The 56,880-nt window shown below is 63.6% G+C and carries 57 protein-coding genes (1 of these 57 only partly in view); 21 read left to right on the top strand and 36 right to left on the bottom strand.

Annotated elements, in window-relative coordinates; all coding sequences use genetic code 11:
* Positions 1-425, top strand: partial view of a hypothetical protein gene (locus tag CH294_RS01980; protein ID WP_249304988.1) — the 3' portion only. 172 nt of this gene lie to the left of the window's left edge; the window shows 425 of its 597 coding nt (coding positions 173-597); its start codon lies beyond the left edge, outside the window; its stop codon occupies positions 423-425.
* Positions 422-904: a hypothetical protein gene (locus CH294_RS01975; protein WP_032404146.1), complete on the top strand. Its 483-nt coding sequence runs from the start codon at positions 422-424 to the stop codon at positions 902-904. The genes CH294_RS01980 and CH294_RS01975 overlap by 4 nt, the downstream gene beginning before the upstream one ends.
* 21 nt (positions 905-925) lie before the next feature.
* Here CH294_RS01975 and CH294_RS01970 read toward each other — a convergent pair whose 3' ends face one another.
* The 9 genes from CH294_RS01970 to CH294_RS01930 are packed head-to-tail and all read right to left on the bottom strand — an operon-like array spanning position 926 to position 11,333.
* Positions 926-2,227: an MlaD family protein gene (locus tag CH294_RS01970; RefSeq protein ID WP_094736850.1), complete on the bottom strand. Its 1,302-nt coding sequence runs from the start codon at positions 2,225-2,227 to the stop codon at positions 926-928.
* On the bottom strand, positions 2,224-3,339 hold the full coding sequence (locus CH294_RS01965; protein ID WP_032404144.1) for an MCE family protein: 1,116 nt from the start codon (positions 3,337-3,339) through the stop codon (positions 2,224-2,226). Before CH294_RS01965 ends, CH294_RS01970 begins: the two co-directional genes overlap by 4 nt.
* On the bottom strand, positions 3,336-4,568 hold the full coding sequence (locus tag CH294_RS01960) for an MCE family protein (protein WP_032404143.1): 1,233 nt from the start codon (positions 4,566-4,568) through the stop codon (positions 3,336-3,338). The genes CH294_RS01965 and CH294_RS01960 overlap by 4 nt, the downstream gene beginning before the upstream one ends.
* The gene (locus tag CH294_RS01955; protein WP_249304986.1) at positions 4,565-5,593 is read right to left on the bottom strand and encodes an MCE family protein; all 1,029 of its coding nucleotides are present in this window, start codon (positions 5,591-5,593) and stop codon (positions 4,565-4,567) included. The genes CH294_RS01960 and CH294_RS01955 overlap by 4 nt, the downstream gene beginning before the upstream one ends.
* A gap of 23 nt (positions 5,594-5,616) precedes the next feature.
* Positions 5,617-6,639: an MCE family protein gene (locus tag CH294_RS01950; protein ID WP_037155552.1), complete on the bottom strand. Its 1,023-nt coding sequence runs from the start codon at positions 6,637-6,639 to the stop codon at positions 5,617-5,619.
* The gene (locus tag CH294_RS01945; protein WP_094736848.1) at positions 6,636-7,841 is read right to left on the bottom strand and encodes an MCE family protein; all 1,206 of its coding nucleotides are present in this window, start codon (positions 7,839-7,841) and stop codon (positions 6,636-6,638) included. The genes CH294_RS01950 and CH294_RS01945 overlap by 4 nt, the downstream gene beginning before the upstream one ends.
* Before the next feature lie 2 nt (positions 7,842-7,843).
* The gene (locus CH294_RS01940) at positions 7,844-8,686 is read right to left on the bottom strand and encodes an ABC transporter permease (protein ID WP_094736847.1); all 843 of its coding nucleotides are present in this window, start codon (positions 8,684-8,686) and stop codon (positions 7,844-7,846) included.
* A gap of 8 nt (positions 8,687-8,694) precedes the next feature.
* Positions 8,695-9,480: an ABC transporter permease gene (locus CH294_RS01935; RefSeq protein ID WP_094736846.1), complete on the bottom strand. Its 786-nt coding sequence runs from the start codon at positions 9,478-9,480 to the stop codon at positions 8,695-8,697.
* Positions 9,477-11,333, bottom strand: coding sequence for a multicopper oxidase domain-containing protein (locus CH294_RS01930; protein WP_094736845.1), 1,857 nt, complete (start codon positions 11,331-11,333; stop codon positions 9,477-9,479). The genes CH294_RS01935 and CH294_RS01930 overlap by 4 nt, the downstream gene beginning before the upstream one ends.
* Positions 11,334-11,436: 103 nt before the next feature.
* Here CH294_RS01930 and CH294_RS01925 point away from each other — a divergent pair, with 103 nt between their 5' ends.
* The 3 genes from CH294_RS01925 to CH294_RS01915 all read left to right on the top strand — a co-directional run bounded on the left by CH294_RS01925 (position 11,437) and on the right by CH294_RS01915 (position 14,306).
* Positions 11,437-12,276, top strand: coding sequence for a hypothetical protein (locus CH294_RS01925; RefSeq protein WP_094736986.1), 840 nt, complete (start codon positions 11,437-11,439; stop codon positions 12,274-12,276).
* A gap of 61 nt (positions 12,277-12,337) precedes the next feature.
* Positions 12,338-12,967 (top strand): TetR/AcrR family transcriptional regulator, encoded by a 630-nt coding sequence (locus CH294_RS01920; RefSeq protein WP_037155557.1) that lies wholly within the window; start codon positions 12,338-12,340, stop codon positions 12,965-12,967.
* Between the two features lie 70 nt (positions 12,968-13,037).
* Complete coding sequence (locus CH294_RS01915; protein WP_249304985.1) at positions 13,038-14,306, top strand: CoA transferase; 1,269 nt, start codon at positions 13,038-13,040, stop codon at positions 14,304-14,306.
* Here the strand turns inward: CH294_RS01915 and CH294_RS01910 are convergent.
* The 4 genes from CH294_RS01910 to araB all read right to left on the bottom strand — a co-directional run bounded on the left by CH294_RS01910 (position 14,275) and on the right by araB (position 20,161).
* A complete protein-coding gene (locus CH294_RS01910; protein WP_094736843.1) occupies positions 14,275-16,122 on the bottom strand; it encodes a multicopper oxidase domain-containing protein in 1,848 nt (615 codons plus the stop codon). The genes CH294_RS01915 and CH294_RS01910 overlap by 32 nt on opposite strands.
* 167 nt (positions 16,123-16,289) lie before the next feature.
* Positions 16,290-17,774, bottom strand: a complete 1,485-nt coding sequence (gene araA / locus CH294_RS01905; RefSeq protein WP_094736842.1) for an L-arabinose isomerase — start codon at positions 17,772-17,774, stop codon at positions 16,290-16,292.
* Positions 17,775-17,813: 39 nt separating this feature from the next.
* On the bottom strand, positions 17,814-18,491 hold the full coding sequence (locus CH294_RS01900) for an L-ribulose-5-phosphate 4-epimerase (RefSeq protein WP_032404135.1): 678 nt from the start codon (positions 18,489-18,491) through the stop codon (positions 17,814-17,816).
* Positions 18,488-20,161 (bottom strand): ribulokinase, encoded by a 1,674-nt coding sequence (araB, locus tag CH294_RS01895; protein ID WP_094736841.1) that lies wholly within the window; start codon positions 20,159-20,161, stop codon positions 18,488-18,490. Before araB ends, CH294_RS01900 begins: the two co-directional genes overlap by 4 nt.
* A gap of 268 nt (positions 20,162-20,429) precedes the next feature.
* On the opposite strand from araB, the gene fdhA reads away from it, so the two are divergent.
* Positions 20,430-21,647, top strand: a complete 1,218-nt coding sequence (gene fdhA / locus CH294_RS01890) for a formaldehyde dehydrogenase, glutathione-independent (protein WP_094736840.1) — start codon at positions 20,430-20,432, stop codon at positions 21,645-21,647.
* A 109-nt stretch (positions 21,648-21,756) separates the two neighbouring features.
* Entirely contained in the window at positions 21,757-21,960 is a 204-nt protein-coding gene (locus CH294_RS01885) for a zinc-ribbon domain-containing protein (protein WP_032404133.1), read from the top strand.
* 10 nt (positions 21,961-21,970) lie between these two features.
* Here the strand turns inward: CH294_RS01885 and CH294_RS01880 are convergent, their stop codons facing one another.
* The gene (locus CH294_RS01880; protein WP_094736839.1) at positions 21,971-23,143 is read right to left on the bottom strand and encodes a beta-ketoacyl synthase N-terminal-like domain-containing protein; all 1,173 of its coding nucleotides are present in this window, start codon (positions 23,141-23,143) and stop codon (positions 21,971-21,973) included.
* Between the two features lie 191 nt (positions 23,144-23,334).
* Here CH294_RS01880 and CH294_RS01875 point away from each other — a divergent pair, with 191 nt between their 5' ends.
* The gene (locus CH294_RS01875; RefSeq protein WP_165430197.1) at positions 23,335-24,939 is read left to right on the top strand and encodes a diguanylate cyclase; all 1,605 of its coding nucleotides are present in this window, start codon (positions 23,335-23,337) and stop codon (positions 24,937-24,939) included.
* A gap of 113 nt (positions 24,940-25,052) precedes the next feature.
* Positions 25,053-25,985, top strand: a complete 933-nt coding sequence (locus CH294_RS01870) for an arabinofuranosidase (RefSeq protein ID WP_094736985.1) — start codon at positions 25,053-25,055, stop codon at positions 25,983-25,985.
* Between the two features lie 14 nt (positions 25,986-25,999).
* On the opposite strand, the gene CH294_RS01865 is transcribed toward CH294_RS01870, so the two are convergent.
* The 3 genes from CH294_RS01865 to CH294_RS01855 form a co-directional block, all read right to left on the bottom strand.
* Complete coding sequence (locus CH294_RS01865; protein WP_037155563.1) at positions 26,000-27,025, bottom strand: phosphotransferase family protein; 1,026 nt, start codon at positions 27,023-27,025, stop codon at positions 26,000-26,002.
* The gene (locus tag CH294_RS01860) at positions 27,022-28,233 is read right to left on the bottom strand and encodes an acyl-CoA dehydrogenase family protein (protein WP_094736984.1); all 1,212 of its coding nucleotides are present in this window, start codon (positions 28,231-28,233) and stop codon (positions 27,022-27,024) included. The genes CH294_RS01865 and CH294_RS01860 overlap by 4 nt, the downstream gene beginning before the upstream one ends.
* A gap of 95 nt (positions 28,234-28,328) precedes the next feature.
* Positions 28,329-28,946, bottom strand: a complete 618-nt coding sequence (locus CH294_RS01855; protein WP_032404129.1) for a TetR/AcrR family transcriptional regulator — start codon at positions 28,944-28,946, stop codon at positions 28,329-28,331.
* A 153-nt stretch (positions 28,947-29,099) separates the two neighbouring features.
* Here CH294_RS01855 and CH294_RS01850 point away from each other — a divergent pair, with 153 nt between their 5' ends.
* From CH294_RS01850 to CH294_RS01840, 3 genes are read left to right on the top strand one after another with little or no spacing between them, the layout of a single operon-like run.
* Entirely contained in the window at positions 29,100-30,737 is a 1,638-nt protein-coding gene (locus tag CH294_RS01850) for an AMP-binding protein (protein ID WP_094736837.1), read from the top strand.
* Positions 30,734-32,026, top strand: a complete 1,293-nt coding sequence (locus CH294_RS01845) for an MFS transporter (RefSeq protein ID WP_094736836.1) — start codon at positions 30,734-30,736, stop codon at positions 32,024-32,026. Before CH294_RS01850 ends, CH294_RS01845 begins: the two co-directional genes overlap by 4 nt.
* A gap of 55 nt (positions 32,027-32,081) precedes the next feature.
* Positions 32,082-32,864, top strand: coding sequence for a MerR family transcriptional regulator (locus CH294_RS01840; protein ID WP_094736835.1), 783 nt, complete (start codon positions 32,082-32,084; stop codon positions 32,862-32,864).
* 33 nt (positions 32,865-32,897) lie between these two features.
* Here the strand turns inward: CH294_RS01840 and CH294_RS01835 are convergent, their stop codons facing one another.
* Positions 32,898-33,437 carry a TetR/AcrR family transcriptional regulator gene (locus CH294_RS01835; RefSeq protein ID WP_141215774.1) on the bottom strand — a complete coding sequence of 180 codons (540 nt, stop codon included), beginning with the start codon at positions 33,435-33,437 and terminating at the stop codon, positions 32,898-32,900.
* Between the two features lie 68 nt (positions 33,438-33,505).
* Here CH294_RS01835 and CH294_RS01830 point away from each other — a divergent pair, with 68 nt between their 5' ends.
* A complete protein-coding gene (locus CH294_RS01830; protein WP_032404126.1) occupies positions 33,506-33,883 on the top strand; it encodes a hypothetical protein in 378 nt (125 codons plus the stop codon).
* Here the strand turns inward: CH294_RS01830 and CH294_RS01825 are convergent, their stop codons facing one another.
* A complete protein-coding gene (locus CH294_RS01825) occupies positions 33,884-34,738 on the bottom strand; it encodes an SGNH/GDSL hydrolase family protein (protein ID WP_094736834.1) in 855 nt (284 codons plus the stop codon).
* A gap of 179 nt (positions 34,739-34,917) precedes the next feature.
* On the opposite strand from CH294_RS01825, the gene CH294_RS01820 reads away from it, so the two are divergent.
* Both CH294_RS01820 and CH294_RS01805 read left to right on the top strand, forming a co-directional pair.
* Complete coding sequence (locus tag CH294_RS01820) at positions 34,918-35,742, top strand: dienelactone hydrolase family protein (RefSeq protein WP_094736833.1); 825 nt, start codon at positions 34,918-34,920, stop codon at positions 35,740-35,742.
* Between the two features lie 351 nt (positions 35,743-36,093).
* Entirely contained in the window at positions 36,094-36,993 is a 900-nt protein-coding gene (locus CH294_RS01805) for a 3-hydroxyacyl-CoA dehydrogenase (RefSeq protein WP_094736831.1), read from the top strand.
* An 18-nt stretch (positions 36,994-37,011) separates the two neighbouring features.
* On the opposite strand, the gene CH294_RS01800 is transcribed toward CH294_RS01805, so the two are convergent.
* Together CH294_RS01800 and CH294_RS01795 are read right to left on the bottom strand one after the other, a co-directional pair.
* Complete coding sequence (locus CH294_RS01800) at positions 37,012-37,764, bottom strand: alpha/beta hydrolase (protein ID WP_032377170.1); 753 nt, start codon at positions 37,762-37,764, stop codon at positions 37,012-37,014.
* 96 nt (positions 37,765-37,860) lie between these two features.
* Positions 37,861-39,063 (bottom strand): helix-turn-helix domain-containing protein, encoded by a 1,203-nt coding sequence (locus CH294_RS01795; RefSeq protein WP_141216432.1) that lies wholly within the window; start codon positions 39,061-39,063, stop codon positions 37,861-37,863.
* Between the two features lie 128 nt (positions 39,064-39,191).
* Here CH294_RS01795 and CH294_RS01790 point away from each other — a divergent pair, with 128 nt between their 5' ends.
* Together CH294_RS01790 and CH294_RS01785 are read left to right on the top strand one after the other, a co-directional pair.
* Positions 39,192-40,856 carry an FAD-binding dehydrogenase gene (locus tag CH294_RS01790; RefSeq protein WP_094736830.1) on the top strand — a complete coding sequence of 555 codons (1,665 nt, stop codon included), beginning with the start codon at positions 39,192-39,194 and terminating at the stop codon, positions 40,854-40,856.
* A gap of 2 nt (positions 40,857-40,858) precedes the next feature.
* Positions 40,859-41,779, top strand: coding sequence for an MBL fold metallo-hydrolase (locus tag CH294_RS01785; RefSeq protein WP_094736983.1), 921 nt, complete (start codon positions 40,859-40,861; stop codon positions 41,777-41,779).
* Between the two features lie 8 nt (positions 41,780-41,787).
* Here CH294_RS01785 and CH294_RS01780 read toward each other — a convergent pair whose 3' ends face one another.
* Positions 41,788-42,552, bottom strand: a complete 765-nt coding sequence (locus tag CH294_RS01780) for an alpha/beta hydrolase (protein ID WP_094701893.1) — start codon at positions 42,550-42,552, stop codon at positions 41,788-41,790.
* A 78-nt stretch (positions 42,553-42,630) separates the two neighbouring features.
* Entirely contained in the window at positions 42,631-43,011 is a 381-nt protein-coding gene (locus tag CH294_RS28050) for a LuxR C-terminal-related transcriptional regulator (RefSeq protein ID WP_306436903.1), read from the bottom strand.
* A gap of 226 nt (positions 43,012-43,237) precedes the next feature.
* Between CH294_RS28050 and CH294_RS01770 the strand changes: the two genes are divergently transcribed.
* The gene (locus CH294_RS01770) at positions 43,238-44,482 is read left to right on the top strand and encodes a TetR family transcriptional regulator (protein ID WP_141215771.1); all 1,245 of its coding nucleotides are present in this window, start codon (positions 43,238-43,240) and stop codon (positions 44,480-44,482) included.
* A gap of 19 nt (positions 44,483-44,501) precedes the next feature.
* Here the strand turns inward: CH294_RS01770 and CH294_RS01765 are convergent, their stop codons facing one another.
* The 7 genes from CH294_RS01765 to CH294_RS01735 form a co-directional block, all read right to left on the bottom strand.
* Entirely contained in the window at positions 44,502-45,770 is a 1,269-nt protein-coding gene (locus CH294_RS01765) for a SpoIIE family protein phosphatase (RefSeq protein ID WP_037176397.1), read from the bottom strand.
* A 15-nt stretch (positions 45,771-45,785) separates the two neighbouring features.
* Entirely contained in the window at positions 45,786-46,238 is a 453-nt protein-coding gene (locus tag CH294_RS01760; RefSeq protein ID WP_037155579.1) for an ATP-binding protein, read from the bottom strand.
* Between the two features lie 28 nt (positions 46,239-46,266).
* Positions 46,267-46,656, bottom strand: coding sequence for an STAS domain-containing protein (locus CH294_RS01755; protein ID WP_032404116.1), 390 nt, complete (start codon positions 46,654-46,656; stop codon positions 46,267-46,269).
* A 31-nt stretch (positions 46,657-46,687) separates the two neighbouring features.
* Positions 46,688-47,044: an STAS domain-containing protein gene (locus tag CH294_RS01750; RefSeq protein WP_052058827.1), complete on the bottom strand. Its 357-nt coding sequence runs from the start codon at positions 47,042-47,044 to the stop codon at positions 46,688-46,690.
* Positions 47,045-47,201: 157 nt separating this feature from the next.
* The gene (locus tag CH294_RS01745) at positions 47,202-48,794 is read right to left on the bottom strand and encodes an NAD(P)/FAD-dependent oxidoreductase (RefSeq protein WP_094736829.1); all 1,593 of its coding nucleotides are present in this window, start codon (positions 48,792-48,794) and stop codon (positions 47,202-47,204) included.
* Complete coding sequence (locus tag CH294_RS01740; RefSeq protein WP_249304984.1) at positions 48,791-50,110, bottom strand: APC family permease; 1,320 nt, start codon at positions 50,108-50,110, stop codon at positions 48,791-48,793. Before CH294_RS01740 ends, CH294_RS01745 begins: the two co-directional genes overlap by 4 nt.
* Complete coding sequence (locus tag CH294_RS01735; protein ID WP_094736827.1) at positions 50,107-50,544, bottom strand: SRPBCC family protein; 438 nt, start codon at positions 50,542-50,544, stop codon at positions 50,107-50,109. Before CH294_RS01735 ends, CH294_RS01740 begins: the two co-directional genes overlap by 4 nt.
* Before the next feature lie 210 nt (positions 50,545-50,754).
* On the opposite strand from CH294_RS01735, the gene thiD reads away from it, so the two are divergent.
* Together thiD and CH294_RS01725 are read left to right on the top strand one after the other, a co-directional pair.
* Entirely contained in the window at positions 50,755-51,546 is a 792-nt protein-coding gene (gene thiD / locus CH294_RS01730; RefSeq protein ID WP_094736826.1) for a bifunctional hydroxymethylpyrimidine kinase/phosphomethylpyrimidine kinase, read from the top strand.
* A gap of 103 nt (positions 51,547-51,649) precedes the next feature.
* Positions 51,650-51,955 carry a membrane protein gene (locus CH294_RS01725; protein WP_037155585.1) on the top strand — a complete coding sequence of 102 codons (306 nt, stop codon included), beginning with the start codon at positions 51,650-51,652 and terminating at the stop codon, positions 51,953-51,955.
* Between the two features lie 64 nt (positions 51,956-52,019).
* On the opposite strand, the gene CH294_RS01720 is transcribed toward CH294_RS01725, so the two are convergent.
* The 6 genes from CH294_RS01720 to CH294_RS01695 all read right to left on the bottom strand — a co-directional run bounded on the left by CH294_RS01720 (position 52,020) and on the right by CH294_RS01695 (position 55,487).
* Positions 52,020-52,247: a hypothetical protein gene (locus CH294_RS01720; RefSeq protein WP_094736825.1), complete on the bottom strand. Its 228-nt coding sequence runs from the start codon at positions 52,245-52,247 to the stop codon at positions 52,020-52,022.
* A 28-nt stretch (positions 52,248-52,275) separates the two neighbouring features.
* Positions 52,276-52,533, bottom strand: coding sequence for a lipopolysaccharide assembly protein LapA domain-containing protein (locus CH294_RS01715; RefSeq protein WP_032377157.1), 258 nt, complete (start codon positions 52,531-52,533; stop codon positions 52,276-52,278).
* Positions 52,534-52,624: 91 nt separating this feature from the next.
* Positions 52,625-52,795: a CsbD family protein gene (locus tag CH294_RS01710; RefSeq protein ID WP_027495724.1), complete on the bottom strand. Its 171-nt coding sequence runs from the start codon at positions 52,793-52,795 to the stop codon at positions 52,625-52,627.
* A 117-nt stretch (positions 52,796-52,912) separates the two neighbouring features.
* A complete protein-coding gene (locus CH294_RS01705) occupies positions 52,913-53,719 on the bottom strand; it encodes a transglutaminase family protein (RefSeq protein WP_052058828.1) in 807 nt (268 codons plus the stop codon).
* Between the two features lie 85 nt (positions 53,720-53,804).
* Positions 53,805-54,824: an LLM class flavin-dependent oxidoreductase gene (locus CH294_RS01700; RefSeq protein ID WP_032377156.1), complete on the bottom strand. Its 1,020-nt coding sequence runs from the start codon at positions 54,822-54,824 to the stop codon at positions 53,805-53,807.
* Positions 54,825-54,905: 81 nt separating this feature from the next.
* Positions 54,906-55,487: a TetR/AcrR family transcriptional regulator gene (locus CH294_RS01695; RefSeq protein ID WP_230592549.1), complete on the bottom strand. Its 582-nt coding sequence runs from the start codon at positions 55,485-55,487 to the stop codon at positions 54,906-54,908.
* 95 nt (positions 55,488-55,582) lie between these two features.
* On the opposite strand from CH294_RS01695, the gene CH294_RS01690 reads away from it, so the two are divergent.
* Positions 55,583-56,725, top strand: a complete 1,143-nt coding sequence (locus CH294_RS01690) for an acyl-CoA dehydrogenase family protein (RefSeq protein ID WP_094736824.1) — start codon at positions 55,583-55,585, stop codon at positions 56,723-56,725.
* The last annotated feature ends 155 nt before the right edge of the window (positions 56,726-56,880 follow it).

The following is a 56,880-nucleotide window of genomic DNA, read 5'->3' as shown; positions in this document are numbered from 1 at the left end:
CGAGCAGTGCACTGCTGCTGCATCAGCATCAGAAGTTGGCTGCTGCACAGGACCTTCAGCAGCGCTATCTGCAGGTTGCCCGCCAGAGCGTGCTCGATCTGACCACGATCTCAGCGTCGACCGTCGACGACGATGTCGCGCGAGTTCTGGAGCGTTCGACAGGCACGTTTCGCGACCAGTTCGGCGAGCGAGCAGATGATTTCGTCTCGGTGGTGCAGCAAGCCGATGTGCAGGCGACGGGGTCCATCACCGAAGCGGGAATCGAGAACGCCGACGACCGCACAGCGAGTGTTCTCGTGGCAGCGACGTCGAGTGTCACCAATTCGTCCGGCGCGCAGGAAGAACCGCGAGTGTGGAGACTGCGAGTGACCCTCGACAACGCCGGCGAGTCGATCTTGGTCTCCGATGTGGAGTTCGTCCCGTGATCCACCATCGGCTACTGGTAGCGGGCCTGTCGGTGCTGCTCGTCGGCGCCGGCGCATCCACGGCCTCGCTCTACGTGATGAATCGAGCCGACGAAGAGCAGCAGCAGGTGCGCTCGGCAATCAGTGACGCGGCCGACGACGGTGCCGTCGCGGTCCTGTCCTACCGCGCCGAGTCGGTCGACGCCGACATCGAGCATGCCGCGTCCTTCCTCACCGGCGATTTCCTGAACTACTACAGCGCATTCGGTGCCGAGTCCATCGCTCCGGCCGCGAAAGATCGCGGAATCACCTCGAGTGCAACGGTATCGGCCAGTTCAGTGGTGTCATCGTCGGAAGACTCGGCGGTGGCACTGGTGTTCGTGAACCAGAACATCACCTCCACCGACGCACCGGATCCGAAGGCCGCATCGAGCAGCCTCCGGATCGAACTCACCCAGGTCGACGGCCGGTGGTTGATCTCCACACTCGATCCGATCTGACTCCGAGGACGTCGTGGGCGCTCAGCCCCCGCCAGGGACCAGCAGGCCGTCCAGGGTCTGCGTCGTGGTGTCGAGGTTCTCGTCGACGTATCGCCGACCGTCGCGGGCGATGTAGGAACTATCGGTCGTGTCGTATTCGCCGGTGGATGCCACCGGGTCGCGGCATAGTTCCACGGTAGCGGCACGACGCCCGGGAAACTCCATGCACGGAAGGTTTCTCGCGCCACGAATGGCAGTCGGATCGGCCGGATCGACCTTGCAATAGAGCCCGCCAGGAGTGGGGATGGTGTCGATCTCGGTGGGTGATCGGCGTTCGGATGCCGGTAGGAACCCGGTGGTGCAGGGCGGTGGGTCGTTCACCTGCGCCGCGAAGTACGTGTTCTGGCCCGGCTCGCCGGACTGGGAATTGAGCATTCCTGTTCCCTGTGTCGCTGCGATGAGGGGCGGGTACAACACCAGAATCTGTTCGATCGACGGGTTGTAGACCACGGCAACCTGTTCGACGGTCGTCAGATTCGCCAGTAGCAGAGGCAGTGTCGGCTGCAGCTGCTGGAACAACGCGGTCACTTCCGTGGCCATCGGTGTGCCCTTGTCGATCAGGGAGCGGATCGACGCGTCGCGGTCGCGTAGTTCTCCGGTGACACCGGTCAGCGATGCCGCCCAGGCTCTGATCGACTCACTGCTCGCTGCGGCGGTAGTCAGGACGGGGTCGGCGTTGTCGATCAGTCCGGTGATCGACGCGGCATCGGCGTTCGCGTCGGCGCTCAGGGTCCGGAACGAGTCGAGGAGTTCGGCTACGTTCGTTCCGTTGTTGCCCAGCGCTGCAGCGCTTTCGTCGAGCACGCTCCGAAGGTTGTCGGAGCCGATGGATGCCAACGCCGTCTGCAGCAGGTCGATCGTGGGCCCAACCTGATCGGGGACCGATGTCCTGTCCCGGGAAATCACCGAACCGTCGGACAGATACGGTCCGTCGGACGAGTCGGGGACGATGTCGATGTATTGCTCGCCGATCGCGGACATGGAGTGGACGTCGGCTTCGGTGTCGGCGGGAACTGCGACATCCGACTCGAGTGACAACACTGCCCGCGCTCCGTCACCGTGGCTGGTCAGCTCGACGACCCGGCCGATTTCGGACCCTCGATACGTCACGTTGGCTCCGGTGTACAGACCGGCACCGTCCGCGAGTTCGACGGCGACTCGATAGCGGCCGATGCCGAGCTGTTCCGACACTCGCGCGAAGTAGATCCCGGTGGTCGAGGTCGAGACCACCGCGACCACCAGAATGATCCACAGCTTGCGATGGAGAGACTGCTTCGGTGTCATGGAGTGCCTGCCGGTGGGATGAGAAGATCTGTGGTCGACGGGATCGTCGCTGCCGGGCTGGGTGAGAACGATCCGAGTGCGCCTTCGAGCGGCGTGCCGAGAAACAGCGCATTGTCGAGGGTGTCGAGCCGAAGGTCCAGTGTCACATCACCGTTGGCGTAGTCGCCGCGCACCGCATTCTGGTAGGTGTCGATCGGAAACGGATACGTGAGTAGGTAGCGGAACGAGTCGGTCAGTGACGTACCGGAGTCTGCCAGGGAGGCCAGGACCGGACGCAACTCCTCCAGTTCGGCGACCAGGTCACCGCCGGTGTCGTCGACGATCTCTTTCGCGGTGCTTCCCAGCGTGCCTAACGAGACCAGCGCGGTGGTCAGATCCTGTCGGCGATCGGACAAGACGTCCAGTGCAGGCCCGAGTGTCGTGACGGCGTCGGCAAGCACCTGGTTCTGAGCCGCGACGTCGGCGGCGAAGCGATCGAGGTTGTCGATGGAGCGTTCGATGTCGGCTTGCTGTTCGACGAGACCGTCGAGAAGGGTGTTCAGACGATCGATGAGAGCGCGAACCGATTCCGGCCGTCCACCGAGTGCGGCGTCCAGCTCGTCGACGATGTCACCGAGTTGGGGAAGTCCGCCGCCGTTCAGCACGAGCGAGAGCGAGGACAGCGTCTGTTCGGTGGTGGGGTACGCGCCTGCTCGATCCAGCGGGATGACATCTCCATCGGCGAGACGGCCGGTGGGTGACACGGCGGTAGGCGGCGACAGTTCGATGTGGGTGGAGCCGAGAAGGCTGGTCTGTCCGACTGCTGCCACGGCGTTCTCCGGCAGCTCCACGCCCTGGTCGATGTGCACGGTGACGACCGCGTGGCCGTCGTCCAGTTCGATGTCTGCGACGCGTCCCACCGTGACGTCAGAAGCGAGCACTCGCGAATTGCGGTCGATGGTGGATACGTCCGGCATCTCGATGGTCACCGAATATGCGCCTGGCCCTTCGCCTTCGGTGCCGGGGAGCGGGAGGGAATTGAGACCTTGCCAGCCACACCCGGAGGTCAGCAGAACGAGTGCCACACCGGTGAGCGGCAGTATCGAACGACGCTTCGGCGTGCGCGTCGTCATTGCCCGCCTCCCGGAAGGAGGAGGTCCGTCAGCGACGACGGCGAGGGTGCCGGGGCGGGGAATGGTGCCGGGGCGGCCGGTACGAGCTCGGGTTCGCTGTAGACCAGCTGATCGGGGAGTGCGCCCACTCCGTGAATCGGGTTGGTGGACAAGGGAAGATAATCGAAGGCCAGTGTTTTCAGCAACGGACCGAGGTACTGCACGCACAGATTCGCCCCTTCCTGAGCTCCGACTTCCTCCGCTGCGGCAATGGCAGAACAGATGAAGTCCATCGGATTGGCGAAGTTGTTCGGTGCCAGCGCGGAGACGATCGCATTGTGAGCCGGCTGGTAGATGTTGTTCAGGTTCGACAACGCGGTCGGGGCGACATGGAGTATCTGCGCGATTCCGTCCCGTTGCGCGGCGAGTTCACCGATCACGCTCTGCAGGCTGCGGAGAGTGTCGTCGAGACCGTCTCGATTGGCGGCGACGAAGCGCTGCACATCGCCCACCGCGACATCCAGTGACGTCAACGCGGTACCGATCTGTTCGGAGTTCGTATCCAGGACCTCGGTGATCGACGCCATCGAGTTGTTGAAGTTCACGATCTGCTGTCCGCTCGCCGACAGTGCAGAGACGAATACCTGCAGGTTCCGGACGACGGCGAACAGGTCGGTTCGGCCGTCGGACAACGTCTTCAGCGCATCGGAGAGCTGACTGACCGTAGTGGCGATGTTCTGCCCTTGACCTCGCAGGTTGGCATCGGCAGCGTCTACCAGGGCCCCGAGAGGTGCCTGTCGATCAGGTGTCGCGGTTCCCAACGCGTCGGCCACCCGGGCGAGCTGGGCCTTGATCTGATCCCACTCGACCGGAACCGCCGTGCGCGAGATCGGGATTCGTTGCCCGTCGTCCATTGCCGGGCCACCGGTGTAGGGCGGGGTGAGTTGGACGAAACGGCTGGCGACCAGGCTCTGCGAGACGATCACGGCCATGGCATCGGCGGGTACCGGATAGGACGAGTCGACTTCGAGCTCCACGTCGGCGTGATCGCCGCGGGGTTCGATCGACCGGACGGAGCCGACATCGACTCCCATGATCTTCACGTCGTCACCGACGTACAGGCCGGTGGTGCTCGAGAATTCGGCGACTATAGACGTGGTGATCATGCGAGGGACCACGGTGTACGAGACCGCGGCCAGCACCGCCAAGCCGGTTCCGATGGCGGCCAGTTGCCACTGCCGGGCCGTCACCGCGGCGCTCCGTCGATGACGGAGAACGGGTTCACGGTGGCAGATTCGCCGGGAGCCGGACCGAGTCCGAGGGCGGCCCGAATGAACGGAGAGATGATCTGCCCGGGGATCAAGTTCTGAATGTACGAGTTGAAGAACGGTCCACTCGACACTGCTTCACCGAGTTGGGTGATGTAGGGACCCAGGTTCTCGATGGCCTGACCGATGTTGTCTCGGTTCTGTTCCAGAACCTCGAGGACCGAATCCAGTGAGGCGAGCGTCGACCCGAGTTGGGCCTCGTTGTCTGCGACGAGGCCGCTCAGATTCTGGGCGAGGTCGGTGACACTGTCGAACAGCCGGTCCACGGCGGCTCTGCGGCGATCGAGTTCACGCAGGATCGTGTCGGCATCGACGACGAGAGTGTCGATCTGTTCGCTGCGAGTGGCGAGTACCCCGGTCACTTGTTCCGCTGCCGCCAGCAGCGACCGCAAGGATTCGTCCCGGGATGCGATGGTCTGCGACAGTCGACCTACACCGTCGACAGCGGCCGCGAGGTCGGCGGGTGTCTGCTCGAGTACGTCGGTGGTCAAGCGCATGGCGTCGGTGAGTCCATCGGTGTCGAGTTCGGTGACATCGTCGGTCAGATCTCCCAGCGCGTCGGTCAATTGGTACGGGCTCGTGGTGTTGTCCAGCTGGATCCGAGCCCCCGAACTCAATCGGCCGCTGGTGCCGGGATCGATGCGCAGGTTCTTCGTACCCAGCACCGTCTGTGTCGGTATGGACAGACGGGTATCTTCTCGCAGTACGACGTCGCCGCTCACGGTGAACGTGATTATGACTGTGTCCGAGTCGATTTCGATGTCGGTAACTGTGCCCACCGTAATCCCTGCGACCTCGACATCGGCACCGACGGCGAGCCCCCCGGTGTCCCGAAATGTGCCACTGTATTCAGAGCTGGCCGACAATATCGGCAGCGATGACACATTCGTCGCCACCAGCGTCAGCAGTATCGCCAGGACGGTACCGACGATACCGAGTCGGAGCATATTGCGACCTCGAACTCGCTGATTCATCGCGGCGCGCACCTTCCCGTTTCCTGGCCGATGAGCGGCGTGGTCAGCCCTCGGCCGTCGGGTGTATCGATCTTCAACTTGATGCCGCACAGGTAATAGTTGAAGAAGTTTCCGTACGCGCCGAGCCGACTGAGCGCAGCGTAGGTATCGGGCAACCGGGAGACGACGCTACCGATCGTCTCCTTCTCCGAATCCAGTTGAGCAGCAGTGCGACCGAGCTCGTCGAGCGTGGACTTCAGCGGCGGTCTGGCCACGGTGAGCAGGTCCGCCACCGTGGCCGATGACGAATCGATATCGTTCAGTGCCGTGCCCCACGCGGCGCTGTCGGTGGCCAGGCCGGACGCCAGATTCTGGGCACGATCGAGTGCTGTGGACACGACGTCCTTCTGGTCTGCCAACGTCGTCAAGGTCGTGTCCAGGTTGGTGATCACCCGTCCGATCACCTCGTCTCGATCGGCGAGGGATGTGGTCAGTGTGGCGGTATGGGCGAGCAGGGATGCGATCGATCCGCCCTGACCCTGCAGTGTCGCGACGAGTTCTGCGCTCAGATCGTTGACCTTCGAGGGATCGACGGCCTGGAAAAGTGGCTCGAAGCTGCCGATGAGTTGGTCCAGATCCAGTGCGGGTGAGGTTCGTTCGAGTGGAATAGTGGCACCCTCGTCCATCGGAACCGCATCCCCGGGTCCGTCCGCGAGTTCGAGATAGCGGTCGCCGACGAGATTCTGGTAGCGCACGGTTGCGGTCGTGGACGACGTCACGACGTAACCTGCACCCACGTCGATGCCGACCGCCGCGCGATCGTTGTCGACGATGGTGACGTCGCCGACCTTGCCGACTTCCACGCCTGCAACTCGTACGAAATCTCCACTGCGAAGGCCGGATGCACTGGTGAAGACTGCCCGGAACGAGGCTGTCGATTCGAATCTGACCTGTCCGAACACGACGACCAGGCACGCGAGCACGACGGCCATCACCACCACGAACACGATCAGCTTGATCGTCGTGGATGTGCGGCTCATCGGGTCCCGCCCGGTGCGGCGAGTCCGCCGGGCAGAAAGTCCAGTAACGAACTCGGTGACAAGACCGGGCCGGTATTGCCGGCACGGAACGGGTTCGATCCGGTGTCGGCAACCACGTACGGGGTCGGTACGGCATCGTTCGGCACGTTGGGCAATGCGCCGCATCGCGGTCCACCGGACGCCGCTACTCGGGGCAGGTCCGACTCGTACTCGTACGGCGGTATGCCGAACAGCACGGTGCTGTTGAGCAACATGGTGCGTCCATTTCCGCCGGAAACTTCCTCGGCACCGACCCGGGCGCGGTCCGCTCCCTGTAGGAAACAGGTGAACTCGGGCGAATACTCCTCGAGCAGTTCGGTTGTCGGCTTCAACTCGTGCACAGTGCTCGAGATGCCTGCAGCATTGTCCGTCAGCACCGTATTTCCCACCTCGGCCATTCCGATCACGCCGAGCAGCACGGCGTCGAGACTGTCGGTGGTGTCGACGAGCGTGCGCCCGGTCGTCGTCAGGTTGTTCAGGTTCGTCAGCAGATCCGGTGCTGCGTCGGCCAACATCTCGGTTGCGGTCGCTCCCGATGCGATGTCGCGCTGCAGCGTCGGAACCCGAGGTTCGACGGCGGCGAGCAGTGCGTTCGTCTCGTCGAGGGTCAGCCCCAGATCGCTACCGCGCCCACTCGTTGCCGTGGCCAACGAGGTCAGCGTCGCGTTCAGCTTGTCCGGTTCCACAGCCGCCAGCACCTCGGTCAGGGTCTCGAACACGGTGTTGACCTCCACTGTCACCGAGGATGATTCGACGACCGCGCCCGACACGATCGGTGTGGTCGATGGACTGGCAGGCTCGGTGAGCGTGACGAACTTCGACCCGAAGATCGTGGTAGCGGCAATCCGGGCCTCGACGTTCTCCGGAATGGACTGTGCTGCAGCGCCGTCGAGGCGAAGCTCGACGACCGCGCCACCTGGAACCTGGCGGACGGCGTCCACCGTTCCCACTTCCACGCCGTGCATCTTCACCAAGGCCCCCGGTTGCATCACGAGGCCGCTCCGATCCGACTGCAGTGTCACCCTGGTCGGTGGACGGACGGCATCGCCCACCGCGCCGGTGAAGGCGAAGTAGGTGGCCGCCACTGCGAGAACGAGCAGTGCGGCCATGATCACGGCAGCCACACGGGGTGCAGCCGATCCGATCCGGTGTGTGTGGTTCATCGTCACCCCGCCAGGTGTACTGATCGGGAATTACCGTAGAGGGCAAGCGAAATCATCAACGTCACCATCACGACGGTGATGAGCGAGAGTCGGACGGCGCGACCGGTGGCAGTTCCCACTCCTGCCGGCCCACCGGTGGCCGTGTAGCCGTAGTAGGTGTGGATGAGCATGACGGCAGCCGCCATGACGAAGACCTGCAGGAAGGACCACAGGACGTCCGAGGGGACGAGAAACGTCGAGAAGTAGTGGTCGTAGACGCCGCCGGATTGTCCGAGAACGACGACTGTGGCGATTCGGCTGGCCAGAAACGAGGTGATAAGTGACAAGGAGTACAGGGGGAGAACAGCGAGCATGCCTGCAAGCACCCGCGTTCCGACGAGATACGGCACGGATTTGATGGCCATGACCTCGAGCGCATCGATCTCCTCGCTGATGCGCATCGCACCCAATTGCGCTGTGGTGCCTGCGCCGATAGTTGCCGCCAAGCCGACGCCGGCAGTGATCGGAGCTACCACACGAACGTTGACATACGCGGCGAGAAAACCGGTGAGGGCATCGACACCGATATTCCCCAGGGAGTCGAATCCCTGGACTGCAACGGTAGCGCCGGCGAACAGCGTGAGGAATCCCAGCACGACGATGCTTCCACCGACGGCCGCGAGAGCGCCTGTGCCGAGACTGATCTCGGCAAGTACGCGCAGGGTTTCGGCTCTGTAGTCACGTGCGGCTTTTCCGGTCGACGCGACGGCGCGTCCGAAGAACAGAGCGAGATCGCCCACGGTGTCGATTCCGCGGACAACGCTGCGGTACCGACGATTCACTCGGACGGCGACATCGAAGCCCATCACGTTCCTTACCGGTCGCTCAGTGCAAGGCCGACAGACGTCAGCGTGAGATTGACGAGAAACAAAGCAACGAAGGAGAATACGACGGTCTCGTTGACTGCCTCGCCTACGCTTCGTGGCCCTCCGACGGCGGACAGACCGCGGTAGCAAGCGATCAGTGCGGCCAGTAAACCGAACAATGCCGCCTTGATCTCGGACAGGATCAGCTCCGGTAGGCCGACGAGCAGGGTGATCCCGGATACGTAAGCACCTGGCGTGACGTCCTGGAGATACACAGAGAAGAAGAAGCCGCCCACGAGGCCGATGCTGCATACAGCTCCGTTCAACAGCGCCGCGATCATGGTGCAGGCAACGACACGAGGAACGACGAGCCGATGAATGGGGTCGATGCCGAGCACCTCCATCGCCGCCACTTCTTCACGGATGGTGCGCGATCCGAGGTCCGCGGCAATCGCTGTGGCCGCAGCACCGGCAACGACCAACACGGTCACCAGGGGACCGATCTGGGTCACCGCACCCAGTCCGGCCCCCGCGCCATTGAGATCGCTGGCTCCCAATTCCGATAGCAGTGAGTTGAGTGTGAACACGACCAGAACCGTGAAGGGGATCGACATCAAGATCGTGGGTAGAAGAGACACTCGGGCGATGAACCAGCTCTGGTCCACGAACTCGCGCCACTGGAAGTCTCTGCGTCCCAGTGCCACCGCGGTGTCGATCGAGAGGCCGTAGAACTCACCGACCGCCGACGTCGCCTTGGCGGTCGCGCGCGCTGCACTCCGAAGAGGCTGTGTCACTGGGTTATCCGATACTTCAGCATCATGTCGTGGTCCTCGTGGTCGAGGAGATGGCAGTGCCAGACGTAGCCCTGAAGGTCGCCCGTGGGTTCCGCGGAATGGTCCATTCCGTTGTGCACCTGATGCATCGGGCCGTGATCGACGCTGTGTTCGGGACTCGGTTCCTGCGCCGACGTACCGCCGGGGCGGGCGAAGGTGGCGTCGGGGTCGAAGCCCAATTCGTCGGCCGTCGGAAAACGAACGATGATGCGAGTGACCGTACCGCCGTCCACCCGGACCGTGTCCTTCCATCCGGCTTCCCACGGGGCAGGCGGGGTTGCGGGTCCGGCGAGAAACCCCTCCGGATCGGGAGTCCACTTTATTCCGACGGCGGGTTGTGGATTTGCCACCTGGTAATCGACGGTGCGCAGGGGAGTGCGGCTCAGGATCCTGAACGTGACGAGGTGGATGTGGATCGGGTGTGGATCGGGAGTGATGTTGACGATGTTCCACTGCTCGACCGTTCCGGGCCGAGGCATCTCGATATCCGGGTCGCTGTAGCGAAGATTGTTGAGCGACATGATGGCCGGTGGATTGCGCAGCGCATAGGGCTGGCTGACGGTGACGGTACGGATCTTCGTCGGCTGCTGGATCGGTGCGATCGGTGCCGGCCCTCGACCGCCGCGCAGCGATGTCGGTACCCCTCCGATGAATCCGCGCGCGGCATCCACCCTGAACCGACAGAACAGCGGCATGGTGACCGCACCGATGACGGCCGCTTGAAAGGGTGGGGCCTCGTCGTTTCGTAACTCGACCGTCTGGCCAGCGTCGTAGTCGGAGAAGTCCACGAGTACGTCGTATCGCTCACCCGGAGCAACTCTGATCGACGTCACAGGCACCGGGGCGTCGAGCAATCCTCCGTCGTTACCGATGACCCAGAACCTCATGTGGTTCTCGAAGTGCAGATTCCACACGCTGTACGACGCGGCGTTGATCATCCGAAAGCGATAGAGGCCTCGGGCAACGGTGAGTTCGGGCCAGATCATGCCGTTGACGAGCCCCACATCTCCGACGGCTCCACCTTCCCAGGAACCCTCGGGCACGATGCGAGTCGATCGGATGCTCAGGTGACCGTCCTCGCGAAAGATTTTCTCCTGCATGACCAGTGGCATTTCGAATTCACCGGCAGGCAAGCCGAGGGAATTGTCGGGGAGGCCGGTGTCGAATCGATCTCGCAGTAGGTACATACCGGCCAGGCCCGCGTAGACGTTGACCCGGGTGATGGCCATCGCGTGATCGTGATACCAGAGCGTTGCCGCTTCCTGGCCGTTGGGGAAGTGGTGGACGATGCTTCCTCCGGGGAGTGTGAGCTGTTCCGGATTGCCGTCGCTCTCGGGAGGAGTCACGCCGCCGTGCAGGTGCAGGGACATCGGGGTCGAGGTACGGAAACTGTCGGTCACACCGTGCAGCGAGGTGTCCATGTCCTGGGCCATGGGGTGCAGGGCCATGTTGTTGGAGAATCGGAGGGTCAGCGGGTCCTCGGCGTGCCCTTCGATGATGGGCCCGAGGTAGCCGGGTTGTGCGTTCGGTCCGCAGTGATAGGCCAGGGTAGGTACCTCGGGCATGTCCGCATGGAATCTGTGCATCGCAGACACCGCATCGACCGAGAGGTTCGATCCCGACACGGTCGGGAGTGTCGGTAGCGCATCTCGGAACGCAGTCACGTTGGGCGAGTGGAACAGCAGCGGACTCTCGAATGCGTTGTCGATGGGCGAGGTGAATGCGCGGGAGGCGCTGACGCCGCCGAGTGCCACTGCTGCGGCGCCGACACCCAGCGCTCGGAGAAGATTGCGGCGGGTCATGTCGTGCGCCATGTGTGAGGGGGCCTTTCGCGCCGGTCGAACGATGTGACACGCACCATACCGCACTGTATGGTGTGGTCAATCACTTTCACCGAAACCGCAGATGGAGGGCCCGATGAAACTGCGTGAGAACGCAGGTCGAGTGGCGCGGGTTGTCGTCGCGACCTCGTCGATCGTTGCCGCCGTCACGAGCTTCGGCGTTTCGGCCGCCGCTGCGTCCCCCTCGACGTGCGCCACGCCCACCGTCCTGGTGCACGATCTCGCATCTTCGGAGCGCGAGTGGGACGGGTGGCTCGACGAGCTGGGTGGCCGGGGTGTGTGCGCGTTCGCGTTCACCTACGGTGCCTCGGAGGCTTCGGTTCTGTTGCAGCAGAAGGGACTGGCGGTGGCAGGTCTGTCGAGAATCGAGGACTCGGCAATCGAGTTCGGAGCATTCGTCGGCTCCGTCCGCGAACGCACCGGGGCCGACCGAGTGCAGGTTCTCGCGCACGGTGCAGGCGGGTTGGTGGCGCAGCAGTGGATTGCGCACGCCGGTGCGGAGGACGTTCGCACGCTGGTGACCGTGGGGCCGCTGTGGAACGGGACCGATATCGCCGGTCTCGGCACGATCGCTGCCGTCAATCGGAGCCTCGGAATCTACGACGCTCTCGCCGTGGTAGAAAAGCCTCTGCTCGAACCGATCTGCGCCGCGTGCGGCCAGATCGTCGCCAACTCCGGGTACATGCACGATGCTGCTCGCACTGGGTGGGTGGTGCCGGGGGTGCGATATGTCAACGTGATGTCGCGGTACGACGGCCTGATGACCGACCCTCTGTCGGCAGCAGTACCCGGCAGTGAGAACGTGATCGTCCAGGATGTGGACCCGAGCGATCGGGCGAACCACCTGCAACTGATGAACGATCCACTCGTTCGTCGGTTGGCCCTCACCGCCCTTACCGCCCCTGCCGTCGGATGACGACTTCGGATCGTACGATCGAAGGGCGGTACGCCGCTCCGACAGCGAGGAGTTCACTCTGATGGCAGGCACACCCAGGTCGGCGTCGTCGCGACGTGCACCCGCAAAGAAGGCTGTGGGGGCAAAGGCCGGGACCAAACCGGCGCGTCGCGCAACACGCTTGTCGGTCGACGACTGGATCGACGCCTCGTTCGAGCTGATGGCCACCGACGGCGTCTCCGGTGTGAAGATCACCAAGTTGTGTGAACGCCTCGAGGTCACCAAGGGGAGCTTCTACTGGCATTTTGCCGATATCGACAAGCTGATGGAAGCGATAGCGGACAAGTGGTGCGACACTCAGAACGACACTGTTCGTGGACTGAAAGGCCTCGAGACCGTCGAGGTCGAGCAGCGTCTGCAGATCATGGCCGAACTGTTGATCGACCAACGAACCTGGGCTGTGGAGTCGGCTGTTCGGGACTGGGCTCGCAACTACGGCAAAATCGCCGACGCGGTGCGCGAACTCGACAATCGAATCTTCGAGGTCGTCCAGCGCTCGCTGCTCGATCTCGACTTCGACCCCGACGAGGCCCGGCTTCGGGCAGGCATTCTCGTGTACTCGGGCATCGGGTTCGTTCATGCGCGGGGCAGCCTGCCAACTCCATCGGCTGCGGAAGTTCATGCGATGTTCGAGCTGCTCACGCGCCATTGAAGCCGTATATCAGTACCATACTCAATGGTACTGTGAGTGGGTTGACTCCCACCACTCGACGGAGGCTGCTGTGCTCGGAGAAGACCCATCTGCTGACTCGAATGCACTGCCGCTGAGCGGGTTTCGCGTACTGGAACTGGGGAACTACATCGCCGGGCCCACCGCTGCACGCCTGCTCGCGGATTTCGGTGCCGAAGTGATCAAGGTGGAGCGCCCGGACACGGGCGACGAGACCCGTTCGTGGCGCCTGTATTCAGGGACCACCTCCATGTTGTTCAGAACGCTCAACCGCAACAAGAAGTCGATCGTGCTCGATCTCAAGACCGAAGAGGGTCGACGGTCCGTCCTCGACTTGGCGGCGACGTGCGACGTGGTGGTCGAGAACTTCCGCCCTGGAACACTGGAGAAGTGGGGCATCGGGCCGGACGCCCTCGATGCCGCCAATCCGAACGTCGTCCTCGTGCGCATTTCGGCGTTCGGGCAAACCGGGCCGCTGTCGAAACGGCCGGGATTTGCTGCAGTTGCCGAAGCGTACAGTGGATTTCGGGAGTTGGTCGGCGATCCCGACCGGCCGCCCGTTCGGGTCGGAGTGTCCATAGGCGACACGGTAGCCGCATTGTATGCAGGATTCGGAGCAGTGATGGCGTTGCTGCACAATCGTTCTCGGACCATCGAAGAAGGTCCGCTGCCGCTGTCGTCTCGGGTGATCGATGTTGCGCTGAGCGAATCCATGTTCTCGGTGCTCGAGTCACTGATTCCCGACTACCTGGCGTACGGTGTCGAGCGGCAACGTCTCGGCGGGCGGATGGAAGGGATAGCGCCGTCCAACGCTTACACGTGCTCGGATGGGTTGTCGATCGTTGTGGCAGGCAACGGAGACGCCATCTTCGTTCGCTACATGCTGGCGATCGGGCGTCCCGACTTGGCTACCGATCCCGAACTGTCCGGTGGTGCGGGCAGGTGGAAACGTCGAGACGAACTCGATGAGGCGATCGGTGCGTGGGCTGCAAAGGCGACTCGCGCCGAGGCGCTCGCAGTGCTCGACGCGGCGGAGGTGCCGAGCGGTCCGATCAATACAGCGGCCGATATCTGTACGGACGAGCAGATGCTCTCTCGCAACATGATTCAGCAGTTCCCTGTCGATACAGGTGGTCCTGACCCGGTCTCGGTGGGGTTTCCCGGCATCGTACCGGTAATCGGCGAGCGATCGGTGTCGATCCGCAACGTAGGACCTGAACTCGGTCAACACACCGACGATATTCTCGGTGAGTTGGCGAGCGCTCGAACAGATCTCGGTGGAGAGCAGGTCAATGGTGGTGTCCGCCGGCACCGTGCGTGACTGAGGAGGGGGCAGCGCCCTCGGCCGACACGACCCTCAGTCGTTGCATCATCTCGTTGTCCTCGTGATCGGTCAGATGGCAGTGCCACACGTACCCCTGCGCGGCGGCGCCGTCGGGGCCGGTGAACTCCGCGTCAGGATCGAATCCGAGTTCATCGGCTGTCGGCCATCGGACCAGAATTCGAGTGATCTGGTTCGGTGGGCATCGGACAGTGTCTTTCCATCCGGATTCGTACGGCGCGGGCGGTTCCGGGCTGTTCGTGGTGTACTCGTCGGCCGACGGTGTCCAGCGAGTACCCAGTAGCGGCGGTGGGTTCTCGGCCAGGTAGCGCACTTTGTCGAAGTCCTGGCGGCCGAGGACCTTGAACTGCACCAGGTGAACGTGCATCGAATGAACCTGAAAGGTGGCGTCCGCGTTCACGAAATCCCACTGCTCGGTGGTTCCCTGCACCGGCATGTCGAAATCGGACTGATCGAATCGCATGTTGTTCAGACTCATACCGAGGACACCGAGAAACGTGGGGTTCTCGGTGTTGGCGTTGACAGACAGCGTCGCTGTACGGACAGATTGTGGTGTCCCCGGAACAGCAGTGGCCGAGCGCCTCAGCGTGTGAGGGACGGTCCGCACCGGTGCCTGGCTCTCGCCGACGACGAAGCGCATCACGTCGCGGATCGCCATGGCGCCGTTGGCCTGTCCCGCGATCGATATCTGCATCGTGTTGACCAGATCGATGGCGGTTCCTGGCTCGGCACGGGAGAAGTCGATCAGAATGTCGTAGCGTTCGGCGGGCGCGATGTCCAGTTCGCCAACCATGACCGGGGCGTCCAGAAGTCCACCATCGCTACCGATCACCCAGAACGGCTCGCCGTTCGACAGTGCCAATCGGTAGTCGTTGAGTTGGCTCGAACTGATCAACCGAAAGCGATACACGCCTCGATCGATGTCGAGATAGGGCCACGCCTTACCGTTGACCACCATCACGTCCCCGCACAGTCCGCCCGCCCAGTGACCCTGCTGCACGGTCGGGGTGTTGTCGTAGCGCAACCGCCCGTCGTCGTAGAACAGTTTGTCGCACAACATCAACGGAATCTCACGAGTCCCCGACGGGAGCCCGAGCGGATTGTCTGCCTCACCGGTATCCCAGTCGTCACGAACGAAATAGGGTGCGGCCAGCCCGGAATAGATCGACAGACGACTCGTTCCCATCGAGTGGTCGTGGTACCACAGCGTAGTTGCGTCGAGATCGTTCCCGAAGGTCATCTCGACGCTCTGGCCGGGTCGAACGACAGACGTCGGATAGCCGTCGAACTCTGGGCGGTTGGGCGCTCCGTGAAGATGGACAGCCAATGGTGGCTCCGTGCGGTCGATTTCGAGGGCACCGTGCAAAGTGGTGTCGACGTCGGCCGCGAGCACGTGCGAGCGCAGATCGTTGACGAACCGCGTGGAGATGATCTCACCGCGCCGAACTTCCAGAATCGGACCCAGATGAGTGACGCCGTCGAATCCCCAGCTCGCAACTTCCGGTAGGTCACGGTGAAACCGGTGCTGGTGCAGTCCGGCGACGATGTCCCCGCCCAGGCGGCGGCGCGGCAGAATCGTCAGTGGGTCGACGAACTTGGTCAGGTTCGGAGACTTGTACGAGAACACCGAGATTCCAGGGATCGTCGGTTGGTCGTGCGCCCGCGACGGGAAGAACGGAGCCGTCGGGTCGGCGCTCGCACGCGAAAGCCATGCACCGCTTACGGTCCCTGCCACCACGGCTGCTGCGCTACCGAGCAGCCGTCGCCTGCTCGGCTGCCACTGTCGTTTCACCATCGGTTCCGTCCTCCCTGATCCAGACGGGAGTGACAATACAGTTCGGTACGGTATGGATTAGCTTTTCAGCTGAATGCCCGCTCCATACTCGCGTCCGACGGTGGTTCGGTCGTTCGATCAGGTAGACGACGTCTGACGTGGCGCCTTCGAAATTGGATGGGCTGCGGTCACAACCTCGCTGCGAGTCGGTGGTACGCCGCGTTCCATCGCAAGGTCTGCTGGAATCCGCGTGTGGTGGTGGTGGAGTCGATGGGGAGCAGCTCGACCCCGATCATGTCCGAGAACGCCTCCAGCACAGGCAGACCGATGGCCGTGCTCAGGACAGTGTGGTGGGGCGCGCCGGCTGTCAACCACGATTCTGCCGACACCGACAGTGACGGCTGCGGTTCCCACACTGCACACGCCACCGGCAGCTTCGGCAGTGCCTCGTCGGGTTCGACCACGTCGATCACGTTGGCCGTCAATCGGAATCGCTCACCGACGTCGGACAGCCCGACGACGACGCCGTGTCCTGGATCGGCGGTGAATCGCAACCGCACCGGATCCTCACGTCCGCCGATCGACAGCGGATGGATTTCCAGTGTGGGTCGCGACGTCGTGATCGATGGGCACACCTCCAGCATGTGTGCGCCGAGAATCTTCTCTTCTCCGGGCACCAGGTGGTAGGTGTAGTCCTCCATGAAGGACGTGCCACCGTCCAGCCCCTCGGCCATCACCTTCATGCCGCGCAACAACATCGACGTCTTCCAGTCGCCCTCGCCGCCGAAGCCGTAACCGTCGGCCATCAGCCGTTGCACTGCGAGTCCCGGCAACTGACGAAGCCCACCGAGATCCTCGAAGTTGGTGGTGAAGGCCTTGAATCCGCCGTCGGTCAGGAACTGCCGCATTCCGGCTTCGACGCGTGCACCGTATCGAAGGGAGTCGTGACGGTCCCCGTCCTTGTCCAGACTGGGGGCGATGTCGTACAGCGACCGATACTCGTCGACGAGTTCCGAGACTGCCGCCTCGCTGACACCGTCGACCACGTCCACGAGATCGTTGACGCCGTAAGTGTTCACGGAAACCCCGAAACGTAGCTGCGCCTCGACCTTGTCGCCCTCGGTGACCGCGACGTCACGCATGTTGTCGCCGAAACGAGCCAGCCGTAGCGACCGCAGCTCGGCCCGCCCGAGCGCCGCCCGCGCCCACTGCTCCGCCCGCGTCCGTACCGTCGGATTGTCGACATGGCCTGCGACGGTGGTCCGCAGTACACCGACCCTGGATTCGATGTGCCCGAACTCGCGATCGCCGTGCGCAGCCTGGTTCAGGTTCATGAACTCCATGTCGATCGTGGACCACGGCAACGACATTCCGGCTTGGGTGTGCAGGTGCAGCAGTGGGACGTCCAGGGCATCGAGGCCGGCGATCCACATCTTGGCGGGGGAGAAGGTGTGCATCCAAGTGACAACGCCGATGCAGTCGGCGGAGGCGTTGGCCTCGCGCATGCAGCGCAGGATGGACGAGGCGTCGAGCAGTACCGGCTTCCAGACGACCGACACCGGTAGTGCGTCGTCGAGTTTGTCTGCGATCTCACGTGATTGGACCGCTACCTGCTCGAGCGTCTCGGGACCGTAGAGGGCTTGGCTGCCGGTGAGAAACCATACTTCGGACATGGAGAATGTACCTTCCGTGGAAAGAGTGTGTGGCGCCGGTCAGCGCTGGCCGTAGACGTTCTGGTATCGGTCGTACAGTGCGTCGACCGAGGAGCTCGGAATGCGAAGTGGTTGTCCCAGTTGGTAAGACAGATGTACGGACCGTGCGACGTCCTCGCACATGACCGCCGCCTTCACCGCGGATCGAGCGTTGGGTCCCACTGCGAACACTCCGTGGTTCTGCATCAGGACGGCGGGAGACCGACTGCCGGCCAGGGTGTCGACGATGCCGCGGCCGATCGAGTCGTCGCCGATGACGGCAAAAGGACCCACTGGAATGTCTCCGCCGAATTCGTCCGCGCACATCGTGGTGACGACCGGAATGGGTTCTCCTCGAGCAGCCCACGCGACCGCATAGGGCGAATGAGTGTGCACCACACCGTTGATGTGGTCGAGGTGCCGATAGACGTACGCCTGTGCCTCGGTGTCCGAGGACGGCGCATGCTCACCTTCGACCACTCGACCGTGCAGATCGCAGACCACCATGTTGCCCGGTGTCAGATCGTCGTAGGAGACGCCGCTGGGTTTGATGACCATGAGATCTCGCCCGGGTACTCGCGCAGACACGTTGCCGGCCGTCCACACGACCAATCCGTAGCGCATCAGTTCGGCGTGCAATGCGCACACGTCTCTGCGGATCTCCTCGACGACTCCGCGAACATCGTCGACAACCGTCATTTCGATTCCAACTTCCTGGTCAGAGCAGCGCGTCGAAGTGATCGCAGCCGGCGCATCGTCGGTACGTCCCGACCGAAGCGATCGTGTAGTTCCAGATAGATCTCGTACAGCGAGTCGTAGGCCTTCGATCGGGACTCGTCCGGTACGAAGGCACCGCGGCGGACCTTGCCCATCGATTTGGACGCCACCGGCACGTCGGGATAGCAACCGGCGGCCACGGCGGCATGGATGGCGGAGCCGAGTGCGGGCCCTTGCGCGGAAGTGATGACGGACAACGGCATTCGCAGTACATCCGCGTAGATCTGCATCAGCAGTGGGTTGCGAGCCAGACCCCCGGCCACGACGAATTCCTCGACAGGAACGCCGCTGTCGCGAAACGTCTCGACGATGACGCGGGTTCCGAATGCGGTGGCCTCCAGCAGTGCGCGATAGGTGTCCTCGGGACGCGTGGCCAGTGTGGTTCCGATGACGAGTCCGGAGAGTTCGTGGTCCACCAGCACCGACCGGTTGCCGCTGTGCCAGTCGAGCGCGACCAGGCCGTGCTCGCCCACTTCTTGGGCAGACGCGAGCCGCGTCAGGTATTCGTGCACCGACTCCCCGGCGGCCGCCGCTGCTTCGGAGTACGACGCGGGAACCGAAGTGCGCGTGAACCATCCGAAGATGTCACCGACGCCACTCTGGCCCGCCTCGTACCCGTAGGAGCCGGCCACGATGCCGCCGTCGACGACGCCGCACATCCCGGGGACGTCGTTCAACACGGTCGAACTCATCACGTGGCAGGTGGACGTTCCCATGATGGCGACCATGCGACCCGACTCGACTGCGCCCGCGGCCGGTGCCGTGACGTGGGCATCCACGTTGCCGACCGCGACGGCGATTCCCTCGGGCAGTCCTGTCCATGCCGCAGCCTCGGCGGTCAACGTTCCTGCCCGCGAGCCCAGTTCGCCCAGAGGCTGATCGAGTTTGTCGGCGACGAATCCGGCGAAGCCGGGCGCGAGTTCGGTCAGGAAATCGACCGAAGGATATTTCCCGTCCTGGTAGATGCCCTTGTAGCCCGCGGTGCTTGCGTTGCGTACATAATTTCCGCACAGCTGCCAGACGATCCAGTCGGCCGCCTCGACCCACCGGTCCATGGCCTCGTAGATCTCGGCGTCTTCCTCGTGGATCTGCAGCGCTTTGGCGAATTCCCATTCCGAGGAGATCAAGCCGCCGTAGCGGGGGAGCCAGCTCTCGCCGCGTCGGGCGGCCAGTTCGTTGATGCGATCGGCTTGTCCCTGCGCTGCATGGTGTTTCCACAGTTTGACGTATGCGTGTGGTCGATCGGCGAATCGAGGGTCTTCGCTCAGCGGGGTGCCGTCCGCATAGGTGGGCACCATGGTGCATGCGGTGAAGTCGGTACCGATGCCCACCACCTGCTCCGGCGCGATTCCGGCGGCCGCGATCGCTGCGGGTACCGCATGGCGTAGGACGTCGCGATAGTCGTCGGGTACCTGCAGGGCCCAGGCGTCGGGCAGTCGGACTGTACTGCCGGGCAGAGTTTCCTCGAGCACGGCATGTCGGTATTCGTGTACGGCAGATGCTATTTCGGCACCGTCCGAGACGCGGACGACGACGGCACGGCCGGAGAGGGTGCCGTAGTCGACGCCCACCGTGTACTGGTCCACCGGCATGCAAATCTCCTTCACTGTGCCACCGACTGTGACGTGTGCAACACAGTGTGAGCGCTAACATCGGGCTGAGTCAAGTGCATCGGTATGTGATGGTCGATCGATTGGGGGACGGGGCGTCGATCTCGGGTCGCTCACCTCCACTGCGAGTTCGGTGTCCGCGAACACATGAAGAACTGTGCATACTGGTGTGACGCGGGCCACAGGCGTAGATCGAGTCGATGATCTCGGCCTGCCGGTCACCCAGCTCACTCATCGAAGAGGAGAACTCATGGCAGACAACCGCGCAGTGACATACGCCGGCCCAGGGAAGGTGGAGGTCCACGACATCGCGTTTCCCGGGTTGGAGTTGACCGACGGACCCGGAGTGAACCCCGCCAATGTCGGTCGAAAATGCGAACACGGTGTGATCCTGAAGGTCGTCTCGACCAATATCTGTGGCAGCGACCAGCACATGGTGCGCGGGCGCACGACCGCACCCGAGGGGCTCGTGCTGGGCCACGAGATCACCGGCGAAATCGTCGAGGTGGGTCGTGACGTCGAATTCCTGAAGGTCGGAGACATCTGCTCGGTACCGTTCAACATCGCGTGTGGACGGTGTCGAAACTGCAAGGAACGCAAGACCGGCATCTGCCTCAACGTGAACCCCGATCGACCCGGGTCGGCGTTCGGGTACGTCGACATGGGCGGTTGGGTCGGGGGCCAGGCCGAGTACGTCATGGCACCGTATGCGGACTTCAACCTGTTGAAGTTTCCCGACCGGGACCAGGCGCTGGAGAAGATCCTGGACCTGACGATGCTGTCCGATATCTTTCCCACCGGATTCCACGGAGCGGTCACCGCAGGAGTGAAACCCGGTGCGACGGTCTACATCGCGGGTGCGGGTCCGGTCGGCCTCGCTGCTGCGGTCGGTGCGCAACTGTTGGGAGCGTCGGTGGTGATAGTCGGCGACATGAACGCCGACAGGTTGGCCCAGGCGCGAACCTTCGGCTGTGAGACCGTCGACGTCGGCAAGGGTGCACCGCAGGATCAGATCGAACAGATTCTCGGCGTCCCCGAGGTCGACGCCGCGGTGGATGCAGTGGGCTTCGAGGCTCGCGGTCACGGTGGAGATTCGTCCCACGAGGCACCGGCGACGGTGCTCAACTCGCTCATGGAGATCACCACGGCGGGTGGCGGCATCGGGATCCCCGGGCTGTACGTCACCGGCGATCCGGGCGGTGTGGACGAGGCTGCGCAGCGTGGCGCTCTCTCGCTCAGCCTCGGTACCGGTTGGGCCAAGTCGCTGTCGTTCGCCACCGGGCAGTGCCCGGTGATGAGCTACCACCGAGAGTTGATGAATGCGATTCTCAAGGAACGGTTTTCGATTGCCAAGGCCGTGAATGCCACGGTCATCACGCTCGACGATGCACCGCGCGGCTACCGCGAATTCGACAGTGGCGTTGCACAGAAATTCGTCATCGACCCGCACGGCATGATCGCCGGCTGACAGCGTCCGACCCCGGCAGTCGTTCGAGCCACCATCGCAAGAATGCGAGGGTGGCTCGAACGTGTGCTGCATCGAGTTCGGCAGTCGTTCGGCCACCTATGCTGGGGTGATGTTCCTACTCTTCGGTTTCGGCAGCAAGCGCAAACACGTCGGCCCTGGCGCAACGCGAAACTGCCCGCGGTGCCACAACACCACGCAGTGGGTGCGGATGAAGCAGTATCAGCAATTCACGCTGTTCTTCGTTCCGATTGCACGCTGGAAGCGAGTCGAATTCGAGGAGTGCGGAATCTGCGGAGCTGCCACCGAGGTCTGAGGAAGGCACGTCACGCCGGAGCAAGCACCACCACCGAGTTGTGTCCGCCCATTCCCAGTGACGACTTCACCGTCAATCCGCTTTCTGCCGTGGTGAATCCGTCGAGCAGCAGGGGATGGGCATCGGAGACCTGAGGTGCTGCGGGCACGATTCCACGTTCGAATCCCATGACCGCAGAGACTGTTTCGATTGCCGAGGCCGCACCCTGGCAGTGTCCGGTCAATGGTTTCACCGAATACACCTGTGCGTGTGACTCGAGCACCGTCTCCAACATCTCCGTCTCCGCTGCGTCGCATTGCGCGGTGCCGGGGCCGTGGGCATTGAGGTAACGCACCTGGCGTGGTGTGACGCCGGCATCGGCCAAGGCCTGCTCGAAGCATCCTCGTACCTGGGTGAGGGCCGGGTCGATCGAGGTGGCGTGGAACGCGTCGTGCGTCATGGAGCCGCCCAACACCCGAGCGTACGAGGCAGAGCTTCGATTGGACAGTACGAAAGCCGTTGCCGCTTCGCCCATTCCGAATCCGCGACTGCCCTCCTGGAACGGCCGGCAGCCCTCCTGGGGCTCCACGTCGACGACGCCGACGCCGAGCTTGACGAAATGATCGATGTTCTCCGGCGTCAGCGACAGATCGGTGGCGACGAACACGACGTCGTCGACGAAGTCGGTATCGAGCCACATCTTGGCAGTCAGCAGGCCGGCGTTGCCCGATGCGCACATGGCCGAGACATTCATGGCCGGGCCGTGAAAACCGTATTCCTGCATCAAGAGCGACACCGGCGTCGACGGCATCAGGGTCAAATAGTCACGTACTCGGCGCTCACCACCGTCCTCCAGGTAGAAGTTTCGCCACTCGTCCACTTCACCGAGGACGACGGCATGGATCAGACCGACACGTCGCCCCGGATGCCAACCGCGCTTCATCGCGTCGTCGATGGCCTCCCGTGCGGCCCCGCGAAGCGCCCGACCGAACCGGCTGGTGCCGTCGCCGTGGTCTCCGCCGTCGGGGACTTTTGCCAGCCACACCGGATTTCTGCCGGGTCGGGTGCGATCGTGGTGCAGGGTGGCTGCCGCCTTGCCCGTGGACAGGCCGTGCCACAGGGCGTCGGTGCCCCAGCCGTAGCCGGACACTGCGCCGATCCCGCTGATGTCGATCCCCGTGATGCCGATGCCCTGAGTGCTCATCGTCGATATCCGTTTCTTTCCGAGGTATGCAAGCCGGATTCGGCTCACGCCTCGATTTAGCCCGTGAAACCGGCATCGGGTCCAGTCGAGAATCGGATGTTCGTTGTAAATCGGGCATCGAACTCCACCGATCTCCGTTCTGGTGGTTCAATCGGGTGTTGACCGTCTGTCTACGAACGCGAGGACCGAGCATGGCCCCAGGGGAGCGCGAGAGCGTCGGCGACCCTGAACCAAGTCCCGCGTCGCCTGGATTGGCAGACCGCTACCGGGTTCTCGTCGAGCATTCACCGGACGCGATCGGTGTTCACCGACGTGGGACACTCGTCTATCTGAACCCTGCCGGAATGCGATACCTACGCGCCGAAAGCGCCGAAGACGTCATCGGACGGCCGATCGAAGACTTCATTGCTGCCGAGTCGATCGGGCCCATGTTCGAGCGCATCGCCGCTCTCGGCATTCACGGCACGGCCAGCGCTGCGTCCGAAGCGACGGTGCTTGCACTCGACGGGACGACACTGACCATGGAAGCAGTGTCCGTGCGTACGGTGTGGAACGGCGAGCCGGCGTTTCAGGTCATTCTGCGAGATCTCACCGAGCACAAGGCGGCACAGAAGGCGTTGCGGTATCAAGCCGCCTTGGTCGAGCACGTCAGCGATGCCATCGTCGGAGTGTCGTCCGACGGTCTGGTGTCGAGTTGGAACCCCGCAGCCGAGTCGGTGTACGGACGGTGTTCGGCCGACGTTCTCGGTCGCAGCGTCTCGTACGCGGTCGGCGTCCCGTGCGATCCGGCCTCGATTCTGCGGGCCGGTGGACAACTGTGCGAGTCGCATCGTCGTGCGGACGGCACCGCGCTGGCGGTGGTGGTGTCCGCGGCTCAGATGCCCGATGGCTGGGTGTTGGTGTGCGCCGACCGAAGTGCGGTGCGACGGGCCGAAGACCACTTCACCGCCGTGGTTGAATCGCTCGAGGCAGGGGTCGTCGTGCTCGATCACACCGGCCGCATCGAGTCGGCGAACCTCGCGGCGAAGACGATCCTGGACATTCAGGTGGGGACCGAGACAGGGCAGGGGGCGTACCTCCCCTTCCGCGTGTACGGAACCGACGAGGGACCGATCCACCCGTTCGAGCACCCGGTCGCCGCTACGAGAAAGACCGGCGCGCCCAGCCAGGCGGTGATCGGCATCGAGCGTCGACGAGACGGCCGGAACTTCTGGCTGTCGTTGACGGCGACGATGCTGACGTCGGGCAGCCCGTCCCCCTCCGTAGTCGCCACGTTCGTCGACATCACCGACGCCTACCGGATGAACATAAAGCTTGAGCATGCCGCGACTCACGACGATCTGACCGGCCTGCCGAACAGGCCGCTGATCCTGGCGCGCCTCGACGAGGAACTGGCGCGGCCGGCCCGCGACGACGCCATGGCGGTGCTGTTCATCGATCTCGACAACTTCAAGACGATCAACGACCTGCACGGACACACTGTCGGCGACGCTGTGCTCGGAGTGGTTGCCGCGCGTCTGACCAGAGCGCTCCCGGCCGACGCCTTCGTCGGACGAATCGGTGGCGACGAGTTCGTGGCAGTGGTTCCACATCGGGCGGGCACCGAGGCCGATGATGTGCGCGCCGAGCTCGCCTCTCCCATCACGACGGCGGGACGGGTGTTGACGGTGACGGCGAGCATCGGTGGTGTCACCGTCGACAGCGATGACACCCGAAGTGCACTCGACATTCTCGACGACGCCGACCACGAGATGTACCAAGCCAAGCCCGCAACGCAGTATCTTTCGCATCCGTAACAGAATCGGTAACGATTTCTCGTGCGTGCTGCCAAAGTTACGCACGAGGCGTATGGGTCGTAAATACTGCTTCGGTGATACCGACCGCTCGAAAGTGCATGCTCGCGATGCCGATGGTGGTCCTCGCTGTAGCCGGCCTGTTGTTCGCCTCCGCGGGGACCGGTGCCGCCGCGCCGTCCGAATGGCGCTACACGATGGTGGCGTTCAGCAACGACAGTGATCGCAACATGGACGTCTACCAATCCAGCGACGGCACCGACTTCACCGCGTTGCAGACCTCGGCGTACCAGCCGCCGTCCGGCGTGGTGCGAGACTCGAGCATCTTTCGGCACACCGACGGTATGTACTACGCGACCTACACGACGGGCGGCGGAGCCAACATCGGCTTCGCTCGCAGCAGCGACCGCGTCGACTGGACGTTCCTGCAGAATTTCCCGATTCCGTTCTGCTGCGCCTTCCTGCCCGGTACCGGCGCCGGAACCGGATCGGCGAGCCCGCCCGGCTTCACCGGCTCGGCCGGCTTCTCGGACGGTCTGTCTCTGTCGCCGTTCACCACGAAGGCTTGGGCACCCGAATGGTTCGTCGACGGTGACCGCGTCAGCATCATCGTGTCGCTCTCGACCGGTGGTGGATTCGTGCCGTATCTGATGACCGCGATGGATCCGGGCCTGAGAATGTGGAGCTTCCCGGTTCCGTTCGTCGGGATCGACGCCGACCACATCGATACCACGGTCGTGAAGTCCGGATCGACCTATCACGCGTTCACGAAGAACGAGACCCGCAAGGTGATCGAGCATTGGACCGCGCCGTCGTTGATCGGGCCCTATACGCCCGCTCTGTTCCGCGACTTCGGTCCTTTGAAGGAAGGCCCCGCCGTCATCGAGTTGCCGGACGGCACCTGGCGGCTCTACTACGACGACTACACCAACCGGAAGTACTTCTACTCCGACAGTTCGGACGGTATGAACACCTGGTCCGAACCGACGGAACTCCCGGGCCTATCGGGAACCGTGCGCCATGTCGGCGTGATGAGAGAGCCTGCCTGACGAGGGCGTCCGTGTCAGTCGGTGGTACCCGATAGTGCTCTGAGCCCGGCTGCGATGAACTCCCCGGTGGCGTCTGCGGCGTTACGGGCACCGGCTCCGGTATCGGAACCCGACAGCGCGCGGTGAGTGATGCCCTCACCGATCACTCCGAGCTTGAAATTGGCCAGGGCGAGGTAGAAGCCCCAATTGTGCAGTTCACGACCGGATTCCACTGCGTACTGGTGTGCGAGGTCGTCGGCCGAGGGATATCGATCGCTCGTCCATGCCGCGTCCGCGCCCAGGACCGCATCGAACACGGGTTGACGGTAGATGCACATCAGTGCGACGTCGGTGAGGGGATCGCCGAGGGTGGACATCTCCCAGTCGACCACGGCGGCAACAGAACCGACGTTGTCGGCATCGAGAATGGTGTTGTCGACGCGATAGTCTCCGTGGACGATGGACGACGCCGAGTGCGTCGGTATCGCAGCCTCGAGTGCACGGTGAAGTCGGTCGACATCGGGTAGATCGCGGGTCTTGACGCTGTGCCACTGCCGAGCCCACGTCGCGACCTGGCGGGAGACGAAACCGTCGGGTCGGCCGAACGCTCCGAGGCCCACAGCAGCGGGGTCGACGGCATGCAGCCTGGCGAGTACCCGGACGAGCTCGGCGGCGTTCTCGGTGACCTGCGTGTCGGTGAGGTCGGAAAGATCCTCACGCGTACGGACCACTCGGCCGGGTACGAAATCCACGACGGTCATCGGAGCGCCGAGAACCGAACCGTCTCGATCGAAGGCCACTGTCCGGGCGACGGGGACATCGGTGGATGCAAGAGCCTCGGTGACGGCCCACTCGCGGGCCATGTCATGTGCAGAGGGGGTGAGCCCACTGGTGGGCGGTCGACGAACGACCCATGTCGAGGTGTCGTCGTATGCCTTGTAGGTGAGGTTGGAGCGACCACCGCTGATCATCTCGACCGACAACGTGCCATCGAGCTCGATACCGTTGTTCTGCAGGAACCGTTCCAGCGCATCGCGATTCATTCCCTGCAGATCGCTCACGACTGTGCCTCCCGCGCGGCGCGCTTGGCGGCACCGATCGTCCGCTTGGCGATGGCCCAGCGGTGTACCTCGGACGGTCCGTCGTACACGCGGAACGGCCGCACTTCGCGGGAGAGCCGCGCCAGCGGAAGATCGTCCGAAACGCCGAGCCCTCCGCACATCTGGATGCTTCGGTCGACGATGCGGAAGATCGCCTCGGCGGCGAACGTCTTGGCGATGGATGTCTCGTTGCTCGCGTGTCCACCCCGGTCCAGCTCGAAGCACGCCTTGATCAACAGTGCGCGAGTGGCCGCGATGTCGATTTCGTTGTCCGCGACCATCTTCTGCACCATGCCGAGATCGCCGAGCTTCCCGCCGAACCCTTCGCGCTGGGCCACCTGGGCGACGGCGATGTCGTGAGCTCGCCTCGAGGCTCCGAGCCAGCGCATCACATGGGTCATGCGGGCCGGTCCCAAACGCACCTGGGCATAGGCGAATCCCTCGTCGACGGCCCCGAGCACGTTCTCGTCGGGCACGAATACGTTCTCGAAGAACACCTCGCAGTGTCCGCCGATCATGGCCTTGTCCAAAGTGCCGATATGTCGGCCGACCGTGATGCCCGCAGTGTCGGCGGGGGCCAGGAACATCGTGGCTCCGCCTCGATCGCCCGGCTCACCCGATGTTCGGGCCATGATGATGAAGAACCCCGCACCGTCGGCACCGGTGATGAACCACTTGTGCCCGTTGATCTTCCATCCACCCTCGACCCGTTCGGCCGCGGTGGTCAACGCCGAGGGATCTGAACCGGCACCCGGTGCAGGTTCGGTCATTGCGAAAGCCGAGCGCACGTCTCCGTGCGCGAGGGGAGCGAGAAATTGCTCTTTCTGTGCCGCCGACGCGATGTGCGCCAGCATGTGGACATTGCCCTCGTCGGGCGCACCGAGGTTCAGGGCGATGGGGCCGAACAGTGAATAGCCGGCTTCCTCGAACACCGGGGCGCGGTCACTCATCGACAGCCCGTGGCCGCCGTATTCGACGGGCGCATGTGGTGCGAACACGCCCGCGTCCTTCGCGGCCGCCTGCATCTCGACGCGAAGTCGGTCGCCGCCCGCATCGGTGATGTTGCCCAGAAACCGGTCCTCGATGGGAAGCACGTGGTCTCGAGTGAAGGCGCGAGTCCGGTCGATCAGCTTCTCGATGTCCGGGTCGTACGTCAGATCGATGGCCACCATGCGCTCCTTGTCCAGTACCGACCGAACACTCGCTCGGTTCCTCGAAGGTTGACACAACTGCCCGTCCGGGTCAAGGGACCCGGCCCGCGCCGCTACTCGGGTATCGCGGTCGCGGCACCGACCGTCCGTCGGGCGATGTCGAGATACACGGCGACCAATTCGCCTGGCGTCATCGGTCCGTCGGGGCGATACCAGGTGGCGAGGCCGACGCACATGGTGGTGACGGCTCGGCTGGCATCCGCCGGGTGCGGCGTGTCGAAGACCCCGGATTCGACTCCTTCGGCAACGATCGCGTCGAGCAGCCGTTGCTCTTCGTCCCGCTTGGCGATGTACGCGGTGCGATTCGCCGAGTCGAGACTGCGGATTTCCGTCGAGCAGACGAAGGCGGCGTCGCGCCGGTGAATGTGGAACAACAGCAGGGACTCCACGACTGCGTCGAATCGGTCGCTGGGTGACGGACCCGCCCCGTCCTCGGCCGATCGGGTGCGATCCAGCAGTTCGTCCATCGACGCATCCATGATGCCGACCAGCAAGGCCTGCTTCGATGGAAAGTGGTGGTAGAGGCCGGGAACCGACAGGCCGGCACCTGCGGCGATCTGCCGCACCGACGTGCCGTGGTACCCCTGCTCGACGAACATGTTCAGCGCCGACGCCAAAGCTGGGGAGAGGTTCGAGCCCTCGTAGGTTCGCCAGATGTGGGTCGCGGTCATGCGCTTACCGTAGAGGTCGACTCGGCTGGGGCCGACCCCTATGTACCGGGTTGACACAAAACTTGTGATCCGGAACACTATTGAAACGCAGACCGAGCGAGTGTTCGGTCGGTCCATTCGGGCCGAAATTCTGCTCGAGTGAAAGGGCCGTCCATGACCCTCGACGGAGCGACCGGGCCTGCAACTGTTCTCGACGCCTGGCGTAACCGAGTCTCCGACACCCCGGACCGGCCGGCACTGGCGTACTTCGACGCCGTGCTCACTGTCCGCGAGGTGGACGAGGCATCCGATGCGCTTGCCGCGGCCATGATCGAGCGAGGCGTGTCGCAGGGTGATCGCGTCGGCATCTATCTGCAGAACATTCCGCAGTACGCCTTGACGTTTCTCGCACTGTGGAAGATCGGGGCGGTCGCGTTGATCCTCAACCCGATGTACCGCAACCGTGAACTGCGTACCTTGATCGACGATGCGGAACCGATCGCACTCGTGTGCGACGAACGCGACCTCGATGCTGTGGGGGTGACGTTGCGCGGCAGTTCGATTCGATCGATCGTGAGCACAAGCGGACTCGATGTGCAGACACGAAACGACCCACGAGTCTTTTCGTCGACGTCACGCGTGACACCTCGGCCCGACGAGGATCTGATGGGTCTGATCGACGTCTACCGTGGCCGATCCATCCCGGAGTTCGATCCGAAGCCAGACGATCTCGCGCTTCTGGCGTACACGTCGGGAACCACGGGTCCGCCGAAGGGCGCGCAGATCTCGCACGCGAACGCATTCGCCACTGCTCTCGATTTCGGGGAACGGGCCGGTCTCGTCGACGGTGACGTCGTGTTCGCAGTCGCGCCGCTGTTTCACATCACCGGCGCAATGCTCGACGCCGCGGTGGCCCTGATTCGCGACTGCGTGCTCGTGTTCGCGCATCGTTTCGACGCAGCAGTCACTCTCGACGCCTTCGTCGAGCATCGTGTCACCTACACCATCGGGTCCATCACGGTGTTCAACGCGATCTCCGAGACCGCGGGGGTGACGCGAGCTCATTTCGAGTCGGTGAAGGCGTTGTACTCCGGCGGTGCACCGATTCCGCCCGCGACGGTGACCGCATTCGAGTCCGCGTTCGGCTGCTACATACACAACGCATACGGCATGACCGAAACCACGGCGGGCGTCATCGCCGTTCCGCCCGGCGTGCGTGCGCCGGTCGATCCCGCGAGTGGGTCGTTGTCCGTCGGGCTGGCGCTACCCCGTGTGACCTTACGAACGGTGGACCCCGCAGGGCAGCCGACGGCTCCGGGAGTTGCTGGGGAGCTGGTGATCTCGGGTCCCCAGGTGGTCTCCGGTTACTGGAGAAATCCCGCTGCGACCGCGTCGACGATGCCCGAAGGTCGTCTCCGCACGGGAGACGTGGCGATCATCGACGACGACGGATGGGTGTATCTCGTCGACCGACTCAAGGACCAGATCAACGTGTCGGGATACAAGGTCTGGCCCCGGGAAGTCGAGGACACCCTCTACGAACATCCTGCAGTGTTCGAAGCCGCCGTGGTGGGCAGACCCGACGCCTACCAAGGCGAATCAGTGGTGGCCTATGTATCCCTGCGACACGGAACCTCGGTGACACCGGATGCGCTGGTCGATTTCGCGCGCGATCGGTTGGCCGCGTACAAGCGTCCTAAAGCCATTCACATCATCGACGAACTTCCCAAGACTCAGACCGGGAAGATTCGACGTGCAGCACTCAAACCTGTTCCTGTGGAAAACCATTCGACCGAAAGTGACACTCCATGACCGTCGGATCATCGCGCGACACCCGCTCGGCACCGGATATCTCCTCACGGAAGAAATCGCTGTTCGCCAGCACGATAGGCAACGTACTCGAATGGTACGAGTGGAGCGCCTACGCAGTGTTCGCACCGTTCATCGCGGCAGCGATGTTCAGTCAGTCCGATCCGGTCTCCGCACTGCTGTCCACGCTGGCGGTGTTCGCCGTCGGATTCCTGATGCGGCCTCTCGGCGGCATCGTGTTCGGACGGATCGCGGACAAGAAGGGCCGCAAGTTCGTCCTCGTCACCACGATGCTCATGATGGCGACCGGCAGCCTGCTGATCGGCATCATGCCCACCTACGGTGCGATCGGGGCCTGGGCGTCGGTACTGCTGTTGCTCGCACGCGTCATGCAGGGTTTCGCGCATGGTGGCGAGTCGGCGACGGCGTATTCCTACGTCGGCGAGATCGCGCCGCCGAACCGACGTGGCATGTGGGGCAGTGTCGCGTTCGTCGCTATCTTCGGTGGATCGGCTCTGGCATACACAGTGGGTGGCGTCATCACCTCCACGCTGTCGGATTCTGCTGTCGGGCAATGGGGTTGGCGCATCCCCTTCCTGCTGGGCGCACTCCTGGCGCTGTTCGCTCTCTACCTGCGCAAGAACATGGACGAGAGCGAGGTGTTCGACTCGGAGCAGAACAAGGTCGAACAAGCACCGATCGCACGCAAGACCGTCGTGAAGGCGATCGTGCTGATGATCGGAATGACGTCGGGAATCACGGCGGCGCACTACACCTGGACCTCGTACGTCTCGACATTCGCCATCACGCAGCGTGGGATGAATCCCGACACCGCGTACTGGATGCTCGTCATCGCGCAGTTGATAGCGCTGGTGTCCCTACCGTTCTTCGGTCGTCTCTCGGATTCGATCGGTCGACGGCCGATGTTGGCTGCCTTCGCCGTGCTGATGTTCCTGCTGCAGATCCCGCTGACGATGCTGATCTCGACGCAGTGGTGGACATTGCTGCTCCCGTCGACGGTGGCCCTGCTCGTCATCGCCGTCCCGGCCTCGATTCTGTCGTCGACACTGTCGGAGAGCTTTCCCACCCGACTCCGCACGCAGGCAATCGGATTCGCCTACTCGTTCTCGGTGGCGGTGTTCGGCGGAACCGCGCCGTATCTCAACCAGCTGTTCCTCGGGTTCGATCTGGGCTGGGTGTTCGGCGTGTACATCATGTTCCTGGCCGCTCTGACCGGCGTCGCCTGCTTCTTCATGAAGGAAACCAAGGGAATTCGACTCGAGGACGTATGACCCGTCCCGACCGGAGTTTGCTCCTGACGTGGCGTGAGGTTCTACCGTTGCCTACATGAACAGCAGTGATTCGGCCACCTGGGGTATCGGTGACGTCGCCCGTCGGACCGGCGTCACCGAGCGGACCCTGCGCTACTACGAAGAGCTGGGCCTGCTCGCTCCGGACCGGGACGGAGGGGGTAGGCGCCGGTACGACGGCGGAGATCTCGACCGGCTGTACCGGATTCGCCTGCTCCGAGAACTGGGCACTCCGCTTGCGGACGTCGATCCGGAGGCAGTGGACCTCCAGCACCTCACGCGGCAGCATCTGGCCGACCTGGATCAACGGATGGCCGAGCTCGCTCGTGTGCGAGAGCGTGTTCGGGCCGTGGAGGACCGACTTCTTCATGGTGATCGCCCGAGCGACGACGCCCTACTGGACCTTCTCTCCGGCCTGTCGACCGACGAGCCTGCGGTCACTCGTCGCACCACTTTGCTGGTCTACCGCGACATCGCAGCAGCCCATTCCTACCTCGTCGACGTGCTGGGACTGGCTCCCGGACAGATCGAATACGACGGCGACCGAGCCGTCCACGGCGAGGTTCACGCCGGTGACGGTGTTGTCTGGTTGCACCGCGAGGCCCCCGAACATCGCATGGTGTCGCCGCTGACCACCGGCGCGGTCACCGCGTCGCTTGCGATCCTCGTCGACGATGTCGATGCCCATCACGCTCGCGTGGCGGCAACCGGAGCAGCCATCGACTACCCGCCCACCGACATGCCCTACGGCGTTCGTGAATACAGCGTTCGCGATCCCGAGGGTCATCTGTGGTCGTTCCAGACGCCACTCCCAGAATGAGCGGCGTCCTGAACCCGCTCTGCCCCAGCGGATCTATCGGTGATCGAGCAGTGACGTCGATGCCGAGTCGGCGAGGTCACTGCCTCCGAGTAGACGCATGAGCAGAAGGCCGTCGAGCACAGCCACAGCTGCGGCAGCTTCCCTGCGTCGGTAGTCCTGATCACCGACGACGAAGCCTCCGAGCCATTCGATCCAGCCCTCGACCAAGTGCGAGGCCACGGACTTGTAGGGCTCGAGTCCTGCTGTTGCTTGGCCGATCGCCTCGAAGTAGAGCCCGAACAGCGGATCGCACTCCGGCTGTGCCACAACCGGCCACGCCGTCGCAACCAGTGAGCGGTGGTCGTTCATGGGCGTCGAGAACGCCGCGGCCAACAGATGTTGCAATCGATCTCCGACCACTGACAGAACAGATGTGACGAGGTCGTCCTTCGTCGGGAAGTAGTAGACGACCATGCGATCACTGATCTTCAAACGAGACGCGAGTCTGCCGAAGGTCAAGCGGCTCAGGCCGCCTTCCAGGGCGGCGTCCAGTGCCACGGACAGCATCTCTTCGCGTGAATGTCTCTTGACCACACCTTGATTGTAGTGGTCACTACAGGTAGCTTTTGTTGTAGTGACCACTACAACTCGAAGGAGACGCTATGCGTACACGTTCGACTCCCTTGCTCGCACTGTCGGTTCTGCGATCGACCGCCGGACTGGTCTCGTGGGTGAGTCCCGCGCATTCGTGGCGTGCCTTCGGTCTCGGACCCATGCGTCAAGCCGGAAGTGCGGGGGTTGTGACGCGCCTCTTCGGAGTCCGCGATCTCGCGCTGGGAATGGCGCTGCACCACCCATCCGCGGACGTTCGCAAAGCGGCCGTGGAGGCCGGGATCGCAATCGATGTCCTCGACGTCGCAGCAAGTGTGCTCGGCCGTCGCGCGGGCGCGCCTGCCTCGAGTTTGGTCGGAGTAGCGGCAGGCGCAACGTTGTTCGTCGTGCTGGGCGCAACGATCATCGCGGACTCGACCTCCTCGTGATCACCCGGCCAGCGCGTCCGTGACTTCTGCTGCAATCGCGGCCTCACCGAGGGCATTGGGGTGCAGCGGCACGAACTGATCCGCGAACAGCAGTGGTTCCACCCACCGCACTCCGACGGGCTGGCAGGCGTCGTGCCCCTCCGACGCCACGGACATGTCCACGAAGGTCGTGTCGGTGTCGGCCGCTGCCTCGCGGATGGCATCGTTCAGCGTGGCCTGGAGGTCGCGCAGATACGGAACGTCGCCGAGCGCGACGGGGACCGACGGTTCGCACGTGCTCGCTGCGGGGATGAGCCATGGATAGCCGATGATGATCACCTTCGCCTCGGGCGCGCGAGTATGTATGTCGCGCAGTGCTTGTCGGACGGCCGGCAGGGTGCTGTCGAGAATCTTGTCGTCGAAGCTACTTCCGTTCTGCTGCGTGCACGGATCGAATGCACCGGCGTGGGTTGCGAGTGCACTCACGCATGCTGCGATCGCTCCCGAGAACACGCTGTTGTCGTTGCCACCGATCATCAAGGTCACCACATCGGACGATGGCGACAATGCATCGAACTGCGGTCGTGTGCCCTCGAATTGAGGGGCATAGAAGTCGTCGGTGGCAGCACCGCCGCAGCTGACATCGGTGAGGCTGTAGCCCTGCTCGCGCGCGACGAGATGAGCAAAGTTCTGTTCCGACTGGAGGCACCTCAGTGGCGTGTTCGGTGCCAGCGGCAGCACGCCGTTGCCTGCACCGAAGCTGTCGCCGAGGTTGACGTACTCGATGGGCGACGCTGTCGCATGGGAGGGGATCGCCAGCGCGACAATGACGGGCACGACAATTCCGAGACCGAACCGATGCGTTCCGATGCGCATGACAGACTCCCTCGCCGGCGGATGCTGCTCGAGAGCGTACCGCCGTTCGGTGCCGCGGCGATCGCCTGCTGCGGGAGTACACGCGGTAGTCGCTGGTCTTCCGGACAAATTGCGCCATCGCTCTATGCTCGTCTTCGACACCGCAGCCGCGTGTACCCCTCTCCGAAGGACGTACTCCCATGACCGACGACGCGTTGGCCGATTTCGAACGAACCGAGTTCACCGCAGACGGGCGCACGGCACCGGTCTATCGCATCGGCACCGGGCCGGCGGTCATCGTGATGTCCGAAATGCCGGGCATCACGCCGAAGGTTGCGGACTTCGCGCGCACCGTCGCTGGAATCGGATGCACCGCGATCGTGCCGCACCTGTTCGGCGTCGACGGGAAGGACCCGCTGACCGCACCCCTCGGACTGCTCGGTACCGCTGCCACCATGTCCCGTGCCATGGTGCCGGCGTGCATCAGCCGAGAATTCACCATCTTGGCCACCGGCAAGTCGTCGCGGATCGTGGTGTGGTTGCGTGCTCTGGCGGCCGAGGAACACGAGCGGTGCGGCGGACCAGGTGTCGGTGCCATCGGAATGTGCTTCACCGGCGGGTTCGCCCTCGCGATGGCCGCCGACGATCGATTGATCGCGCCGGTGCTGTCGCAACCGTCCCTTCCGTTCGCGGCATCGAAGTCACGCAGTCGTTCCATCGACATCAGTGCCGGCGACCTTTCGAAGGTGAAGAGCCGTTGTGCTGCGGGAGATCTCACTGTTCTCGGTATGCGGTTTCAGGGCGACAAGATGTGTCCCCCTGCACGGTTCGAGTTTCTGAGGGAACAACTCGGCGACGCATTCGTGTCGGTGGAATTGCCCGATTCTGCGTTCAACCCGGAAGCATTCGGGCCGCCACACTCCGTCGTGACGGAAGGACTCATCGACGAGCCGGGTCAGCCGACCCGGCAGGCTTTGGACCAGGTACTCGACCTGTTCCGCAGTAAGTTGCTCGCAACGCCGTGAGGTCCCGCGGCGCGAACACGATGCGAAGCCGAAGGTCGAATTCACGACCACGGAATGGTGGCCTGCAGAACCGCCTCTTTCGACGCGGCGGTCCGTAACGCCGTCACCGTCTGATATTCGGGATCGGCCACCATCTCGCTGAACGCCTTACGCGACGCGCTTCAGGTCTCTTCCGCGGGGATCCACAGCCATCGTTCGAGTATGCGTGAACCGTCGATCCTGTGGAGTGTAAAAGCGCTGTCGTCGGTCGAGTCGGTCCACTGTTGGACCCCACGAGACGATGGCTCCGCGCTCAGCGGTAGAACTTGGAGAGCTGGAACCAGTGACTCCATAAAGGGAAGTGTGTCGTCCATGACCGATGTTGAGAACGTGACCGTATTCGGAACCGGAGTGCTCGGTTCACAGATCATGATGCAGGCTGCCTACTACGGAAAGACCGTTGTGGGATACGACATTTCCGACGAACTACTTGCCAAGCTGCCGGATCGCTGGGAATGGATGCGCGGTTACTACAAGCGTGACCTGAAGACTTTCGACGAGGCGCGATTCGACGCGGCCATCGAATCCATCACGACCACCACCAGCGTCGCCGAGGCCGTTTCGGACGCCGACCTGGTGATCGAAGCAGTTCCGGAGGATCTCGACCTGAAGAAGAAGGTCTGGTCGGATATCGGCGCGTCCGCTCCGCCGAAAACTATCTTCGTGACCAACTCGTCGTCGCTACTGCCCAGCAGTTTCGCCGAGGCCACCGGGCGGCCGGAAAAGTTTCTTGCATTGCACTTCGCCAATCTCGTGTGGCGGTACAACACCGGTGAGGTGATGGCAACTGCTGCAACAGATCCTGTTTACTTCGATGTCGTACTGAGCTTTGCTTCGGAGATCGGTCTCGTTCCCGTTCCGGTCCGAAAGGAAATTCCGGGATACGTGCTGAACAGTCTTCTGATACCGCTGCTGCAAGCAGGAGCCAACCTTTACGTCGGCGGGGTTGCCAATCCGGCGGACATCGACAACGTGTGGCGCATAGCCACCGGGGCACCCGCCGGTCCGTTCCAGATATACGACACTGTCGGCTTCAACGTCGCAGCACATATCGCGCGCGCACACGGTGGCGAGGTTCAGGTCAAATTTGCCGACATACTGCAAAAGGGTATCGACTCGGGAAAGACCGGTCTCGGGGACGGTGAAGGCTTCTACACGTACGACTCCGACGGCCAGCGACTGGATGCTGTCGAGTCGTGGAACATCAACTGAATCGCTCGATCCCTCCTGTCAGAGGTACGGATCCGCCCAGGCGCTGATGATCCGACCGGCACGAGCTGCTTGATTCTTGCCGGTGAGAAGGTGATTGGCCCCCTCGAGCGAAACGAAGCTCCGGGGGTGACGGGCGGCCTGGAAGATCTCGCTGGCGTTGTCGATCCCTACCGTGTTGTCGGTGGGGGAGTGCATGACGAGTAGCGGTCTCCGCAGGGTGGTGATGCGCTCGCGCAGGTCTGCTTTGCGGACGTCGTCGACGAACTGTCGTTTGAGGGTCAGCGCTTTGCCGCCGGCGTGGAACGGCGCTTCGCCCTCGTCCTGGATCCGATGAATGAGTGCGTCGTAGTTGTGCTCGACATGCGCGGGCTGAAACGGGGCGGCGACGATGGCGACCGCTTCGACCGTCGGACAGTCGTGCGCCGCAGCAATGGCCGCCGAGCCGCCGAAAGAATGGCCGACGAGCAACTTCACCTCGCGACCGGTCGCGTTCATGAACTCGACGGCCTTGACGGTGTCGTGCACCTTGTTCGAGAACGAACCGTCGCCCCAGTCGCCCTCGGAGTGGCCCAGACCGAGGTTGTCGAAGCGAAGCATTCCGATGCCGTCGGCCGCGAGCTGCTTGCACATTCGATTCGCCGCCGGGCAGTCCTTGCCCAGCGTGAATCCGTGAGCGAATACGCCCCACCCTCGCGCCTCACCCTCGGGAACATCGACCACGCCTGCCAAGGTGGGTCCGGTTGCGCTGGAAAACGTGACCTGTTCCGACATACCGGTCATCCTAGGATCCACGACTCGGGCTCGAGTAGTCAGACACGGTCGCAGTGGCGTATGACCACCGACGACGCTGGGTTCAGCCGAGCCGGGTCAACCGAGTTGGCGTAGTTGTATCGCAGTATCGAGGGCCAGTCGATGCCAGGCCGATCGCGGATCGCGCCCGGTCAGTTCCTGGGCCCGGCGCAATCGATAGCGCAAAGTCTGCGGGTGCACCTGTAGTCGGGTGGCGGCAGCCGTTGCCGTACCGGTGGAGATGAAGGCCGAAAGGCCCTGCAGAATGTGTTCGTTCGCCGCCTCGGTCAGCGGACCGAGCACGGTACGTACCACCTCGCTCGTGTCCGCGGTGGGGCGCGCGGTCAACAGTGCCAGCAGCTGACCGTCACCCTGATCGAGCAGTGCCCGGTCGTCGAACGCGTGATCCGGTGCGGTGTCCAGTGCTTCCGAGGCGAGACGCCACGAACTGCTGATACCGGCAACGGTCGATCTCTCCACGAGGCATCCGCGGAGCAGTAGATCTCGACACGCGAGGTCGGCCTCGGCGCGGTGGATCGATGGTGGCAGCAACGCGATCGCGCGTTGTTCGCGCCGAGTGCACAGGTGAGTCCGCTGACCCGACGTCGCGGTGCGGTCCGGGGGAACGAGTCCCACTGCGAGAACCAGCGATTCGACGGTGTCGTCGGACATGGGTCGGCCCGGATCTGTCGATTGCACCACGAGCAGATTCGGGTGCGTGGGTAGCTTCAGGTCGAGTTCGCGGGAACGATCCGACACCGTCCCGGGTGAATTGTGTCTGGCAGCCAGCAAGTCGTCGAGCAACGCGGCGTGCGCCTGCGCGCGGTTGGTTGTGAGCTGTTCGCGCGCAATGACGTACGCGCCGATGATTTCCTCGGAGATTGCGTCGATGGCGTCGAGCACGCCGAGGCCGAGTTCGGCGATGTCCGGTGGTTCGAGTACATCGAGATACTCGGTTGTCACGTGCCGAACGAACACGCTCGACGCGACTCGATACGCACGGAGCACATCGGCCAGCGGGCGCCCGTCCGCGGCGCGCGCGGCACCGATCGCGCGGAATCTGCTGTGGTCACGGTCGTCGATCGTCCGATCGCCGTGCGCCCACAGGGCCATCAACCGCCTCAGTGACCAATACGCAATGGCCTCGACATCGGCCAACTGTGCACCCTGCAGTGATCGGTAGACCGGGATCGCGTCGCGAATCGCGAGTACTGCCGATGCGACGACGGGGCCCAACTCCGATTCGATCTTCGCGACCACGGCGACCCGCGCTGGGTACATCGATCCACCTCCCACTCCTTGTCAGTGCCTGATAAATCCTATAGTCATTCGAGTCGGTTTCCTTGAGTTCCGGCGGCGACCTCAGCACAGTCGAAGGAGACATCCGGGTCGAGCAGAAGAGTGGGGCAATGGACGCAGACGTGATCGTGGTGGGCGCGGGCTTGGCCGGACTGGTGGCAACCGCCGAATTGGCCGACGCCGGAAAGCGTGTGCTTCTTCTCGACCAGGAGCCCGAGCAGAATCTGGGTGGACAGGCGTTCTGGTCACTCGGCGGGCTGTTCATGGTCGACACTCCGGAACAGCGACGAATGGGTATCAAGGATTCGGCCGAACTGGCCTGGCAGGACTGGCTCGGCACCGCGACATTCGATCGGGGTATCGACGATCCCGCCGGCGAGGATTACTGGGGTCACCAGTGGGCACGGGCGTACCTCGATTTCGCGGCAGGGGAGAAGCGGTCCTGGCTGCACGCGCAGGGCGTGCGGTGGGTTCCTATCGTCGGCTGGGCCGAACGCGGCGGGTACCTCGCCGACGGGCACGGCAACTCGGTTCCACGCTTCCACTTGACCTGGGGCACCGGGCCGGGCGTCGTCGCACCGTTCGAGCGTCGTGTCCGCGAGGCTGCGGACAAAGGACTGGTGCGCTTCGGTTTTCGTCATCGCGTCGACGAGTTCGTCGTCAGCGCAGGGGTGGTCGAGGGAGTGCGCGGCGCAATTCTCGAACCCAGCGCAGCGGAACGCGGTGCGGGCAGTACTCGCGTCGAGGTGGGGGAGTTCGAGTTGCGCGCCGGTGCGGTGCTCGTCACTGCGGGCGGCATCGGAGCGAATCACGATCTGGTGCGGGAGAATTGGCCGGCTCGTCTGGGAACGGCTCCGAAATCGCTGATTTCGGGAGTCCCCGAACACGTCGACGGCCGCATGCTCGGTATCACCGAGAAGGTCGGCGGACGTCTGGTCAACAAGGACCGGATGTGGCACTACACCGAAGGCATCAAGAACTGGAACCCGATCTGGAAGAACCACGGAATCAGGATCATTCCAGGACCGTCGTCGATGTGGTTCGATGCGCGTGGTCGGCGATTCTCGGCTCCCAACTTCCCGGGCTTCGACACGCTAGGAACATTGAAAGCCATCCAGGACAGCGGTTTCGAGTACTCATGGTTCGTCCTCACCCAGAAGATCATCGAGAAAGAATTTGCACTGTCGGGATCGGAGCAGAACCCGGACATCACCGGCAAGAACCTCAAGCTCGTACTCGGCCGAGTCTTGCCCGGTGCCAGTGCACCGGTCGAGGCGTTCAAGAAGAACGGCGAGGATTTTGTGGTCGCCGACACCCTCGGTGAACTCGTGCAGGGAATGAACAGGGTCTCCGGCGAGGACCTGATCGACCTGGTGGACTTGCGCCGGCAGATCGAGGCTCGCGACCGGGAAGTCGACAACCCGTTCACCAAGGACCTGCAGGTCTCCGCGATTCACAATTCCCGTCGTTCGCGCGGGGAGCGCATCGCGCGTACTGCGTCTCTGCACAAAATTCTCGATCCCAAATCGGGACCGTTGATTGCGGTGCGGTTGAACATCATCACTCGAAAGACGTTGGGCGGAATCCAAACCGACCTTCAGGGGCGCGTTCTCGACAGCGAGGGGCGAGCGATCGAGGGGCTGTGGGCGGCAGGCGAGATTGCCGGATTCGGCGGTGGTGGGGTGCACGGATATCGTTCGCTGGAGGGAACGTTCCTGGGCGGGTGCATCTTCGGGGGCCGGCAAGCCGGGCGTGCGCTCGCAGCGCAGGCGTGACGGTGTTCCGACGCGTCGGTCGGCCCCCGTTGCCGGGCCCGTCGGAGATCGCCACCACCGCGTCGGCGACTCCTTCCTCGCTGGTGACGGTGTCTTTCCTCGGTGTCAGCACGGCGTTGTTCGACGACGGCGAATCCGCGATTCTCACCGATGGGTTCTTCTCGCGCCCGTCACTGGCGAGAACCCTTGCGCTGCCGCTTCGTTCCGACATGCAGCGCATCGACGCCGCCCTGCGCAGAGCGGGAATCATCTCGCTCGACGCTGTTCTGTGTGCTCACTCGCACTACGATCACGCCCTCGATTCAGCGGCGGTGGCTCGGATAACCGGGGCGGTTCTGGTCGGTGGTTCCTCGACCGGTTTCATCGGGCAGGGTTCGGACCTACCCGACGACCGCATCGTCGCGGTCGAGAACGGTGGAACGACCGAGCATGGGAATTTCGCCGTCACATTCTTCGAATCCGTTCACTCGCATCCGGATCGAGCGCACGGGGTGATCGAGCGACCTCTGAGCCAGCCCGCTCGGGTGAGCGAGTATCGGTGCGGTGAGGCGTGGTCGATGCTGATCGAACACATTCCCAGCGGCCGGACCGCACTCGTCCACAGCAGCGCCGGTTTCCGGGTGGGCATGCTCCACGGAAGCCGCGCAGACGTGGTCTATCTGTCGATAGGCCAACTCGGCCGGCAATCGCGAGCGTTCATCGAGCAGTATTGGCGCGAGACGGTCTCGGTCGTCGGTGCCCGGCGCGTCGTTCTGACGCACTGGGACAACTTCTTTCGGCCTTTGTACAAGCCCTTACATGCACTCCCGTACGCCTTCGACGATATGACTGTCTCGATCGACGTGCTGGCCGACTGCGCACTGAGAGACGGAGTCGTTCTCGAGCTACCGACGCTGTGGCGACGTGTGGACCCGTGGGCCTGACGGACGCGTCAGCCCGCCTGGTTCTCGATCGAATCGACGATCGTTCGCACGCACAGAACCGGGTCGTCGATCATCGGAACGTGGCCGACGCCCGGCACGGTGACGAACCGGGCCCGAGGGAGGCGCTGCCGGGCAATGGGGACGAACTCTGCAGGCGGAAAGATGCGATCGTGAGCGGCCCATGCGACGGTGACCGGGCACGGCAGGTCGAGGAGTGGATCCATGCTCTCGCGGGTGTTCAGTAGTTCGTACGCTGCCTCGCACCCGACAAGATCCTGAAACGACCGAACCGCTTGCTGCGGCGTCATGCTGTCCCCGTGGACTGCGATGTCGCGCATGGCAATTCGTCGAGAAAGACCGAACCTCATCAGCGCTGGGGCGAGACGACGAGTCGCGTCGGCCAGTCTCTTGGTGCGGATCAAGGTGGCTCTGCTGGCACCTGGCTTCTCGTCCTTCTCCCACAGTCCTGCTGGTGAGAAGGCGCAGACCGAGCGTGCGCGTCCCCGTCTCGCCAGTTCGACAGCCATCCATCCGCCCATCGAATTTCCTGCGATGTGTACTGCATCCAGGCCGCGCCCGTCGAGTTCGCGTTCTGCGGCATCGGTGACGGCGGCTATTGTCGCCACGCCTGCGAGCGCCGGGCCTCCACGATGACCGGCCGCGGTGGGAGCAATGACATCGAACCGTTCGGCCAGCAACGGCACGACGTCGTTCCACGCTGCTCCCGACATGGTGACACCGTGCAGCAACATCAACACAGGCTTGTCGTTCATCGACCGAAGTGTGCCACGTGCGTCGTCACCTGGGCGGGCAGGGCATCGTTGCACTGTCCGCCTCGTGCCGACCTTCGCTCACAGATCGTCCAGGGCGACCAGGCCGTCCTGCAGTGCTCTCGCCACCAGCGACGCTTTGGTCGGCGCGGCTCGACCGACACTGGCATACTTCGCGCGAATACGGGACAGATGGGTGTTCACCGTGCCCAGCGCAATATGCAGCACCGCGCACACTTCTTGCTTGGAGTCGCAGCGCAACCAGGCTCCGAGAACCGCAATTTCGCGCGTGGTCAATCCGGGATCGACGAACTCGGCCGGTACCTGCGGCACCCGAGGCCTATCGGTGCCGGGGGTTGCCGTGGTTCGGGAGCGCACCGCCGACGCGCTTCGCCGAGGCGCAAATCGCTGTGACGGGTGAAGCGACCCGCCGGACGCAATCTCGAGCGTCGTGGTCGTCACACCTGTGTTCGTGTCCCGCATGGCATTCGACCCCCGTTGTCCGTCTTGGGTGTTTCGATCATCCGACCACGCCGCGAAATATGAAACAACACCATCATGTTCGAGGATCACTGCATAATTCGATATCCGAATCCAATGGACTTTATACACCTATAAAAATTCAGCTCGTGGTGTGTATTGATATAGTCGACGATCCATCAGATCGAACATCCGTAGGCGGTTGTCGTTGAGCTCGAAATCCACACCACGCGAACAATTGCTCCGGGCCGGTTCCCGCCTGCTGACCGATCTCGATATGACGGTGTTGGCGCGCTCGCTGTCCATTGCAGCGGTCGTGGAAGAAGCAGGACTGTCGCATCAGACTTTCCACAATGCCTATCCAGGTTCCTCCCGCACCGGCGAGCGCGGCGGCAAGGAAGCGTTCATGGAGGATCTGCTCGCACACGTGACGTTGGAGTACTCACCGCCCGATGACGTCGCCGAGCAGCCGTCCTCGGATCTCGCGGCCTATTTCGAGCAGCTGACCTCGGGGCTGCTGCGTCAAAGGATGATCGGTGCCATGATCGCCTCCGATCACGCCGGAGCGCGGTCCTCGTTGGCACCGGAATTCGATGCCATGGATCACGCCGTCGAGAGCGCAGTGCGGCACAAACTCCGCGCTGTCGGCGGCTCGGTGAGAACACCGTTGACGGTGGCCGACCTCTCCACAGTGTTCGTAGCTCTGCTCGACGGGCTTGCCTTCCGTGAAAGTCTCAGCCCGGGAACGATCTCCGCGGAACGCGTGGCCACGGCCATCGATTCGTTGCTCGATTGGGCGGTGGACCCGGTCCACTCGGATCGACGGCAGCGTACCGACGAGCAGGTCGATGCGCTGCCATCGCTCGAATCCCTCGATCCGGCAAGGGGCGACATCGAATCCGATGTCATCGTGGCCACCGAGACGCTGTTCTCGGAACACGGATACTTCTCGGTCACCCTCGCGGACATCGCGTCGGCGTCCTCGCTCACCGTCACCGATCTCAAGCGATTGTTTCCGAGCAAAGTCGACATCATCGTCGCCGCACTCACCCCCGAGTTCGAGCGTGTACTCCGGCTGGGTCGCGCGGATGCTCGGCTCGACGTGGAACCGGTTGTCGCTCTAGTGCGTTCGGTGAATCGTCTGGCGGAGTTCGTGTCGCGCAACCGGGCCATGAGCTCGGGAATGTTGCTTGCGCTGAGCTTCGAGCAGTTTCACGAGCCCGGTACCGTCACCACCATCAGGGAACACCTTCCCGTGCCGTCGGCACTGACCCCGATTCTCGAGAGCGGTCAGCTCCGAGGCGACTTCGCTACCGAGGTGTCCGCAGTCGAACTGGCCACCGTGCTTGCCAACAATGTGGTGATCAGATCGCTGACGCGATCGGGAGAATCCCCGGAAGAAGTCGCCGACAATGTGCTGAAAGTGTTCCTGTCCGGAATATTGTCTCGTTGATCGACGCCCTCCGCGACAACTACGCCTCGACAGAGTCTGTGTCGGGAAGTGGGACGTCGAAGGCGAGCAGAGCCACGTCGTCCTGAAGTCCGTCTCCGAACGACGCCAGCAGGGTGGTGAGGTCGTCGACGATCTTCGGAGCAGTGGTGGGCCCCATCTCGGCGACGAAGGTCTCGAGGTTGCCGTTGTCGTCGAAGCGAGTTCGGCCGGGCCCCACGATCGCTTCGGTCAGGCCATCGGTGTAGAACGCCATGACGTCACCGGCCCGCAGTGTCACCGATGCCGACTCGAAGTGGGGTTCGGACAGGGCACCGACGAGCTGCCCACCGGTGGTGTCGACGAAATCGACTGCAGCGTCGTGGGTTACGCGTATCGCAGGTGGATGCCCGCCGCTTGCGAGGTGCACCACCGCGCCGTTCGGTTGCGGAGTGATGGTGCCGAACACCACCGTGCAGAACCTCGGGTCGTCGCCGTGAAACTCGTGATGCAGAACGGTGTTGAGGTTCTCCAACACCGAGATCGGGTTGCGGTCGAACACTGCCGCGGCCCGCAAGGTGTACCGGGTCAGTGACGTGACGGCGGCGGCACCGGCACCCTTACCGCTCACGTCACCGAGAAAGAAGCCCCACGTGTCTTTGTCGAGTGGAAACACATCGTAGAAATCACCACCGACTTCATCGAGGGACGCGGGGTGATAGTGGGCTGCGACGTTCATGCCGGTCGGAGCGGAGAGGATCGGTGGTAGCAGAGTCCGCTGAAGCGTCGACGCCAAGATCTGAACCTGAGTCCGTTCGGCCTCGGCCAACTTTCGGGCTTGCTCCGATGCTCCCAGCGCATCCTGGGATCGATCGAGGGCTGCTTCGGCATCGTCCTGAGCCGCCTCGGCATAAATACGGGCGTCGACGAGATCCTGCTCGCGCACTCGGCGTTCCGTCTCGTTGTGCAGCGTCATCGTGACGGTCATCGCGCCCGACTCCGAACGAAGTCTGTTCGCCAGCACGGACACCGCAGTGGACGACGCTCGCCCCGGCGCGCCGGTCAGCTGGGCTGCAGTCCCGATCGGCACGTCCGAATCGGATGTGGATGCAGCGTCGAGCAGGCCGGCCAGCACCGGCGCGAATTCGGTACCGAAGAGGTCTGCGACGGGGGTTCCCTCCAGCGAGTCACGGCTGCGGGCGGTGATTCGAGAGGCGGCCACGTTCGCGTACAGAATTCTGCCGCTGGCGACGTCGACCGAGAACACTCCGCAAGGCGCAGAGGCGAGTAGTTCGGCAGCCGAAGCGGTCATGGGTACTCCTCCTGATCAGGTCGCGCGGTGGGATGACCCGCTGGGGCGGGCCGCGGCGAGCGGCTTGCTCCACGCGACGGTCACGACCGTGCCGAGACCGGGTCGATGATCGACCGACAGCTCGTCCGATACTGCGGCGGCCAACTGCAGGCCGTGGCTACGAGTGGTCGTCGGTGTCGGTGGGTGCCACGTTCCGGTGTCGGAGACGGTCACGGTGAGCGTCTCGTGGTCGTACGCCGCGGTGATCGTCATCGTTCCGATTTCGGGGGACGCGCGATAGGCATGTTCGACGACGTTGGCGAGCGCCTCGTAGACCCCGAGCACGATGTCGTCCACCAGAGCGCTGTTCACTCCGAGTTCGAGCACCCAGCCGCGCAGCCGCCGACGAAGCGTGGTTGCCGTCGTCGGCTCGGCCTGGGCTGTGTGACTCCAACGCAGAGGGGCTGACCCCGAATTGCTCTCGGTCACGATCTACGCTCCGACCGGGGATGTGGTGTCATCGGTCGGCCTCGCCGCTGCGAGTCGACGACTGCACGTGCGCAACGGCGTCAGGAACGGTGGTGAACGTGGCCATCACGCGATCGATTCCGCTGAGCTGCACGGGCCGAACGACGACGCCGTTCACCGCAACCAACGCCATGCGCGAGGCGTCCGGCAGTCGATCGCACACGCGCACCAACACTGTGATCGCGCTCGACGACAGGAAACTCACATCGGTCAAGTCCACGACCAGGCCCCCCTTGGCGGTGTCGGCCGCAGGAAACGCCGTGGCAGACAGCGTGGGGATGGTGTCGAGGTCCAATTCCCCTCGAACAGTGAGTACGGTTGTCGAGTCGTGCGCAGCCGACACGATCTCGAACGGCCCTCCGGTCGGCTCCTCTGACATGTCTGCGACGTTACCTGTTATCGAGTGCGATTCACGACCGGAAACTGTCGATCAACAACCCGCCGGCACCGAGCACGTCCAGAACCATACGAACCGATCGTGCAGGTGCGAATACGGCGATCTTGCCCGGATGCGCGTACGTCGCATCGATGATCGCATTGGCCACACCCGAATACATGAACGACACCTGCGACAGATCGACCACCACCCGATCCGACGTGGACGCGAGGCAGTCGAGGCTGTGGACGAATTCGGCACGAGTGGACATGTCCAGCTCGCCGAATGCGCGCAGTGTGTCGAGGCCGTCGGAAGTGCGAACTGTCTCGAGTCGGAAGACGCCTTCGTCGTCGCGGAGGGAGCGTTCCATGGTTGCAGTGCTCGTCAGCATGTCCTTACCTCTTCCCCGAAGCGCTCGCTCCGATCGGTGTGCCCGTGCGGTGCGAGACGCTGAGTTGTTGTGCTTTCAACAATGTCAGTGCGTAGTTGCGGAAGGCTCTGCCGCAGATCACGAATCGGTAACGACGAGTCTCGGTTCGGTAACGCCGTCACCTGGCCAGCAGCTCTATGAGCGAACTGGTGACCTTCTTCTTCATCCAGCCTCGCACGCCGCGCTGCCCGAGCGCTGCCCGAGCAGCGTTCAGGCCTGCTGCTCCGTGTACCCCGCCACCGGGGTGCGCCGATGCAGAACCGAGGAACAGACCCTCGACGGGAGTTTCCGACCGTCCCAGCCCCGGAGTCGGTCGAAATATCAACTGCTGCTGAAGCTGTGCGGTCCCACCGTTCACTGCGCCGCCGTACAGGTTGGGATCGGCACCGTGCAGATCGCTCGGTCGCTGCACGACCCGGCCGACGATCGAATCCAGAAATCCCGGTGCATGAGCATCGAGAACTCTGTCCACACGGTCGGCAACGGTGTCGGCCGCGGCATCGTCGACGACGCCTCTCGGTAGATGGGTGTAGGCCCATGCGCTTTCGGTACCTTCCGGCGACCTGCTTCGATCGGCAGTGGTCATCTGGCCGAACAGCATGAACGGGCTCTGTGGGAGAACTCCGGTGGTGAGGTCGGCGGCCCAGTGGACGAGGCCGTTGTCGTCGGCACCGAGGTGAACTGTGCCTGCATCCGCCAAAGACGGTGAGTTCCAGCGTATTCGATGATCGAGGGCGTAGTTGACCTTCACTACCGGGGTGTCCCACTCGAAGGTGCGCAGGTCGTCGTGCACTCGACGCGGAACTGCGTCGAACGGAAGCAGTGAGCCGTACAGTGCCGGTGCCGATACATCGGCGACGATTGCCCTGCGCGCACGGAACGTGTCTCCGGCCGCCGTGTGCACCGCACGCGCGCGACCGCCGCGAACGTCGATCGATTCGACCAGCTGTCCGCATTCGAGCGCGGCACCCGATGCGGCCCCTCGGCGAATCAGAGCGCCGGTCAGCGCCGATGATCCACCGACCGGGGCGGGGTAGCCGACGTCCTGCGCGAGCATCGTGAGCAGGTAGCCCATCATTCCGCTCACGGGGGCGTCGGTCGGCACGTCGCCGTGCATGGCATTGCCGAGCAGCAAGCAACGCGCAGCTTCGCTGTGGAACAGCTCGTGAGCCATCACCCGGGCCGGTAGCGCCGCGAATCGAACGAAACGCAGCGTCTCCGGTACGCCGAGGGTGCGGACCAACCGTGCTGCGGGTGCCACGGGCGGAAACGGTCCGAACAGTGAATCGAGGAGCGGCTTACGAATGCGTTCCCACTGCTCGAAGAGTCGCAGCCAGGTATCGCCGTCTCGCGCGTCGTGTTCGGACAGCAGCGCGGCCGTGGTCTCGACGTCGTGATGGACGACCGGAGCGTCGGTGTCGTGTGCCGACCGTGCATGGCCGTACACCGCAGGGGAGTGCGACCACTGCAACCCGTGTCGTTCGAGCTCGAGTGCGGTCATGGCAGGCGATGCGAGCGCCATCGGGTAGAAGGCGCTGAAGAGGTCGCTGGTGAAACCCGGAACGAGCTCGGCACTGCGCACGGCACCGCCTGGGTGCTCGGCGGCTTCGAGGACCACCACGTCCCAGCCTGCGTCGGCCATCGCTGCGGCCGCTACCAACCCGTTGTGACCGCTGCCGATGACAATCGCGTCGACCTCGGTGGTGGTCATCGGGAAGTGCTCCTCTGCTCGGTCGTGGTCTTCCTGGTCAGGACTGTACCGACGACGTACAGTGCGACCCCCACCGCGAGGAGCAGTCCGGCGCGCAGCCACGTTGCCGCCGACTGTTGGGTCAGCAGTACAGCGCAGGTGATCAGCGCGAGAACGGGAAGTGCTGTGGGCGTTCGGAAATGGTCGGTGTCTGCGCGATCGCGGCGTAGCACGAGCACTGCGACGTTGGTGCTGACGAAGACGAACAGCAGTAGCAGCACCACGGTTTCGGCCAGTGCCGCAACAGATCCGGTTGTGCAGAGAACCATTGCGACGACGGTGGTGGCCACGATGGCAGTCCACGGTGTCTTGCGTCCGGGGAGAACGTTGGCCAGCGCTCCGGGGAGCAGACCGTCGCGCGCCATCCCGAACGTCAGTCGCGACGCCATGATCATCGTCAGCAACGCGCCGTTGGCGACCGCGACGAGCGCGACGAGGCTGAACACCCACGGCGGGATGCCGGCGTCTGCGGCGGCGACGACCTCGAGCAGTGGGCCTGTCGATTCCGACAGCTTGTCGGCAGGCACGACGGTCGAGACTGCGAGCCCGACCAGCACGTACACCACACCGGCCGCCGTGACGGCGCCCAGCAGGGCTCGTGGGTAGACCCGGCGCACGTCCTCGACTTCCTCGGCGATGTTTGCCGAGGTCTCGAAGCCCACGAACGAGTAGAACGCGAGCAGGGCCGCCCCGAGCACGGCCAGCGTCGGGGTTGTCTCGTCGGTGAATTCGAGGACGCGCGACGGCACGCCGTCCCCGCGGCTCAGTACGAGTCCGGCAAGGGCGATGACGACCACCAGTCCGGACACCTCGACCACTGTCATGACGAGGTTGGCCCGGAGAGATTCGGTGATTCCACGCGCGTTGAGCAACCCGACCAGCAGTAAGAAGACCACTGCGGCGGGGACGGCCGGCACGTCGAGGAACACGCCCAGGTAATCGCCCGAGAAGGCAAGCGCAAGCCCGGCGGCACTGGTGACGCCTGCGGCGAGCATCGAAAATCCGACCAGGAACGACACGAGAGGTTTTCCGTACGCCTGTTGCGCGAACACGGCTGCGCCGCCTGCTCGTGGGTACTTGGTGACCAACTCCGCATACGAGGCAGCGGTGAGCAGCGCCATCAGCAGGGCGACGAGCATGGGAAGCCAAATGGCTCCGCCGACCTCACCCGCGATCTCGCCGACGAGAGCGTAGATTCCGGCACCGAGCACGTCGCCGAGAATGAATACGAACAACATTCTCCCCGAGACTGCTTGTCGCAGTGGAGTGTTGGTCACGGCGCGGTGGACCGCTCGGCCAGGAGTGCAAGTCTGCGCAAAGCCTCGGCGTTGCGTGGATGCGCGAGAATATGTTGTATACGGTCCGGCACCAGGTCGAACGGTGCTGTGATCGCATGTTCGATGATCTCGATGCGGCATCCGGTGGGGATCGGGTGCAACCGCACTGTGATCGACGCCTTTCCGAACGGCAGTGCACGCGCCTCCAGCTGGAGTTCACGACCGGCGTGCATTCCCACCGACCGGGTCACGTCACTGAGTACCGCGGGCCAGGTGCCGACCGAATGATGGATCGAGCTTCCGGCAGCGGGCCAGTTGCCGTCGACGGCGCGAATTCGGGAAGCACCGACAACCCATGTCGCGTAGCTCCATCCGTTCGCGAGAACGTCCCATAGCTCGTCGCAACTGGCTGTCGTGTTCCTGCTGGTGGGCACTGTTCGGCCTCCGGGACTCTGGTCGTTGGGCGTGATTGCACGATCAGCGATCGTGCTCCGCTACTCCTGGGCTCGAAGTCGATGTGCTGCGCGGTGTCGTCGGTCGCTCGGTGAGCCGAACCGAATTCGACGTATGCCCCGAAACAGCGGGACCCAATCGGATGTCGACCACCTGATTCACGGGCGATCCAGGATTGTCATACTGAGTGCATGTCGACAATCGCGTATGTCATTGCAGGTTCGGAAGCTACCGGCGGTGCCGGTCTGCAGGCAGACCTCAAGACATTCGAGCGGCTCGGGGTGTACGGCGTCGGAACGATCACCTGCATCGTGTCGTTCGATCCGAAGTCCGGCTGGGGTCATCGATTCGTTCCCATCGACAGGTCGGTCATCGCCGATCAGATCGAAGTCGCCACTGCCGCACACGATCTCGATGTCGTCAAGATCGGCATGCTCGGTACCCCGGACACCGTCGACACGGTGGCCGACTCGTTGCGTCGGCAGTCGTGGCGGCACATTGTGGTCGATCCGGTGTTGATCTGCAAAGGCCAGGAGCCCGGTGCCGCGCTCGACACCGACAATGCGCTCCGGCGCGAGATTCTTCCGCTGGCCACCGTGATCACCCCGAACCTGTTCGAGGCGCAGATGCTGTCCGGGATGGACAAGATCACCACCGTAGACGAGCTCGGCGAGGCCGCGAAGAGAATCGCCGACCTCGGACCTCGCTACGTGGTGGTCAAGGGTGGTGCCGGGCTGCCCGGCGGCGAGGCCGTCGATGTCGTCTACGACGGGTCCGACCTCACCGTGCTCCGTGCTTCCAAAGTGGGCGAAGAACGTGTGTCGGGTGCGGGCTGCGTATTCGCCGCAGCCATCACCGCGGAGTTGGCCAAGGGCGCGGACGTGCTGGACGCCGTGGCGACGGCCAAGAACTTCGCGCACGCCGGCATCGTCGGCCGGCTCGCGAGCCGTGCTCCGTTCGCTGCTGTGAGTTGGCACGACTGACCGTCCGATCCGACGTCAGGTTTACCGCCGAGGTCCAGCGGGCAGCCGACGTGGACGGTTCGTCTCGAATGGGACGAACGGTCCGTATCCGGAGAGGATCCACATGGCAGACGAGAACACGAGCGAATCCGACGCCGGGGCAACCGACGACGATCGGACGACCCGCGGCCACGCGGGTGAGGCGATCGTCGACACCCGCAACTGGCCGGGCTACATCTGCATCGGAGTCGCTTTGGTGAGCCTCGGCCTCACTCTCACCGCGGCAGGGTACGGATTCACCGGGTGGGTGTGGATCGGGGCAATTGCCGCGCCGGTTCTGCTCGTGGCCGGGATTGCCCTCGTTCTCCTGGAGCGCAAGCGCGTCAAGGCTCAGGAAGGCAAGTCGCTGACCGACCCGGCTGGACATTGATCGACTCGACCTCGACCGGCGCCTTCACGGCCGGTACAACCGGTCGACGTACTCGTCGGCGGGCCTAGCGCAGGGTGTGCTGAGACTTGCGTTCCTTCTTGCCCTGCGACTTGTCGGCCCGTTTCTGCGCAAATCTGCCGGCCGACTTCAGTCCCTTCGACACGAAGTTGTCTTTCCCCGTCCGCTTTTCGAGGCTTTGCCCGGCGAAGGCCAACGCGCGAGCGAGGATGGGAAGCCCGATCGCGACGATGAGGTAGCGGTACAGGTACTTGCGTGCCAGCAAGGGAAGCATCGGAAGGATCCTTTCGTGTGGGAGTCGGTCAGCGGACTGCGCGTCGAACCTTCAGCGCGGCGGTAGCGGTCAGCGTGATGACGGCACCGACCACGGCTGCGCCGAGCAGCGAGACTCCTTGGCCGAGATCGAAGTTCCAGCCCAGGAAGTTGATCGTGGTGTGCACGGTGTTCTGCAGTACGAAGATCACCAGTGCGGCGACCAGTACGAGCGTGATCAGCAGGGCGAGCTTCGAGGCGAATCCGCCGCGGCGCTTGGTGGTCGTGGTGTCGGTCGATGTGGTCATGAGGGGTTTTCCGTTCTCCGGTGTGAAAAGTGGGATGAAGTGCAAGTGCCGCCGATCATCGAGATCGGCGGCACTCGATGAGCTGGGGTGGTTACTTGAAGGTGTCCTTGATGTTCTCGCCGACCTTCTTCACGCCTGCCGAACCCTGATCCTTCTTGCCCTCGGCCTCGAGGTCCTTGTTGTTCGTGGCGTCGCCCACAACTTCCTTCGCCTTGCCGATGGCGTCTTCTGCTGCGTTCTTGGCCTTGTCGATGAAGCTCATGGTGTTCGCCTTTCAGGTGGCTGTGAATGTTGGTAACGGATAGATAGTCGGTTTTCGCGCGGGAAAACAAACGCCGCTGTGATGTAGCTCATATCGCGGTGGCGTTCGGTCGAAAGATCAGGTGAGGGAGACCAGCTCGGTGATGTCGTCCTGGGGGAGCTCACCGTCGACCACGGCGGTGACCACGGAACTGTTCAACGTGATGGCACCCTTGTGGTTGTCCAGGAATGCGGTGTCGGCAGCATCGCGACCGACGGAGATTCGCACCAACGTGGAGCGGGGGGCGAGGCAGGTGGCATCGACAACACGCCATTGGCCGCCCACGAACGCCTCGGCGACAGCATGGAAGTCCATCGGATCGCAGCCGGGCGCGTACACCGCCACCAGGCGGGCCGGAACGTTGACCGCACGCAGCATGGCGACCACGAGGTGCGAGTAGTCCCGGCAGACGCCCTGTCCGGCGAGCAACGTGTCGACAGCACCGTCGATCGGATCACTGCTTCCCGGAACGTAACTCAGCCGAGCGCCGACCCACGCGGAAATCTTCGCCAGCAGTTCCTCGGAGTCCGCGTAGTCGCCGAATTCGGTGGCGGCGAAACCGTAGAACTTGTCGGCCTCGGCGTACCGACTCGGTCGCAGATAGAGCGACATGTCGTAGTCGGTGACCGGTGCCGGGGTGGTGTTACCCAGAATCGTGGCGTCGTACGAGACCTGAAGGTTGCCGACATCGGCGGGCATGACGTGAATCCGGTTGCCGTGCGGCCCGCTCACTTCCTTTGCCTCGATGGGTTTGCCGTCGAGGACGAAGGACAGTGATTCGGTGACCGTCGTCCCCGGGTGCGGAGCAATCGCGATCTGGAATTCGAGTGTGGTGGCTGCGGTGATGTCTACATCGAGGCGCGCGGATACGTCGCGTTTGAGCACTGGAACTCCTGGCAGGTGGTGGTGGGTGAACCTGCTGCCAGTACCCGTATCCACCGGAATCAATCGCGCCTCGTCACTCCAGTGATCAGCGCCACCCCAGTGCGGGGGCCACGTCGCGGAGCAGTGTCTCCACCACGTGAGCGCAGTAATCGACGCCCAACTGATTCGGAACGGTGAGCAGGAGGGTGTCCGCGGCGGCGATCGCCTCGTCTGCGGCGAGTTCTTCGATCAGTCGGTCGGGCTCACCTGCGTAGGTCTTGCCGAACCGGGCCTTGCCGCCGTCGAGGTAGCCGACTTGGTCGTCGCCGCTTCCCTCCCGTCCGAAGTAGGCGCGATCCAGGTCGCTCACGATCGGAAAGATGCTGCGACTCACGGACGTTCGAGGAGCGAAGTCGTGGCCCGCGTCGCTCCACGTCTTGTGAAAACGTTCGATCTGCTCGGCTTGCAACTGATGGAAGGGCACTCCGGTGTCTTCGCTCAGCAGGGTCGAGCTCATCAAGTTCATGCCCTGGCGTGCTGTCCACTCGGCCGTCTCGCGGGTGCCTGCACCCCACCAGATGCGTTGGCGCAGACCCGGTGCGTGAGGTTCCAGGCGCAGCAGGCCGGGCGGGTTGGGGAACATCGGCCGCGGGTTCGGTTGAGCGAAGCCCTTGCCTTCCAGGAGATCGAGGTAGATGCGGGTGTGCTCGCGAGCCATGTCTGCATGATCGGAGCCCTCCGCGGGGGAGTATCCGAAGTACCGGTAACCCTCGATGACCTGTTCGGGCGATCCTCGGCTCACCCCGAGTTGCAACCGCCCGCCCGAGATGAGGTCGGCAGAGCCGGAATCCTCGGCCATGTAGAAAGGATTCTCGTAGCGCATGTCGATGACGCCGGTACCGATTTCGATGGTGCTCGTTCTGGCCCCCACGGCGGCGAGCAGCGGAAACGGAGAGGCAAGCTGGTTGGCGAAGTGGTGCACGCGGTAGTACGCGCCGTCGGCCCCGAGTTCTTCGGCCGCCACCGCGAGGTCGATCGACTGCAGCAGTACATCCGACGCCGATCGCGTCTGTGACTGCGGGGACGGGGACCAATGACCGAAGGACAGGAATCCGATCTTCTTCATCACGTGCTCTTTCGTTGAAGGATCAACCATATTCACTGTACTTCAGCACGTGTCGGGGTGGTTTCATTCCCGACTCCGCTGCTACGCGCCGATTCCAGCGGTCAGCAATTTCGCCAGTTCGAGATACGCATCTCCGTCACTCAGGCCGGTCAATCGGAACACTTCTCGCGTCTGAATTCGGACCATGACCGAGGACGCGACGTCGCCGACGAAGGCCGCGTGCACGTCACGTACCTCGCCACTGGCAACTCCTTCGCTGATCAACTCCTGGACGCGTCGTGCGGCGATTGCGGTGTTGCGCTCGTACACCGAACGCGCCGACTCGAGCGATGCCAGATCGGTCATGAACTGTTCGGATGCCGATTCCAGAGCAGCACCGACGGCGGTGAGGTAGGTGGTGATGCGATTGCGGGTGCCGTCCACCTCGGCGACCGCATTTTCGACCTGGGTGGTCATGGACTTGAAGTAGTGCACTGTAGCTGCGCCGACCAGCTGATCCTTGCTGGACGCCAGGGTGTAGAGGGTGGACTTGGAGCAGCGAAGCCGTGCCGCGATGGTGTCGAGTGTCAGGTGTGCGAATCCCTCGGCCAAGAACAGACTCACGAGTTGGTCGAAGAGCTCGGAACGGCGCGCCGTGGCGTGCGAGGTCACGGGTGCGTTCACATCAAGGATGGTACTGCATCGACTTGTGCAGTACTGTGCATCAGTACTGCGGATCACCCTGCAGTACTGATGCTGAAACGTCCCGGAGGTTGTCCGTGCCCGTCGATCGCCTGTTGCCCACCGCTGAAGCACGTGACCTCATAGCGCTCACCCGAGATGTGGCGGACAAGGTACTCGACCCGATCGTCGACGAAAACGAACGCCATGAGACCTACCCGGACGGGGTGTTCGCGACCCTGGGCGAGGCGGGTCTGCTGAGCCTGCCGTACGCCGAAGAGTGGGGCGGTGGCGGCCAGCCGTACGAGGTCTACCTGCAGGTTCTCGAAGAGTTGGCATCACGTTGGGCCGCAGTTGCAGTGGCGGTGAGCGTGCACGGTCTGGCCTGCTATCCCATGATGGCGTTCGGTACCGATCAGCAGAAGGAAGACAAGCTCCCCGGCATGCTCGGCGGCGGACAGATCGGTGCGTACTCGCTGTCCGAGGCCCAGGCCGGTTCCGACGCAGCGGCGCTGAGTTGCAAGGCCGCCGCGACCGACGGTGGCTACACGGTGAACGGATCGAAGGCCTGGATCACGCACGGCGGTGTGGCTGATTTCTACAACCTCTTCGCCCGCACCGGAGAAGGCTCGAAGGAGATCTCGTGCTTCCTCGTTCCGAACGGAACCGAGGGGTTGAGCTTCGGTAAGCCCGAGGAGAAGATGGGGTTGCATGCGATCCCGACGACCTCCGCGCACTACGACAACGTGCACGTACCCACCGAATGGCGAATCGGAGCGGAGGGCCAAGGGCTGCAGATCGCCTTCAGTGCGCTGGACGCCGGAAGGCTCGGAATTGCTGCTGTCGCAGTAGGAATCGCCCAGGCAGCACTCGACGATGCAGTGAAGTACGCCCAGGAGCGCACTGCGTTCGGCAAGAAGATCATCGACCATCAGGGGCTGGGCTTCGTACTGGCGGACATGGCGGCTGCGGTCGATTCCGCCCGCGCTACCTATCTCGATGCGGCCCGCCGCCGGGACGCAGGACTTCCGTACTCCCGCAATGCTTCCGTCGCAAAACTGATCGCCACGGACGCAGCCATGAAGGTGACCACCGATGCAGTTCAGGTGTTCGGCGGTTACGGCTACACCAGGGACTTCCGCGTCGAGCGATACATGCGCGACGCCAAGATCACCCAGATCTTCGAGGGCACCAACCAGATTCAACGTCTGGTCATCGCGCGATCGCTCGCAAGCAACTGACGATCCGTACCCGGCTTTTCACACAACGTAGGGGACATCTGCATGACGACAACCGAACCCGATATCCATACCACTGCGGGTAAATTGGCCGATCTTCGTAAACGTCTCGCGGGTGCGGAGCATCCCTCGGGTGAGGCGGCGGTGGAGCGGGTCCA

It is taken from the genome of Rhodococcus sp. 14-2483-1-1 (assembly GCF_002259335.1).
Classification (GTDB): domain Bacteria; phylum Actinomycetota; class Actinomycetes; order Mycobacteriales; family Mycobacteriaceae; genus Rhodococcoides.
Note: the sequence above shows the minus strand (reverse complement) of the source record. Positions and strands in the feature narration are given on the sequence as shown.

What these genes read in the sequence shown, in the direction of transcription:
- CH294_RS01970 (WP_094736850.1), bottom strand. Translation starts at nt 2,227, where the DNA reads ATGACACCGAAGCAGTCTCTCCATCGCAAGCTGTGGATCATTCTGGTG.
- CH294_RS01765 (WP_037176397.1), bottom strand. Translation starts at nt 45,770, where the DNA reads ATGACCGCTTCGGCTGCCGAACTACTCGCCTCTGCGCCTTGCGGAGTG.
- CH294_RS01880 (WP_094736839.1), bottom strand. Translation starts at nt 23,143, where the DNA reads ATGAGCACTCAGGGCATCGGCATCACGGGGATCGACATCAGCGGGATC.
- CH294_RS01855 (WP_032404129.1), bottom strand. Translation starts at nt 28,946, where the DNA reads ATGACCGCGACCCACATCTGGCGAACCTACGAGGGCTCGAACCTCTCC.
- CH294_RS01745 (WP_094736829.1), bottom strand. Translation starts at nt 48,794, where the DNA reads ATGACCACCACCGAGGTCGACGCGATTGTCATCGGCAGCGGTCACAAC.
- CH294_RS01700 (WP_032377156.1), bottom strand. Translation starts at nt 54,824, where the DNA reads ATGAAGAAGATCGGATTCCTGTCCTTCGGTCATTGGTCCCCGTCCCCG.
- CH294_RS01790 (WP_094736830.1), top strand. Translation starts at nt 39,192, where the DNA reads ATGGACGCAGACGTGATCGTGGTGGGCGCGGGCTTGGCCGGACTGGTG.
- araB (WP_094736841.1), bottom strand. Translation starts at nt 20,161, where the DNA reads ATGCCGGTGGACCAGTACACGGTGGGCGTCGACTACGGCACCCTCTCC.
- CH294_RS01945 (WP_094736848.1), bottom strand. Translation starts at nt 7,841, where the DNA reads ATGAACCACACACACCGGATCGGATCGGCTGCACCCCGTGTGGCTGCC.
- CH294_RS01965 (WP_032404144.1), bottom strand. Translation starts at nt 3,339, where the DNA reads ATGACGACGCGCACGCCGAAGCGTCGTTCGATACTGCCGCTCACCGGT.
- CH294_RS01750 (WP_052058827.1), bottom strand. Translation starts at nt 47,044, where the DNA reads ATGCTGACGAGCACTGCAACCATGGAACGCTCCCTCCGCGACGACGAA.
- CH294_RS01820 (WP_094736833.1), top strand. Translation starts at nt 34,918, where the DNA reads ATGACCGACGACGCGTTGGCCGATTTCGAACGAACCGAGTTCACCGCA.
- CH294_RS01950 (WP_037155552.1), bottom strand. Translation starts at nt 6,639, where the DNA reads ATGAGCCGCACATCCACGACGATCAAGCTGATCGTGTTCGTGGTGGTG.
- CH294_RS01885 (WP_032404133.1), top strand. Translation starts at nt 21,757, where the DNA reads ATGTTCCTACTCTTCGGTTTCGGCAGCAAGCGCAAACACGTCGGCCCT.
- CH294_RS01930 (WP_094736845.1), bottom strand. Translation starts at nt 11,333, where the DNA reads ATGGCGCACGACATGACCCGCCGCAATCTTCTCCGAGCGCTGGGTGTC.
- CH294_RS01940 (WP_094736847.1), bottom strand. Translation starts at nt 8,686, where the DNA reads ATGGGCTTCGATGTCGCCGTCCGAGTGAATCGTCGGTACCGCAGCGTT.
- CH294_RS01910 (WP_094736843.1), bottom strand. Translation starts at nt 16,122, where the DNA reads ATGGTGAAACGACAGTGGCAGCCGAGCAGGCGACGGCTGCTCGGTAGC.
- CH294_RS01720 (WP_094736825.1), bottom strand. Translation starts at nt 52,247, where the DNA reads ATGCTTCCCTTGCTGGCACGCAAGTACCTGTACCGCTACCTCATCGTC.
- CH294_RS01955 (WP_249304986.1), bottom strand. Translation starts at nt 5,593, where the DNA reads ATGCTCCGACTCGGTATCGTCGGTACCGTCCTGGCGATACTGCTGACG.
- CH294_RS01925 (WP_094736986.1), top strand. Translation starts at nt 11,437, where the DNA reads ATGAAACTGCGTGAGAACGCAGGTCGAGTGGCGCGGGTTGTCGTCGCG.
- araA (WP_094736842.1), bottom strand. Translation starts at nt 17,774, where the DNA reads ATGTCCGAAGTATGGTTTCTCACCGGCAGCCAAGCCCTCTACGGTCCC.
- CH294_RS01920 (WP_037155557.1), top strand. Translation starts at nt 12,338, where the DNA reads ATGGCAGGCACACCCAGGTCGGCGTCGTCGCGACGTGCACCCGCAAAG.
- CH294_RS01825 (WP_094736834.1), bottom strand. Translation starts at nt 34,738, where the DNA reads ATGCGCATCGGAACGCATCGGTTCGGTCTCGGAATTGTCGTGCCCGTC.
- CH294_RS01710 (WP_027495724.1), bottom strand. Translation starts at nt 52,795, where the DNA reads ATGAGCTTCATCGACAAGGCCAAGAACGCAGCAGAAGACGCCATCGGC.
- CH294_RS01755 (WP_032404116.1), bottom strand. Translation starts at nt 46,656, where the DNA reads ATGTCAGAGGAGCCGACCGGAGGGCCGTTCGAGATCGTGTCGGCTGCG.
- CH294_RS01850 (WP_094736837.1), top strand. Translation starts at nt 29,100, where the DNA reads ATGACCCTCGACGGAGCGACCGGGCCTGCAACTGTTCTCGACGCCTGG.
- CH294_RS01875 (WP_165430197.1), top strand. Translation starts at nt 23,335, where the DNA reads ATGGCCCCAGGGGAGCGCGAGAGCGTCGGCGACCCTGAACCAAGTCCC.
- CH294_RS01805 (WP_094736831.1), top strand. Translation starts at nt 36,094, where the DNA reads ATGACCGATGTTGAGAACGTGACCGTATTCGGAACCGGAGTGCTCGGT.
- CH294_RS01830 (WP_032404126.1), top strand. Translation starts at nt 33,506, where the DNA reads ATGCGTACACGTTCGACTCCCTTGCTCGCACTGTCGGTTCTGCGATCG.
- CH294_RS01715 (WP_032377157.1), bottom strand. Translation starts at nt 52,533, where the DNA reads ATGACCACATCGACCGACACCACGACCACCAAGCGCCGCGGCGGATTC.
- CH294_RS01870 (WP_094736985.1), top strand. Translation starts at nt 25,053, where the DNA reads ATGGTGGTCCTCGCTGTAGCCGGCCTGTTGTTCGCCTCCGCGGGGACC.
- CH294_RS01900 (WP_032404135.1), bottom strand. Translation starts at nt 18,491, where the DNA reads ATGACGGTTGTCGACGATGTTCGCGGAGTCGTCGAGGAGATCCGCAGA.
- CH294_RS01800 (WP_032377170.1), bottom strand. Translation starts at nt 37,764, where the DNA reads ATGTCGGAACAGGTCACGTTTTCCAGCGCAACCGGACCCACCTTGGCA.
- CH294_RS01780 (WP_094701893.1), bottom strand. Translation starts at nt 42,552, where the DNA reads ATGAACGACAAGCCTGTGTTGATGTTGCTGCACGGTGTCACCATGTCG.
- CH294_RS01840 (WP_094736835.1), top strand. Translation starts at nt 32,082, where the DNA reads ATGAACAGCAGTGATTCGGCCACCTGGGGTATCGGTGACGTCGCCCGT.
- CH294_RS01845 (WP_094736836.1), top strand. Translation starts at nt 30,734, where the DNA reads ATGACCGTCGGATCATCGCGCGACACCCGCTCGGCACCGGATATCTCC.
- CH294_RS01725 (WP_037155585.1), top strand. Translation starts at nt 51,650, where the DNA reads ATGGCAGACGAGAACACGAGCGAATCCGACGCCGGGGCAACCGACGAC.
- thiD (WP_094736826.1), top strand. Translation starts at nt 50,755, where the DNA reads ATGTCGACAATCGCGTATGTCATTGCAGGTTCGGAAGCTACCGGCGGT.
- fdhA (WP_094736840.1), top strand. Translation starts at nt 20,430, where the DNA reads ATGGCAGACAACCGCGCAGTGACATACGCCGGCCCAGGGAAGGTGGAG.
- CH294_RS01795 (WP_141216432.1), bottom strand. Translation starts at nt 39,063, where the DNA reads ATGTACCCAGCGCGGGTCGCCGTGGTCGCGAAGATCGAATCGGAGTTG.